This is a genomic window from Mesorhizobium sp. ESP-6-2, assembly GCF_020164675.1.
Classification (GTDB): domain Bacteria; phylum Pseudomonadota; class Alphaproteobacteria; order Rhizobiales; family Rhizobiaceae; genus Mesorhizobium.
Window position 1 is genome coordinate 224432 of record NZ_JAIUGT010000006.1, and the last position, 57010, is coordinate 281441.

50 protein-coding genes and 1 tRNA gene (1 of these 51 only partly in view) are annotated in these 57010 nt (G+C 64.2%); 20 read left to right on the forward strand and 31 right to left on the reverse strand.

Features of this window, described 5'->3' with window-relative positions:
• Nucleotides 1-208 precede the first annotated feature (208 nt).
• The 3 genes from LB532_RS18055 to cpdR form a co-directional block, all read right to left on the reverse strand.
• On the reverse strand, nucleotides 209-457 hold the full coding sequence (locus tag LB532_RS18055; protein ID WP_140641666.1) for a hypothetical protein: 249 nt from the start codon (nucleotides 455-457) through the stop codon (nucleotides 209-211).
• A gap of 147 nt (nucleotides 458-604) precedes the next feature.
• Nucleotides 605-679 (reverse strand) — tRNA-Val (locus LB532_RS18060).
• Between the two features lie 116 nt (nucleotides 680-795).
• Nucleotides 796-1158, reverse strand: coding sequence for a cell cycle two-component system response regulator CpdR (gene cpdR, locus LB532_RS18065; protein WP_006199474.1), 363 nt, complete (start codon nucleotides 1156-1158; stop codon nucleotides 796-798).
• A 164-nt stretch (nucleotides 1159-1322) separates the two neighbouring features.
• On the opposite strand from cpdR, the gene LB532_RS18070 reads away from it, so the two are divergent.
• Nucleotides 1323-2264, forward strand: coding sequence for an N-formylglutamate amidohydrolase (locus LB532_RS18070; protein WP_140641665.1), 942 nt, complete (start codon nucleotides 1323-1325; stop codon nucleotides 2262-2264).
• A 382-nt stretch (nucleotides 2265-2646) separates the two neighbouring features.
• A complete protein-coding gene (gene hisN, locus LB532_RS18075; protein ID WP_140513691.1) occupies nucleotides 2647-3420 on the forward strand; it encodes a histidinol-phosphatase in 774 nt (257 codons plus the stop codon).
• Nucleotides 3421-3454: 34 nt separating this feature from the next.
• Here hisN and LB532_RS18080 read toward each other — a convergent pair whose 3' ends face one another.
• Nucleotides 3455-3898 carry a hypothetical protein gene (locus LB532_RS18080; RefSeq protein ID WP_140641664.1) on the reverse strand — a complete coding sequence of 148 codons (444 nt, stop codon included), beginning with the start codon at nucleotides 3896-3898 and terminating at the stop codon, nucleotides 3455-3457.
• Between the two features lie 288 nt (nucleotides 3899-4186).
• A complete protein-coding gene (locus LB532_RS18085; protein WP_140641663.1) occupies nucleotides 4187-5182 on the reverse strand; it encodes an alpha/beta fold hydrolase in 996 nt (331 codons plus the stop codon).
• A 470-nt stretch (nucleotides 5183-5652) separates the two neighbouring features.
• On the opposite strand from LB532_RS18085, the gene LB532_RS18090 reads away from it, so the two are divergent.
• Entirely contained in the window at nucleotides 5653-6120 is a 468-nt protein-coding gene (locus LB532_RS18090; protein ID WP_140641662.1) for an Hsp20 family protein, read from the forward strand.
• A gap of 74 nt (nucleotides 6121-6194) precedes the next feature.
• Here LB532_RS18090 and LB532_RS18095 read toward each other — a convergent pair whose 3' ends face one another.
• The gene (locus LB532_RS18095) at nucleotides 6195-7247 is read right to left on the reverse strand and encodes a threonine aldolase family protein (RefSeq protein WP_140641661.1); all 1053 of its coding nucleotides are present in this window, start codon (nucleotides 7245-7247) and stop codon (nucleotides 6195-6197) included.
• 473 nt (nucleotides 7248-7720) lie between these two features.
• Here LB532_RS18095 and gltB point away from each other — a divergent pair, with 473 nt between their 5' ends.
• Nucleotides 7721-12445 (forward strand): glutamate synthase large subunit, encoded by a 4725-nt coding sequence (gene gltB, locus LB532_RS18100; protein ID WP_140641660.1) that lies wholly within the window; start codon nucleotides 7721-7723, stop codon nucleotides 12443-12445.
• A gap of 142 nt (nucleotides 12446-12587) precedes the next feature.
• Nucleotides 12588-14042 carry a glutamate synthase subunit beta gene (locus tag LB532_RS18105; protein ID WP_140522407.1) on the forward strand — a complete coding sequence of 485 codons (1455 nt, stop codon included), beginning with the start codon at nucleotides 12588-12590 and terminating at the stop codon, nucleotides 14040-14042.
• Nucleotides 14043-14181: 139 nt separating this feature from the next.
• Here the strand turns inward: LB532_RS18105 and LB532_RS18110 are convergent, their stop codons facing one another.
• Both LB532_RS18110 and LB532_RS18115 read right to left on the reverse strand, forming a co-directional pair.
• Nucleotides 14182-15402, reverse strand: coding sequence for a DUF459 domain-containing protein (locus tag LB532_RS18110; RefSeq protein ID WP_140641659.1), 1221 nt, complete (start codon nucleotides 15400-15402; stop codon nucleotides 14182-14184).
• Nucleotides 15403-15492: 90 nt separating this feature from the next.
• Nucleotides 15493-16716, reverse strand: coding sequence for a lytic murein transglycosylase (locus LB532_RS18115; protein WP_140641658.1), 1224 nt, complete (start codon nucleotides 16714-16716; stop codon nucleotides 15493-15495).
• 201 nt (nucleotides 16717-16917) lie between these two features.
• On the opposite strand from LB532_RS18115, the gene galU reads away from it, so the two are divergent.
• Complete coding sequence (galU, locus tag LB532_RS18120) at nucleotides 16918-17832, forward strand: UTP--glucose-1-phosphate uridylyltransferase GalU (RefSeq protein ID WP_181169436.1); 915 nt, start codon at nucleotides 16918-16920, stop codon at nucleotides 17830-17832.
• A 53-nt stretch (nucleotides 17833-17885) separates the two neighbouring features.
• On the opposite strand, the gene LB532_RS18125 is transcribed toward galU, so the two are convergent.
• Nucleotides 17886-19667: an outer membrane beta-barrel protein gene (locus LB532_RS18125; protein WP_181169435.1), complete on the reverse strand. Its 1782-nt coding sequence runs from the start codon at nucleotides 19665-19667 to the stop codon at nucleotides 17886-17888.
• A gap of 227 nt (nucleotides 19668-19894) precedes the next feature.
• Here LB532_RS18125 and LB532_RS18130 point away from each other — a divergent pair, with 227 nt between their 5' ends.
• Entirely contained in the window at nucleotides 19895-20896 is a 1002-nt protein-coding gene (locus tag LB532_RS18130; RefSeq protein ID WP_140641656.1) for an SIS domain-containing protein, read from the forward strand.
• Between the two features lie 114 nt (nucleotides 20897-21010).
• Here the strand turns inward: LB532_RS18130 and LB532_RS18135 are convergent, their stop codons facing one another.
• The 12 genes from LB532_RS18135 to LB532_RS18190 all read right to left on the reverse strand — a co-directional run bounded on the left by LB532_RS18135 (nucleotide 21011) and on the right by LB532_RS18190 (nucleotide 35207).
• Nucleotides 21011-21475 (reverse strand): NfeD family protein, encoded by a 465-nt coding sequence (locus tag LB532_RS18135; RefSeq protein WP_140641654.1) that lies wholly within the window; start codon nucleotides 21473-21475, stop codon nucleotides 21011-21013.
• A gap of 24 nt (nucleotides 21476-21499) precedes the next feature.
• Entirely contained in the window at nucleotides 21500-22450 is a 951-nt protein-coding gene (locus LB532_RS18140) for an SPFH domain-containing protein (RefSeq protein WP_140641653.1), read from the reverse strand.
• A gap of 89 nt (nucleotides 22451-22539) precedes the next feature.
• Nucleotides 22540-23784: an NAD(P)/FAD-dependent oxidoreductase gene (locus tag LB532_RS18145; RefSeq protein WP_140641652.1), complete on the reverse strand. Its 1245-nt coding sequence runs from the start codon at nucleotides 23782-23784 to the stop codon at nucleotides 22540-22542.
• A 55-nt stretch (nucleotides 23785-23839) separates the two neighbouring features.
• Entirely contained in the window at nucleotides 23840-24904 is a 1065-nt protein-coding gene (gene hemH / locus LB532_RS18150; protein ID WP_140641651.1) for a ferrochelatase, read from the reverse strand.
• A 133-nt stretch (nucleotides 24905-25037) separates the two neighbouring features.
• Nucleotides 25038-27056: a bifunctional metallophosphatase/5'-nucleotidase gene (locus LB532_RS18155; RefSeq protein ID WP_140641650.1), complete on the reverse strand. Its 2019-nt coding sequence runs from the start codon at nucleotides 27054-27056 to the stop codon at nucleotides 25038-25040.
• Nucleotides 27057-27258: 202 nt separating this feature from the next.
• Entirely contained in the window at nucleotides 27259-27636 is a 378-nt protein-coding gene (locus LB532_RS18160) for a hypothetical protein (RefSeq protein ID WP_140641649.1), read from the reverse strand.
• Nucleotides 27637-27821: 185 nt separating this feature from the next.
• Complete coding sequence (locus LB532_RS18165; protein ID WP_140522394.1) at nucleotides 27822-29267, reverse strand: homospermidine synthase; 1446 nt, start codon at nucleotides 29265-29267, stop codon at nucleotides 27822-27824.
• A gap of 110 nt (nucleotides 29268-29377) precedes the next feature.
• Complete coding sequence (locus LB532_RS18170; RefSeq protein WP_140641648.1) at nucleotides 29378-30301, reverse strand: heme-dependent oxidative N-demethylase family protein; 924 nt, start codon at nucleotides 30299-30301, stop codon at nucleotides 29378-29380.
• Nucleotides 30302-30304: 3 nt separating this feature from the next.
• Nucleotides 30305-30967, reverse strand: a complete 663-nt coding sequence (locus LB532_RS18175; protein ID WP_140641647.1) for an aminotransferase class IV family protein — start codon at nucleotides 30965-30967, stop codon at nucleotides 30305-30307.
• On the reverse strand, nucleotides 30916-32079 hold the full coding sequence (locus tag LB532_RS18180; protein WP_411908885.1) for an aminodeoxychorismate synthase component I: 1164 nt from the start codon (nucleotides 32077-32079) through the stop codon (nucleotides 30916-30918). The genes LB532_RS18175 and LB532_RS18180 overlap by 52 nt, the downstream gene beginning before the upstream one ends.
• Before the next feature lie 188 nt (nucleotides 32080-32267).
• A complete protein-coding gene (locus tag LB532_RS18185; protein ID WP_140641646.1) occupies nucleotides 32268-32993 on the reverse strand; it encodes a proton-conducting membrane transporter in 726 nt (241 codons plus the stop codon).
• A 375-nt stretch (nucleotides 32994-33368) separates the two neighbouring features.
• Entirely contained in the window at nucleotides 33369-35207 is a 1839-nt protein-coding gene (locus LB532_RS18190; RefSeq protein WP_181169431.1) for a M3 family oligoendopeptidase, read from the reverse strand.
• Between the two features lie 170 nt (nucleotides 35208-35377).
• On the opposite strand from LB532_RS18190, the gene LB532_RS18195 reads away from it, so the two are divergent.
• The 3 genes from LB532_RS18195 (at nucleotide 35378) to LB532_RS18205 (ending at nucleotide 39577) form a co-directional block, all read left to right on the forward strand.
• Nucleotides 35378-36913: a sigma-54-dependent transcriptional regulator gene (locus tag LB532_RS18195; RefSeq protein ID WP_140641645.1), complete on the forward strand. Its 1536-nt coding sequence runs from the start codon at nucleotides 35378-35380 to the stop codon at nucleotides 36911-36913.
• A 469-nt stretch (nucleotides 36914-37382) separates the two neighbouring features.
• Complete coding sequence (locus LB532_RS18200) at nucleotides 37383-39209, forward strand: DUF882 domain-containing protein (RefSeq protein WP_181169430.1); 1827 nt, start codon at nucleotides 37383-37385, stop codon at nucleotides 39207-39209.
• 191 nt (nucleotides 39210-39400) lie between these two features.
• The gene (locus LB532_RS18205; protein WP_181169429.1) at nucleotides 39401-39577 is read left to right on the forward strand and encodes a hypothetical protein; all 177 of its coding nucleotides are present in this window, start codon (nucleotides 39401-39403) and stop codon (nucleotides 39575-39577) included.
• 80 nt (nucleotides 39578-39657) lie between these two features.
• Here LB532_RS18205 and LB532_RS18210 read toward each other — a convergent pair whose 3' ends face one another.
• Nucleotides 39658-40530, reverse strand: coding sequence for an AraC family transcriptional regulator N-terminal domain-containing protein (locus LB532_RS18210; protein WP_411908884.1), 873 nt, complete (start codon nucleotides 40528-40530; stop codon nucleotides 39658-39660).
• 240 nt (nucleotides 40531-40770) lie between these two features.
• On the opposite strand from LB532_RS18210, the gene LB532_RS18215 reads away from it, so the two are divergent.
• A complete protein-coding gene (locus LB532_RS18215) occupies nucleotides 40771-41529 on the forward strand; it encodes an SDR family NAD(P)-dependent oxidoreductase (RefSeq protein ID WP_140641640.1) in 759 nt (252 codons plus the stop codon).
• Nucleotides 41530-41541: 12 nt separating this feature from the next.
• Here the strand turns inward: LB532_RS18215 and LB532_RS18220 are convergent, their stop codons facing one another.
• On the reverse strand, nucleotides 41542-42180 hold the full coding sequence (locus tag LB532_RS18220) for a 2-dehydro-3-deoxy-phosphogluconate aldolase (RefSeq protein ID WP_140641638.1): 639 nt from the start codon (nucleotides 42178-42180) through the stop codon (nucleotides 41542-41544).
• 186 nt (nucleotides 42181-42366) lie between these two features.
• Between LB532_RS18220 and LB532_RS18225 the strand changes: the two genes are divergently transcribed.
• From LB532_RS18225 to LB532_RS18235, 3 genes are all read left to right on the forward strand, one after another.
• The gene (locus tag LB532_RS18225) at nucleotides 42367-43296 is read left to right on the forward strand and encodes a rhodanese-related sulfurtransferase (protein ID WP_140641636.1); all 930 of its coding nucleotides are present in this window, start codon (nucleotides 42367-42369) and stop codon (nucleotides 43294-43296) included.
• A gap of 116 nt (nucleotides 43297-43412) precedes the next feature.
• On the forward strand, nucleotides 43413-44153 hold the full coding sequence (locus LB532_RS18230; protein WP_140641634.1) for a tellurite resistance TerB family protein: 741 nt from the start codon (nucleotides 43413-43415) through the stop codon (nucleotides 44151-44153).
• A gap of 484 nt (nucleotides 44154-44637) precedes the next feature.
• On the forward strand, nucleotides 44638-45390 hold the full coding sequence (locus LB532_RS18235; RefSeq protein ID WP_140641632.1) for an SDR family oxidoreductase: 753 nt from the start codon (nucleotides 44638-44640) through the stop codon (nucleotides 45388-45390).
• Here the strand turns inward: LB532_RS18235 and LB532_RS18240 are convergent, their stop codons facing one another.
• Nucleotides 45391-45765 carry a YciI family protein gene (locus LB532_RS18240; RefSeq protein WP_140641630.1) on the reverse strand — a complete coding sequence of 125 codons (375 nt, stop codon included), beginning with the start codon at nucleotides 45763-45765 and terminating at the stop codon, nucleotides 45391-45393. It lies immediately after the preceding gene.
• 165 nt (nucleotides 45766-45930) lie between these two features.
• Nucleotides 45931-47115, reverse strand: coding sequence for a pyridoxal phosphate-dependent aminotransferase (locus tag LB532_RS18245; RefSeq protein WP_140641628.1), 1185 nt, complete (start codon nucleotides 47113-47115; stop codon nucleotides 45931-45933).
• 83 nt (nucleotides 47116-47198) lie between these two features.
• Here LB532_RS18245 and LB532_RS18250 point away from each other — a divergent pair, with 83 nt between their 5' ends.
• Genes LB532_RS18250 through denD form a run of 4 tightly spaced genes read left to right on the forward strand, consistent with a single transcriptional unit; the run spans nucleotide 47199 to nucleotide 50149 of the window.
• A complete protein-coding gene (locus LB532_RS18250) occupies nucleotides 47199-47885 on the forward strand; it encodes a GNAT family N-acetyltransferase (RefSeq protein WP_140641626.1) in 687 nt (228 codons plus the stop codon).
• An 11-nt stretch (nucleotides 47886-47896) separates the two neighbouring features.
• Nucleotides 47897-48889: a cation diffusion facilitator family transporter gene (locus tag LB532_RS18255; RefSeq protein WP_140641624.1), complete on the forward strand. Its 993-nt coding sequence runs from the start codon at nucleotides 47897-47899 to the stop codon at nucleotides 48887-48889.
• 60 nt (nucleotides 48890-48949) lie between these two features.
• Entirely contained in the window at nucleotides 48950-49162 is a 213-nt protein-coding gene (locus LB532_RS18260) for a SoxR reducing system RseC family protein (protein WP_140641622.1), read from the forward strand.
• 12 nt (nucleotides 49163-49174) lie between these two features.
• The gene (denD, locus tag LB532_RS18265; RefSeq protein ID WP_140641620.1) at nucleotides 49175-50149 is read left to right on the forward strand and encodes a D-erythronate dehydrogenase; all 975 of its coding nucleotides are present in this window, start codon (nucleotides 49175-49177) and stop codon (nucleotides 50147-50149) included.
• Between the two features lie 149 nt (nucleotides 50150-50298).
• On the opposite strand, the gene LB532_RS18270 is transcribed toward denD, so the two are convergent.
• The 3 genes from LB532_RS18270 to LB532_RS18280 all read right to left on the reverse strand — a co-directional run bounded on the left by LB532_RS18270 (nucleotide 50299) and on the right by LB532_RS18280 (nucleotide 53154).
• On the reverse strand, nucleotides 50299-51501 hold the full coding sequence (locus LB532_RS18270) for a nickel/cobalt transporter (RefSeq protein WP_140641618.1): 1203 nt from the start codon (nucleotides 51499-51501) through the stop codon (nucleotides 50299-50301).
• The gene (locus LB532_RS18275) at nucleotides 51498-52166 is read right to left on the reverse strand and encodes a DUF1007 family protein (RefSeq protein WP_140549629.1); all 669 of its coding nucleotides are present in this window, start codon (nucleotides 52164-52166) and stop codon (nucleotides 51498-51500) included. The genes LB532_RS18270 and LB532_RS18275 overlap by 4 nt, the downstream gene beginning before the upstream one ends.
• Before the next feature lie 88 nt (nucleotides 52167-52254).
• Nucleotides 52255-53154, reverse strand: a complete 900-nt coding sequence (locus tag LB532_RS18280; protein ID WP_140641616.1) for a LysR family transcriptional regulator — start codon at nucleotides 53152-53154, stop codon at nucleotides 52255-52257.
• Between the two features lie 684 nt (nucleotides 53155-53838).
• On the opposite strand from LB532_RS18280, the gene odc2 reads away from it, so the two are divergent.
• Together odc2 and LB532_RS18290 are read left to right on the forward strand one after the other, a co-directional pair.
• Nucleotides 53839-54972, forward strand: coding sequence for an ornithine/lysine decarboxylase (odc2, locus tag LB532_RS18285; protein ID WP_140513661.1), 1134 nt, complete (start codon nucleotides 53839-53841; stop codon nucleotides 54970-54972).
• A 96-nt stretch (nucleotides 54973-55068) separates the two neighbouring features.
• Nucleotides 55069-55668, forward strand: coding sequence for a GNAT family N-acetyltransferase (locus LB532_RS18290; RefSeq protein ID WP_140641614.1), 600 nt, complete (start codon nucleotides 55069-55071; stop codon nucleotides 55666-55668).
• A gap of 83 nt (nucleotides 55669-55751) precedes the next feature.
• Here the strand turns inward: LB532_RS18290 and LB532_RS18295 are convergent, their stop codons facing one another.
• From LB532_RS18295 to LB532_RS18305, 3 genes are all read right to left on the reverse strand, one after another.
• Nucleotides 55752-56036, reverse strand: coding sequence for an SCP2 sterol-binding domain-containing protein (locus LB532_RS18295; RefSeq protein ID WP_140513660.1), 285 nt, complete (start codon nucleotides 56034-56036; stop codon nucleotides 55752-55754).
• 213 nt (nucleotides 56037-56249) lie between these two features.
• A complete protein-coding gene (locus LB532_RS18300) occupies nucleotides 56250-56771 on the reverse strand; it encodes a hypothetical protein (protein ID WP_140549633.1) in 522 nt (173 codons plus the stop codon).
• Nucleotides 56772-56801: 30 nt separating this feature from the next.
• Nucleotides 56802-57010, reverse strand: partial view of a hypothetical protein gene (locus LB532_RS18305; RefSeq protein WP_140641612.1) — the 3' end only. The gene runs 217 nt beyond the window's last position; 209 of the gene's 426 nt are visible here — the last part of the coding sequence; its start codon lies off the right edge, out of view; it ends in the stop codon at nucleotides 56802-56804.

A 57010-nucleotide genomic window follows, 5' to 3' on the forward strand; every position in this document is an offset into this window, starting at 1 on the left:
CACCGCCTGGGACATGGCCATCGGAAACGCTTGGCTAGATCCGGCCGTCACCGGACAGCGATCACCCCGCATGTTCTACGCCACACACGCGCAACCTGGATGATGTTCAAGGGCGTGGATGCCTGGGAAGCAGCCGGCGCGCTCGGGATGTCAGCCAAGATAAGGCCTACGGCCACCACGTCGACTTTCAGAAGAACGCGGCCGAGGTTTAGAGTTTCGACGATACGGCAGCGCCAATCAATAGCGCGGCAGTGACAAGCCAAAGGGAGAGAATCACCTTCCATTCTCTCTTTCGATTTTGGAAGAACGAACTCATATAGCGGCCCTGTCGGTCCATAATCGGCAAGTCTTTCAGGACGACATATCCGATCAGACCAATGAATGCCAAAGCCGGCACAAACGTTGCATAGGCGAGAACGTATGTGAGAAGACCATGCGGGCCGACAAGCTCAGTCATGCACCACGCTCACGCATCGAAGCAATCCCTTTCCGGTAGTTGCCACAGCAAGCCTACGCGCGATTGGCCTAGAGCACCAGTCGCACCCTCTTCGAGCCCCGTTTCTGTGCCAAGAGACACAAGGGATTAGCTAAGTTATTGAAAGGATGGTGGGCGTGACAGGGATTGAACCTGTGACCCCTGCAATGTCAATGCAGTGCTCTCCCGCTGAGCTACACGCCCATCCGAAGCCGCGCATACACCATTTTTGATCCGGCGCGTCAATAGCAGGAAAGGGGAAAGAAGGCTCCGTTTTGCCGCACCGGCCGATAGTCGTCGATGCCTTGGGCAAAAACGGCTCAGGCCGCCTGCAGCATCTTCTCGACCTCGTTGACGAGGTCGCGCAGATGGAACGGCTTCGACAGCACCTTGGCGTCTTTCGGCGCCTTGGAATCCGGGTTCAGCGCAACGGCGGCGAAACCGGTGATGAACATGACCTTGAGGTCGGGATCGATCTCGGTGGCGCGGCGGGCCAGCTCGATGCCGTCCATCTCCGGCATGACGATATCGGTCAAAAGCAGCGAGAACGGTTCCTCGCGCAGCCGCTCATAGGCACTGGCGCCGTTGTCGAAATCGCTGACCTGGTAACCGGCGCGCTCCAGCGCCTTGACGAGGAAGCGACGCATATCGTCGTCGTCTTCCGCCAGAAGAATGCGTGCCATGGTATCCCGTCCGAATCACCCGCCCGGACTCTGCCGAAAGGCAGGGCCGTTAACCATCCTGTATATGAGGAGGTGAGGGTAAACATCAAGTGAACGAGGCGCGGCATAATCCGCATTCGGAAAGGCGGCGCCGGCGCCGAAATGCTGGACATGCGCCCCTCAAGATGGCACTTTCATCCGATGATGCATTGGTGTTTTCGGGTTCGTTCAAATTGAAGACGGCAGCCGAGGATTTTTCGGTCGTTCCCCCCTTCGAAATCCGGTCGGGCGCCGAGCAGCGCGTCCCCTTCCTCTTCAACTCACCCCACAGTGGGCGCCATTATCCGGAGCGCTTCCTCGCCATGGCAAGGCTGGACCGCAACGCCATTCGCCGGTCCGAGGACTGCTATGTCGACGAGCTGTTCGGCGGCGCGGTGGCGCTTGGCGCGCCGATGCTCGCGGCAAATTTCCCGCGTGCCTATCTCGACGTCAACCGCGAGCCGTGGGAACTCGATCCGCGCATGTTCGCCGAGCCGGTGCCGTCCTTCTGCAACATCCGTTCCGCGCGCGTGGCCGGCGGGCTCGGCACCGTTCCGAAGCTGGTCGGTGAAGGCCTCGACATCTACTCCGGCCGCCTGCCGCTGGCCGAAGCTGTTGCCCGCATAGAGGCCGTCTACAAACCCTATCATGAGACGCTGAAACGGCTGTTGACGCGAACCCACGCGCGTTTCGGCTTTGCCGTGCTGATCGACTGTCACTCGATGCCGGCGAGCATCCGTGTCGGCGACAGCGGCCTGCGGCCCGATTTCATCATCGGGGACCGCTTCGGCATCTCAGCCACCGCGGCATTGACCGAGACCGCAATCGGCCTGCTCAACGCCATGGGCTATACAGTCGCCCACAACAAACCCTATGCCGGCGGCTTCATCACCGAACACTACGGTCGCCCGGCGCGCCATCTCCATGCGCTGCAGATCGAGGTCAATCGCGGGCTCTATATGAACGAGCGGACATTCGAGAAAGCGGCGGGCTTCGACGCACTGGCCGACGACCTGGCGCGATTTTCGGCCGACCTGATGGCCATGCCCGACCACCATTTCATGGATCTGCCGCTGGCCGCGGAGTGAACAGAGCCTGTTTCATTATTTGGCGCCATCCCCCAGCCGCCGCATAATCTCGGGCGACATGGATCGGGATTGGTGGGGATTGGAATTGGCGGCGAAAAAAAGACCGCATCGTTTGCACGATACGGTCGAAGTCTAGGGAGGAAACGCCCAAGGAGGGCATGGACAGGAAACCCTGTCCGAGATCAAGGGTATGGTGCGCTGCACAAATGTCAAGCGACCTACCGGCCTTTTTAATTCAGAGTGATGTGGAAATTGCGTTTCGGTGGCGCTGGCGTGTTATTCTGGCAACAGTCGGCGCGGCGAAAATCCTTGAACACCCTTGTCTTGGCGCGGAACTGGCGGCACACGTGGGCTCGGGCATGCTGCAATGCGGGAGAATCAGTTGGACATCAGCATCGATTTCATGCGCCGCATCGCGCAGGCGGCGGCGGCGGAAACCTTGCCGCGCTTCCGCAGCCAGGGTGCGGTCGCCAACAAGGAAAAGGGTAGCTTCGATCCTGTCACCGAAGCCGACCGCGAAGCCGAGCGTGCCATCCGGGCGCTGATATCGGCGCAATATCCGGACCATGGCATTCTCGGCGAGGAACATGGAAGCGAGAATATTTCCAGCAGGCATGTCTGGGTAATCGATCCGATCGACGGCACGCGCGCCTTCATCTCCGGCCTTCCGGTGTGGGGGACGCTGGTCGGATTGACGGTGGAGGGCGATGCTGTTGCCGGATTGATGTCGCAGCCCTTCACCGGCGAGCTCTTCTACGCCAACGCCTCCGGCTCCCACTATGAGGGGCCGGGCGGGCCGCGCAAACTGGTCACACGCAAGACGACGAGCCTTGCTGAAGCAACGCTGTTCACCACCACGCCGGCGCTGTTCAAGGGCGAGGCGCGCCTGCGCTACGACCAGTTCGAGAGGCAGGTGCAACTCGCCCGGTACGGCACCGACTGCTACGCCTTCGCCATGGTCGCCGCGGGAAGCGTCGACATCGTCGCCGATCCCGGACTGAAGCCCTATGACATCGTGGCGCTGATCCCCATCATCGAGAAGGCGGGCGGCGTGGTCACCACCTTCGATGGCGGGCCGGCCGAGAATGGCGGCGACATATTGGCGGCGGCGACGCCCGAGCTTCATGCGGCGGCGATGGCGGCCCTGCGCGGCTGAGCATCCGGTGCCCTGTCCGATTGGTGCAAAGGCTCTAGGCGTCTGAGAGACGCAGGCCCCATAGAATGAGCGCGAAAGCGATGAGACCGGTCGGCGCGGACGAATAGGCGATGCTTTTGATCGCGTATTCCTGAAAGGCGCTGCCATGGGCGGCTCCTGCGGCCAGCGGCATCGTCTCGTTGCCGGCCCCCCAGAGGCTGGCCATCACATAGGCCGCCAGGATGGCCAAGGCTGAATAGATCAGGAACCAGAACGCAATCCGCGACATCGCGACGCCGAGATTGAGCCTGGACCAGACGAGACCCAAGACCAGCAGCAGGACGCCCTGCAAGGCGCTGAGCGTGTGAACCGACAATCCGAGCCGCGGTGCGGCGAGGTATGGGATGGCGAACCCTTCGAATGACGAAAACAGCAGGAGGGCGATGCCGAGCTGCAGCAGGCGATGGCCCTGGCGTGGCAGCGTGTCCGATGCGTTCATGACCGCTCCTCCCGATCCCGTCGACTGACCTCTGCGGACGGTAATTAGCGCCCGGCGCCTGAACGGGAACCAGGCGTCGAGCTGCCTCCGGCCGAACGGCCGAATTGAGAAGCATGCGTAGCCGTTAAAACTGCCGAGGCGTCGGCGCGATCATCGTCCGACATTGATCGTGCAAGACGCGGGCGTGCCGGGAATGGGCGTTGTCAGCGGATAGCGGGGGTTACCAATCGGGATCATGGAGTTTCGCCCGCCAGGCATGAACCGGCGCCGGCTCGGCAATACGCGCCATCAGGCCGTCGGGTCGTCGCTGCCGGGAATGAATGCGTCGAAGGCGGCGAGGAATTGCTCGCGGTAGATGTCGGCCTCCTGCAGGATCTCGTGACGCGCGCCGTCGATCATGAGCAGCGAGCCGAGGCGCAGACGCCTGGCATAGGCTTCCACGGCCTTGGTCGAGACGACCTGATCGCTACCGGCGGCGATGACCAGCAGGGGGACCCGGATGCCGGCCATGAATTCGGGATCGCTTACCGCTTCCGCGGCTTCGGCAGCCGCCCTCAGCCAGCGGATCGTCGGGCCGCCCAGTGCCAGTTGCGGGTGATCCTCGTAGATCCTGGTGTTGCGCCGATAGCGCTCCGGATCCGTCGTCACTTTGTTCGTGTCGAAGGGAGCGGTCACCTTCGGCCGCGGCCCCCAGGCAGCGTAAAGTCGGCCAAGGCCCAGGGCACAAAACAGCGAACAGACGCGGCGGACCGTCCGGATCGAGACCGGCAGGTCGGGCAAGGTGAAGAACGGCGCGATCAGCACCATGCGCCGCACGCGGTTGACCATGGAGGGCGAAGCAAGCAGCGTGATCACGGCGCCGGCCGAATGGGCAAGGATGTAGTACGGCCCGCGGCAGTCCGGCAGCACGATCTCCTCGAAGAATTGTTCAAGGTCGGCGGTGTAGTCGCGAAAGGACCTGATATAGCCGCGCTGGCGATCGCGGATCAGCCGGTCGGAGCCGCCTTGGCCGCGCCAGTCCAGCGTGGCGACGCCAAAACCGCGCGCCGCAAGATCGCGGATGGTTTCGAAATATTTCTCGATGCACTCGTTGCGGCCGGACAGCAGCACCACGGTGCCCTTCATCGGGCGGGCGACCGCGGCGAACAGGCCATAGCGTATCTTCTTGCCGTCGCGTGCGGTGAAAAAGCCGCCGGTGGCGTTTTCCGGTCGCGGATTGCCCTCAGTTTCATGAAAAAGGGGAGTTTCGGGAAAAGGGGGCGTTTCGTGGAGGAGATCCGTCATTCGGCGCTTCGTGCTCGGCGTCTCGCATGCCTGCCTGTCGTGGCCGGCCTCGCCAAGGTTGATAGCCGTCCATGGGCCAAAAGCAAAGGAATTCCGGGAGGCGTCGGATCGGCAACAGGGAAGGCCGGAAGCCGCTCTGAGCGCGCTTCCGGCCCCTGTCGATCCGGGAGGAAGGGACGTTGCACCCGGTTCGGCCTCGTCGCGGCGCCCGGTTCATGCAAATCCGGCGCCGCTTGTCCTTGATGTCGAGAGCAGTCTAGCGGCGGCTGTCTGAACGCGCGCAAAAGCGCCGGTTCATCTGCCGTTCATCCTCGATTTTTACCGGGAGGCAAAATCTTGAAATGGCTTTGCCCGGTCCCCAAATGTGGATTGCGACCGCCAATGTCGGGGTCGCTGGTCAAACCGGAACGCCGCTCACGGGTTTCGCACCGGCCAAACGCAAACCTTGTTGCTCAACAGGAGAACACACCATGCGTCACGTTGATTTTTCCCCGCTCTATCGTTCGACCGTCGGCTTCGACCGTCTCTTCACCATGCTTGATTCGCTTGCGCAGCCTGATGGCGCGCAGACCTATCCGCCCTATAATATCGAGCGCACCGGTGAGGATGCCTACCGCATTTCGATGGCTGTCGCCGGCTTCTCGGACGAGGAGATCTCGATCGAGGCCCACCGCAATGTGCTGACCGTGAAAGGCGAGCGCAAGGATGAGGGCACCGGCGAGGGTTCCGAACTGCTCTATCGCGGCATTGCCTCCAGGGCCTTCGAGCGCCGATTCCAGCTTGCCGACCACGTCGAGGTCGTGGGCGCCACGCTGAAGAACGGCCTGCTCTTCGTCGACCTGAAGCGCAACATCCCCGAGGAGTTGAAGCCGCGCAGGATCGCGATCACTTCGGCTCCGGCCAAGGCCAAGCAGATCGAGGCCAAGACCGCTGCGTAATCCCTAAGTCTCCTCCCGAGACGGGAAGCGGCGCCGGAAGGCGCCGCTTCTTTTTTATTTGCCGGGAATAGCAATTATCCTGCGATCAACTGGCCAAAGCGGTCGACTTCCTCTGACGTCGTGGCGAAACTGGTGACGAAGCGATAGAGCAATTCGTCCTCGCCGATATGGCCTTCGAAGCCATGCGGCCTGTGCCAGTCGTAGAAAACAGCACCCGCCGCCTGCAACCTGTCCGCTTCGGCTTTTTTCATGATCGCGAATACCTCGTTCGCTTGCGGCAGCCAGGCCAGTTTCACCGTCTGGGAATCCTCGATCGCCGCGGCAAGGCGGGCAGCCATGGCATTGGCATGCCTGGCGGTGTCGAGCCACAGGCCGTCGCGGAAATAGGCCTCGAACTGTGCCGCGATAAAGCGCGATTTGGAAAACAGCTGGGCAGCGCGCTTGCGCAGGAAGGCCAATTCCCGGGCACGGTCGAGATCGAACAGCACGATCGCCTCTGCGCACCAGCAGCCGTTCTTGGTGCCGCCGAAAGACAGGATGTCGACGCCGCTTTTCCAGGTCATTTCGGCCGGCGTCGTGTCGAGCGCGACCAGTGCATTGGCAAAGCGGGCGCCGTCCATATGCAATGGCACGGAATGTTGCCGGGCGATGGCCGAGATCGCGGCGATGTCATGCAGGCCGTAGACGGTGCCGACCTCCGTCGACTGGGTGATCGAGACCGTCATCGGCCGGCCCCAATGGACCACCTCGCCGGCGAAACGGCCGATCGCCGTTTCCAGATTGTGCGGATCGATCCGGCCCAGCGCGCCGTCGACGGCATGCAGCCGCGAGCCGCCGGAGAAATATTCCGGTGCGCCGCACTCATCTTCGATGACATGCGATTCGCGATGAGCGAAGGAAATGCCGCCGGGCTTGTTGTAGGCGGTCAGCGCCAGCGAATTGGCGGCGGTGCCGGTGGCCACGAAGAACACCGCCACCTCGCGTTCGAAGATTTCGCTGAAGCGCTGGGAGACGGCCTGGTCGAGCGCGCCCTCGCCATAGGCAGTGGAAAAGCCGCCGGCGTGGGCCGAGAGGCCGGAGGCGATGTTGGGGTGGGCGCCTGCCCAATTGTCGGAAGCGAAGAACATGCATCTGCCTGTGCTGGGAAAATCGCTGCAACCTTGACCGGTTTCATGGCTGGCTCGCAAGGGCCAGACGCCAGAAAACGGGTAAAGCCAGCGAGCTGCCGAAAACCGGCAGGGACCGAAGCTTGCGTTTGGGGGGCATCTCACGAAACTTTGTGTCGCGGAACGCCGAAGTTTTTTGTGAATCGGTCTTGTATGCGCCCGGCTTTTCTGCCATAAAAATTTAGGACAGTAGTGCTGTCTTATTTTGTCGCGCAAAACAGGCTGGATTGGCGTATTCTAAGCCTCTCCGGCTTTTGCCGCGAGCGACAGGTGGACGGCCGTGCTCTGGCCTGTACGATACCGGATGCGAACCGCGCGGTGAGCCGCATGGTTCGGCAAGGATTTCGCAAGACGTGCCGTAAGGATGAAGGGGAAGCAATGCGCTTCCCGAGGCAAACCAGCGCCCGCAAGGACGCGGAATGGAGGACAGGACGATGACGGAATTGACGCACGCTGCGACGAACGGCAAGGCCGCGCAGACGAAAGCGGCAGCCGTCAAAACCCTGACCAATACCCGCCGCACCGGTTTGACCGCCCAAGGCCTTTACGATCCGCGCAACGAGCACGATGCCTGCGGTGTGGGCTTCATCGTCAACATGAAGGGCGCGAAGTCGCACACGATCGTCGAGGACGGGCTTTCCATGCTCGAAAACCTGACGCATCGCGGCGCCGTCGGCGCCGATCCGCTGATGGGCGACGGCGCGGGCGTGCTGGTGCAGATACCCGACGGCTTCTTCCGCGAGGAGATGGCCGCGCAGGGCGTCGAGCTGCCGCCGGCGGGGCAGTATGGCGTCGGCCATTGGTTCATGCCGCAGGATGCTGCGCTGCGCGCCCATGTCGAGGACATCATTGCCGAATCGGCGCAATCCGAGGGGCTGCCGCTGCTCGGCTTCCGTGACGTGCCGGTCGACAATTCGTCGCTTTCCAAGGCTCCGGATATCGTGGCATCCGAGCCGTTCCACCGGCAGGTCTTCATCGGCCGCACGGCCGACATTCCCGACGACGAGGAGTACGAAGCCAGGCTCTATCTGCTGCGCAAGGTCATATCGGGCCGCATCTACGCCGAGAACGACAACAAGGACATCGGCGCCTACTGCGTGTCGCTGTCGGCGCGCACCATCGTCTACAAGGGCATGTTCCTGGCCTATCAGGTCGGAGCCTATTACAAGGATCTGTCCGATCCGCGCTTCGAAACGGCGCTGATCCTCGTCCACCAGCGCTTCTCCACCAACACCTTCCCGTCGTGGAAGCTGGCGCATCCCTACCGCATGGTCGCGCACAATGGCGAGATCAACACCGTGCGCGGCAACAACAACTGGATGGCGGCGCGCCAGGCGTCGGTCGATTCCGAGCTGTTCGGCAACAACATCTCCAAACTCTGGCCGATCTCCTATGAGGGCCAGTCCGACACCGCATGTTTCGACAATGCGCTCGAGTTCCTGTTCCAAGGCGGGTACAGCCTCAGCCACGCCATGATGATGCTGATCCCGGAAGCCTGGGCCGGCAACAAGCTCATGGACGCCGACCGCAAGGCTTTCTACGAATACCACGCGGCGCTGATGGAGCCGTGGGACGGGCCGGCCGCGGTCGCCTTCACCGACGGGCGCCAGATCGGCGCCACGCTCGACCGCAACGGCTTGCGCCCGGCGCGCTACATCGTCACCGACGACGACCGGGTCATCATGGCCTCCGAGGCCGGCGCGCTGCCGGTGCCGGAGGAAAAGATCGTCCAGAAGTGGCGGCTGCAGCCCGGCCGCATGCTTTTGATCGATCTTGCCAAGGGCCGCATCGTTTCCGACGAGGAGATCAAGTCGGAGATCGCTACCAGGCATCCCTACAAGACCTGGCTCGCCAACACGCAGCTCATCCTGGAGGACCTGAAGCCGGTCGAGCCGCGCGCGCTGCGCAAGGATGTCAGCCTGCTCGACCGCCAGCAGGCGTTCGGCTACACCCAGGAAGACACCAAGCTCTTGATGTCGCCGATGGCCACCACAGGCCAGGAAGCCGTCGGTTCGATGGGCACCGACACGCCGATCTCGGCGATGTCGGACAGATCAAAGCTGCTCTACACCTATTTCAAGCAGAACTTCGCCCAGGTCACCAACCCGCCCGTCGACCCGATCCGTGAGGAGCTGGTGATGAGCCTGGTGTCCTTCATCGGGCCGCGGCCCAACATTTTCGACCTGGTCGGCAGTTCGCGCCGCAAGCGGCTGGAAGTACGCCAGCCGATCCTGACCAATGGCGATCTCGAAAAGATCCGCTCCATCGGCCATACCGAAGACCGGTTCGACACCAAGACGATCGACATCACCTATGCCTCGATCGAGGGCGCGGCCGGCATGCAGGGCGCCATCGACCGCCTCTGCGAGCGGGCGGAAGCGGCGGTCGCCGGCGGCTACAACATCATCATCCTGTCCGATCGCCAGCTCGGACCGGACCGCATCGCCATTCCCGCGCTTCTGGCGACGGCCGCGGTGCATCACCATCTGATCCGCAAGGGGCTGCGCACGTCGGTCGGGCTCGTCGTGGAATCCGGCGAGCCGCGTGAAGTGCATCATTTCTGCTGCCTCGCCGGCTACGGCGCCGAAGCGATCAATCCCTATCTCGCCTTCGATACGCTGCTCGACATGCACAAGCGCGGCGAACTGCCTGAAGAGGTCGACGCCTACGAAGTCGTCTCGCGCTACATCAAGTCGATCGGCAAGGGCATCCTCAAGGTGATGTCGAAGATGGGCATCTCGACCTACCAGTCCTATTGCGGCGCGCAGATCTTCGACGCCATCGGGCTGAAGACCGATTTCGTGGAGAAGTATTTCACCGGCACCGCCACGCTGATCGAAGGCGTCGGGCTGGACGAGATCGCCGAGGAGACGTTCAGGCGCCATACGGATGGTTTCGGCAACGATCCGGTGCTGCGCAACAGCCTGGATGTCGGCGGCGAATACCTGTTCCGCATGCGCGGCGAGGCGCATATGTGGTCGCCCGACGCGGTCGCCACCTTGCAGCACGCCGTGCGTCAGGGTTCTTGGGACACCTTCAAGGAGTATTCCGCGCAGATCGACAGCGAGACGGCGCGCGCGCAGACCATTCGCGGCCTGTTCAAGATCAAGATGGCCGCCGAAACCGGCCGCAAGAAGGTCGCGCTCGACGACGTCATGCCCGCGGCCGAGATCGTCAAGCGTTTCTCGACCGGCGCGATGTCGTTCGGCTCGATCTCCAGGGAAGCGCACACGACGCTGGCGCGCGCCATGAACGCCATCGGCGGCAAGTCGAACACCGGCGAGGGTGGCGAAGAGGCGGACCGCTATCTGCCGCTGCCCGGCGGCGGCAAGAACCCCGAACGTTCGGCGATCAAGCAGATCGCTTCCGGACGGTTCGGCGTGACGGCCGAATATCTCGTCAACTCCGACGTCATGCAGATCAAGGTGGCGCAAGGCGCCAAGCCCGGCGAGGGCGGGCAGTTGCCCGGCCACAAGGTCGACGCCACCATCGCCAAGGTCCGGCACTCGACGCCCGGCGTCGGCCTGATTTCGCCGCCGCCGCATCACGACATCTATTCGATCGAGGATCTGGCGCAGCTGATCTACGATTTGAAGAACGTCAACCCGGCGGCCGACATTTCGGTCAAGTTGGTGTCGGAAGTCGGCGTCGGCACGGTCGCGGCGGGTGTCGCCAAGGCACGCGCCGACCACATCACCATCTCGGGCTACGATGGCGGCACGGGTGCCTCGCCGCTGACGTCGCTCAAGCATGCGGGCAGCCCGTGGGAGATGGGCCTTGCCGAGACGCACCAGACCCTGGTGCTCAACGGTCTCAGGTCGCGCGTGGCGCTGCAGGTCGATGGCGGATTGCGCACGGGCCGCGACGTCATCATCGGCGCGCTGCTCGGCGCCGACGAGTTCGGCTTCTCGACCGCGCCGCTGATCGCGGCCGGCTGCATCATGATGCGCAAATGCCATCTCAACACCTGCCCGGTCGGCGTGGCGACGCAGGATCCGGTGCTGCGCAAGCGCTTCAAGGGCACGCCCGAGCACGTCATCAACTTCTTCTTCTATGTCGCTGAAGAGGTGCGCGGGCTGCTTGCCGAAATGGGCTTCACCCATATCGACCAGATCATCGGCGACGCCGATCTCCTGGAAAAGCGCGACGTGATCCAGCATTGGAAGGCGCGCGGGCTCGACTTCTCGAAGATGTTCTACAAGCCGGATGCGCCCCATGAGGCGGTGCACTGGACCGAGCGGCAGAAGCACCCGATCGACGACGTGCTCGACCGCAAGCTGATCGAGCTCGCCAAGCCGGCACTGGAGGCCAAGCAGCCGGTCAAGATCGAGGTCGACATCCGCAATGTCGATCGTTCGGCGGGCGCCATGCTGTCGGGCGAGGTGGCCAAGCGCTTCAAGCACAAGGGCCTGCGCGAGGATACGATCCAGGTGAAGCTGACCGGCACGGCCGGCCAGTCCTTCGGCGCCTTCCTGGCCCGCGGCGTCTCCTTCGAGCTGGTCGGCGCCGGCAACGACTATGTCGGCAAGGGCCTGTCGGGCGGCCGCATCGTCATCCGGCCGCCGGATGAAGCCAAGATCGTCGCGGCCGAGTCCATCATCGTCGGCAACACGGTGCTCTATGGCGCTACCGAAGGCGAGGCCTATTTCGCCGGTGTCGCCGGCGAGCGCTTCGCGGTGCGCAACTCGGGCGTCGTCACCGTCGTCGAGGGCGTCGGCGATCATGGCTGCGAATACATGACCGGCGGCATCGTCGTCGTCATCGGCAAGACCGGCCGCAACTTCGCCGCCGGCATGTCAGGCGGCGTTGCCTATGTGCTGGACGAGGCGGGCGATTTCGCCGAGCGCTGCAACATGGCCATGGTCGAGCTGGAGCCGGTGCCGGAAGAAGACGACCTGATGGAAAGGCTGCTGCACCATGGCGGTGACCTCGACCACAAGGGCCGCGTCGACGTCTCGGGTGACATGACCAGCCATGACGAGGAGCGGCTCTATCAGCTGATCTCGAACCACGTGCACTATACGGGTTCGGTGCGCGGCCGCGAGATCCTCGACAATTGGGCGGGGTTCCGGCCGAAATTCCGTAAGATCATGCCGGTCGAATACCGCCGCGCGCTGATCGAGATGGAACGCATGCGCATGAGCGTGGCGGCCGAATAGATCTTCGCAAAGGCCGGGAAGCCCAGGCTTCCCGGCTCCATGTCACTGACAATTTGACCTCTTGCGGAAGGTTGCCACGGCTGCCTGAAGAGGTTAACGGGTGCGGCGAAAACCGCACCATCTGGACAGCAGGAACTGGACTATGGGCAAGGTAACAGGCTTTCTCGAGATCGACCGGCAGGTGCACAAGTATCAGCCGGCCTCCGACCGCATCCGGCATTTCCGCGAGTTTACGCTGCCGATGTCGGACAAGGAGGTCGAGAAACAGGCCGCGCGCTGCATGGATTGCGGCATTCCGTTCTGTCACGGGCCGACCGGCTGCCCGATCCACAACCAGATCCCGGACTGGAACGACCTCGTCTATAACAGGGACTGGGACAATGCGATCCGCAACCTGCATTCGACCAACAATTTCCCCGAATTCACCGGCCGCATCTGCCCCGCGCCTTGCGAGGAAGCCTGCACGCTGAACCTCGAGGACATTCCGGTGGCCATCAAGACGGTCGAGCAGGCGATCGCCGACAAGGCCTACGAGACCGGCCATATCAGGCCCTATCCGCCGGAGAGGAAGACGGGCAAGCGCGTCGCCGTCATCGGCTCTGGCCCGGCCGGCATGGCCGCCGCCCAGCAGCTCGGCCGCGCCGGCCATGATGTCCATGTCTACGAGCGCGAAAGCCGGCCAGGCGGGCTGATGCGCTACGGCATTCCCGACTTCAAGATCGAGAAGCACTATATCGATCGCCGCATCGAGCAGATGCAGGGCGAAGGCGTGACCTTCCATTGCGGCGTCAATGTCGGCATCGACAAGCCCGTGGCCGAACTGCTCGCCGAGCATGACGCGGTGCTCTATTGCGGCGGATCCGAGACCCCGCGCGCGGCCAACATCCCCGGCGACGATCTCGGCGGCGTCTATGACGCGATGCCGTATCTGGTGCAGCAGAACCGGCGTGTCGGCGGCGAGCCGATCCAGTCGGTGGCGTGGCCGTCGCACCCGATCATCGCCAGCGGCCAGCATGTCGTCGTCGTCGGCGGCGGCGACACCGCTTCCGACTGCGTCGGCACCGCCTTCCGCCAAGGCGCCGTGCGCGTCACGCAGCTCGACATCCGTCCGCAGCCGCCGGAGAAGGAAGACAAGCTCGCCGTCTGGCCCTACTGGGCGACCAAGATGCGCACCTCCTCCTCGCAGGCCGAGGGCGCCGAGCGCGAATTCCAGGTGGCGACACTCGAATTCATCGGCGAGGAAGGCCAGCTGACCGGTGTCAAATGCTGCGAGGTCGACGACAAGCGCCGGCCGATCGTCGGCACCGAGTTCGTCATCCGCGCCGATCTCGCCTTCATCGCCATCGGCTTTGCCGGGCCGGCCATGGCCGGCGTGGTGTCGGAGCTCGAAGGGGAGATGAAGATCGTCACCGACAGCCGGCGCTCCCGCAATGTCGAGGCCAATGACCGCGACTACCGGACCAGCGTCGACAGGCTCTATGCCGCGGGTGACGTGCGCCGGGGCCAGTCGCTGGTGGTCTGGGCGATCCGCGAGGGTCGCCAAGCAGCGCGTTCGATCGACGAGGCATTGATGGGTTCGAGCGTCCTGCCCCGCTGAGCCCGTTTGGAAACTCTACTCCTGCGGCCATCTGAAGGCGTTTTCTGCGCTTCCGGTGCTCAGGTACCCAAAGTACGTTCCGCTCCGATCATATGACTTGCAGGAGCGAGTTCCGAAACGGTCTCGGCTCTCCGCGCTGCTAAGGAATGATGGCCGTCGTCGTGCCAGCGGCGGCCGCTGGATTTGTCTTGGGCGGCCAGGCGAAATCGTCGGCGCGGCCGGGCGAAGCCACCGGCGCCTTGCCCTCGACCACCAGTTTTTCGCCGGGCAGGCCCGGGTTGGCCTTCGCGGGCGGTCCGGCGCCGAGCAGTTCCGTGCCGCCGTCGAGCGCGGGATCGCTGAGCAGCATCGGCGCGGTGCGGTCAATGACGATGGGAGCGGCGGCGGGCGCCGGCGCCTCGACCGGCGCGCCGGCAGGAGCAGCGGTCGGGGCGACGCTTCCCGGCGCGGCCAGGCCCAGGACCTTCATCAGCGGCTTCTCGGTATAGAAGGCGAGCTTGCGCTTGCCGGCCTTCGACATGTTGATGCCGTCATCGGAGCGCAGCCGCACGGGCTGGCCGTTGATGTCGGGGCCACTGGTGACGAAGGCGCCGTTCTCGTCGACGAATCCATCCCAGATATCGACGAATTCGCCGCCATGGCTTTCGGCCGCCTGGCGATAGATGTCGTTGAAGGCGAGCATGTCGGATGTCATCTTCGAAACCCTGAACGCCGGCATGCCGACCCACAGGAAAGGCACCTTGGCCGTGGCGATGGCCTTGCCGAACGCTTCGGTGCGACGTTCGTATTCCTTGGTCCAGGTCTCGGAACGGGGCTGCTCGCGCACATCCCCCACCTTCATCGGCTGGCGGTCGTTGGAACCGAGCATCACGACCACGGCGGCGGGCTTTTCGGTCTCTATCAATGATTTGATCTGTTCCGGCCAATTGTAGAAATCGTCGCGCACGAAGCCCGACGAGCCATTGGAGCGAACGACGATCCTGACGCCGGTATTCTCGGCAAAGGCGGTGTCGAGACCTTCGGCGAGCCCGGCCGCCATGAAATCGCCGACCACCAGGACGGCACGGGCGTCCGGCGCCTTCTCGGCGATCGGGGTTTCCGGTTCCGCGGGCGGACGCGGCGCGCGCGGCTTTTTTGTCTTGGGCCTGGGCCTTGGTTTCTGGATGTCCAGCGGCGGCTCGATCCGCTCGCTGCGGCGCGGGAACAGAAGGTCACGCAATGACCAGCCGCGGCTTTGCTGCTCCTGCGCCATGGCAGGCGCATGGAAGGCGCCTGCCATGGCGACGGCGAGCACGGCGACGGCCAGGACCAGCACCAGCATGCGGGGAACGAACGTCCCGATGCGCGCAGCCCAAGCCAATCGCTCCTCCCTAGACTCTTTGTTTTGACGCAACTCCGGACGGAAAACCGTTCACACTTTTCCTGGAATTGCTCCAGTTCATGACAGGCCCTATTTTTGCCTGAGCCATTTGAGCACTTCCATGCTCGGATAGCCGTCCTGGGTCAAGCCGACCTTTGCCTGATAGGCCATGATGGCCGACTTCGACCCGTCGCCGATCTTGCCGTCGAATTTGCCATCATAAAGGCCGTGCTGGGAAAGCCGCTTCTGCAATTCCTGCCGTTCCTCGAACGTCAGCTTGGTGAAAGGCCGTTTCCAGTCCTGTACGAGGCCGTTAGAGCCGGCGATCTCGTCGGCAAGAAGGCCAACGGCAAGCGCGTATTTGTCGGCGTTGTTGTAGGCCTTGATGACCGAGAAATTCCTGATCATCAGGAAAGCGGGGCCGCCGCGGCCATCCGGCACTTTCAACGTCGCCTTGTCGCTTAGGTTCCTGAACGGCTTGCCGCTGGCCCTGACCACGCCGAGCGCCTGCCATTGCGCCAGCGTCCTGGAACCTGCGGGCAGCTTGCCGGCCGGCAAGGCCACCTCGTAGCCCCAGGTCTTGCCTGCCTGCCAGCCATTCTTCTTGAGCAGATTGGCTGATGTCGCCAGGGCATCGGGAATGGAATTCCAGATGTCGCGCTTGCCGTTGCCATCCATGTCCACGGCATAGTGCTGGTAGCTGGTCGGAATGAACTGGGTCTGGCCCATGGCGCCCGCCCAGGATCCCGTGAGGTGGCTCTCGTCGATGTCGCCGGTCTGGAGGATCTTCAGTGCGGCGACCAGTTGCGTGCGGGCATATTTCGACCGCTTCCGATCGCCATAGGCCAGGGTCGCCAGCGAGCGGACGACATTGCGCATGATGTCGTCGCGCTTGAGGATCTCGCCATAGTTGGATTCCATCGACCAGATGGCCAGCAGGACGTTGCGGTCAACGCCGAACCTCGCCTCGATCCTGTCCAGCCACGGCTTCCATTTCCTGGCCATCTGCTGGCCGACCGCGACCGACTGGTCGTGGACGCGGTTGTCGAAATAATCCCAGGCGGGCGCGGTGAATTCCGGCTGGGTTCGGGCTTTTTCCAGTACAACCGGATCGGGTTCGTCGATGCCCCTGAAGGCCCGGTCATAGACGGCGCCGGAAACGCCTCCCTGCACCGCGGTGGCGCGGAAGCCGGCGACCCATTGCCGGAAGCCGGCATCGGCGAAGGCCGGGCCGGCAGGCATCAGCATGGCGAGCGAGAGGCTGGCGGCCGTCATGACGCTGGTGAAACGCTTTGCGGCATTGCGAACGGACATCTTTTCCTCCTTCTCCGTCTTGGGAAAGATCATTCATCGCCGAACCAGGTTAGGAATTGGTTTACCATAGGCCGCCCCTGGAACGAAAAGGCGCCTCGATGCTTCTACCGGTGGAAGTTTCCCTTCATCCGCCCGATAATCCTCAATTCCGGCGTGAAAATGTCGCGGCGCGGGATTGCGGAGCCGGCCTGCAAACGGATAATTGAAGGCATGAAGAGAGTTCGCAAGGCAGTTTTCCCGGTCGCAGGTCTCGGCACGCGGTTTCTCCCGGCCACCAAGGCCGTCCCCAAGGAAATGCTTACCGTCGTCGACCGGCCCGTCATCCAATATGTGGTGGACGAGGCGCGCGAGGCGGGCATCGAGCATTTCATCTTCGTCACCGGCCGCAACAAGGCGGTCATCGAGGATCATTTCGATATCCAGTTCGAACTCTACGACACGCTCGCCCAGCGCGGCAAGGATGACCAGCTCGCCAGGCTGCAGCGGCTGCAGCCTGCGCCGGGCCAGACCAGCTTCACCCGCCAGCAGGTGCCGCTCGGACTTGGCCATGCCGTCTGGTGCGCGCGCGAACTGGTCGGCGACGAACCGTTCGCGCTGTTGTTGCCCGACATGATCATGCAGTCGGAAAAGAGCTGCATGAGGGACATGGTCGACCTCTATGCCGAGACCGGCAACAACATCATCGCGGTTCAGGAATGCGATCCCGCCGAGACCCATAAATACGGCATCGTCGGCCGGGGCGAAGCCACCCATCATGGCTTCCGCATCACCGAGATGGTGGAAAAGCCGAAGACCGGCACCGCGCCCTCCAATCTCTACATCAATGGCCGCTACATATTGCAGCCCGAGATTTTCAAAATCCTCGAAGGCCAGGAGAAAGGTGCCGGCAACGAAATCCAGCTCACCGACGCGATGCTGAAGCTGGAGAAGCAGCAGCCCTTCTACGGCTACCACTTTCAGGGCCGCACCTTCGATTGCGGATCGCCGGAAGGGTTCGTCGAGGCCAATGTGGCCTTCGCGCTCTGGCGCAACGACATGAACCAGAGCATGGCCGGCGTCATCCGCAGGCTCCTCGACGACATGGCGCCTTCGGAGCGCCTCGGGGCGGCGCTATAAGGGGCTGACTCGCCGACGTCTGGAGGCACGGCGCTTGGCACGGTGGCCGGGCTTTACCGCTGCACCTTCAAGCCGAGATAGATGCTGTTGGCGGTGTAGTCGCGGCCAGGCAGGTTGCTGGTGAGCTTCTCGGTCCTGGCACGGGTGGTGAGGCCGGCGTAGCGGTTCAGCCACCATGTCAGCCCGGCTTCGGCGCTCAGCACCCTGTCATGGCCGTCTATGCCGATATAATCGCGCCAGTCCAGGCCCAGCGCGGCATTGCCGGTCAGGTTGGCGCGGATCTGGCGTTCGGCCGTGAGGCGACCGGAATAGAGAATGTCGCCGCTTTCACCTGCGGTGGTCGTGGGCTCGACCGTGGTCCGCCCGGTCAGGCCGATCGTGGTGCCGCGTTCGGGCGACCATTTCAGGTCGGCATCCACGGTGGCACCCGCAATCGCCCCCAGGCGGTCGTCGTCGATCGCTTCCCGGAGCCAGCCGGCCGAGAACTCGCCGGCGAGCTTCTCGCCCATGTCGAGCTCGAGGCCGGCGCGGGCACCGAGCCGCGTCGATGAACGCTCGAAGCCTTCATTGTCGAAGCGTTGGTCATAGGCCCTGCGCCCGAGCTCGATTTCGGTGAAAGGCGTAAGGGCAGGGGAGATTTCGTAGCCGGTGCGCAAGGTCGCCGTATAAAGCGTGGAGTTGCGATCCTTCTGCGACAGCGAGGTGTCGTCAGAAAGCTTGGCGTCGCCGTAGAAGTCGTGCGAGACCGCGCCGGTCAAGGTGTATTGCGCCTTGCCGACGTCCTTTTCGATGCCGAGGCTGCCGTCGATGGTCTGGCGCAGCGGCTGCTTGCTGACGCCTGCAATGGCGTCGGGCGACGAGGCCGATTCCGGCACGGCCTCGTAACCGAGCTTGGCGACGGCGCGCTGCTCGTTGTCGAGGTCGACATTGAGCTGGCCCTCGATGCGGCCTTGCTCATTGTGAACCGGGTAGCCCGAGACGGTTTCGCGGAAGAGGCCATAACCGTCAATGGTCGCGGAGTTTTCGCGCCAGTCGGAGGCAGCGGAAAAGCGCAGCGCCGTCTCGGACAGCAGCGCCGATTTGCCGGCACTGCTGGAATCGCCGTTCGAGGTGGCGGTCAGGCCTTGTTCCAGCGTCGGCCTTATGACGAAAGAGCCCCATTTGACGCCCGGTGCGGCGAACGGATCGTCCTCGGCTTTCGTCTTCTGTCCTTCGATGGAAGCCGTGCGTTCGGCGCCCGGATCGAGCTTCTGTCGGTCGACGCTGTCAATGGTGACGGCGCGGCGGTTGGCAGTCTCCTGGTCGGTGCCGGTGCCGATGGCGTCGGCATCGTCGGCTGTCGTCGTGCTGGCGGTCGTGGTCGCGTCGGTCGTCGCGGTGGTGTTCTTTTTCTTTGTCTTCGCCTTGTCGGCGGCCTTGTCCGCATTGGCCCGCCTGGTGGCCGATGGCAGGCGTGGCTTGGGCGGCGGCGGATTGCCGGCGGTCGCGTCGTCACCTGCCGTCGGCGGATCGAAGATGCTCCCGGCGGGCGAGGCGGCATCGCTATCGTCGGAAACAGCGCCGGCGCTGGCGGGCAGATAGGTGCGCGAGGGGGTGTCGTCCTGCCCGGCGGCGTTGGCCGGCTGCTGTTGACCCTGGCCGGCTATGGCGGCCAGTCTCGCCTTGCGCTGCTGGTCGGACAAGATCGCCGATTCCGAGACCTCGCCGCGCAATTCCGTTTCCTGGGCGAAGGACAGGGTCGGGCGCAGCAGCCCGAAGATGCTGGTCGCCAGCAGCAAGGCGCAGGCAGCCTTGCTCTTTCGCCTTCTCGTCTTTCCTGACTGGGCCCCGGACATCGCCACCACTGCTTGCGCGGCGCGAGCGCGCGCCATACTTACCGAACCGTAAATGGGGATGGTTAACGGAGGGTTGAGGCGGAGGGCGATTGCTGTTCCAAGCGCTCATTGTTCCAGGCCTCGACATTTGTGAGCTTGCGCTTCGTTCATCCGGACTGCTGTCTCAGACGGTCGGGGGAGGCATTTCCGTTGGACAGGCGCGGCACAAAGCGCTAATCGCATCGGCCATGGATGCGCGATCCCTCGACAAGAAGCCGTTGGACAGACAGGCCTCTATCGCTTCGGCGCTAAGAACGGTGGCGACCGAACAGGCGGGAGTGGCGGCCCTGGCCGAGGCGCTCGAAAACGGGCTGGCGAAGCCGTTTGCCGAAGCGGTCGACATGATCTCGCGGATCGAAGGCCGGGTCATCGTCACCGGCGTCGGCAAAAGCGGCCATATCGGCTCGAAGATCGCCGCGACCTTGGCCTCGACCGGAACGCCGGCCTTTTTCGTTCACCCCGCTGAAGCCAATCACGGCGATCTCGGCATGATCGCCAGGGACGATGCCATCATCGCCATGTCATGGTCGGGCGAAAGCAAGGAGATGATGGGCATCGTCGCCTATTCCAGGCGCTTCTCAATCCCGCTCATTGCAATCACGTCCGGTGAGACATCGGCGCTGGCGCGCGCCGCCGATGTCGTGCTTTTGCTGCCGCGAGCGCCGGAAGCCTGCCCGCACGGGCTGGCGCCGACGACATCGGCACTGCTGCAACTGGTGATGGGCGACGCACTGGCGATCGCCCTGCTCGAGGCGCGGGGTTTCACGCCCGACCATTTCCGCACCTTCCATCCCGGCGGCCAGCTCGGCGCCAACCTGATGCAGATCCGCGAGATCATGCATGTCGGCGAGAGGTTGCCGTTGGTCGTTTCGGGCACCGGCATGCAGGACGCGATCCTGGAGTTGTCGCGCAAGGGCTTCGGCTGCGTAGCGGTCACCGCTGCCGACGGCGCGCTGATCGGCATCGTCACCGATGGCGACATCAGGCGTCACATAGGCAGCAACCTGACGGCGATGACCGTCGATGAGGTGATGACGAGATCCCCCAAGACCGCCGCGCCGGACACGCTGGTGGCGACCGCGCTGCAGACGATCAACAATTCAGCCATCACCAGCCTGATGGTGGTGGAAGGCAAGAAGCCGGTCGGGCTCGTTCATCTCCACGATCTTTTGCGCATCGGCGCCGCGTAGAGCAGTTCACCGTTTCACGGAAACGGCGAACTGCTCTATCTCTTTGTTTTTGCACAATTCCGGACGGAAAACCGTACACATTTTTCTTGGAATTGCGCTAGCGCGGAGCCGGTTTCACACTCGCTCGACGGTCAGTTCGAGATCGGTGTCGGCGGCGCCGGTGACGCGCACCTGGGTGCCGGCCGGCAGGTCAGGGCCAGAGACGCGCCACAGCGTGTCGCCGAGCCTGATGCGGCCGCGGCCGTCGCGGATCGGTTCGGCCAGCGTCGCCATCCTGCCGATCATCTGCGCGCCACGACGGTTGAGCAGCGGCTGGTCGGTCGGCTCATTGCGTCCACCGATGAGTTTCTTGCCGACCAATGCCGAGACCAGCGACAGCGCGAGGAAGGCGAGCACCTGGACCTGCCAGGTCCAGATGGCCGCATCCCAGACCAGCAGCGATACCGCGCCGACGATCAGCGCGGCGATGCCGGTCCACAGCATGAAGATGCCCGGTGCGATGATTTCCATCGCCAAAAGCACGAAGCCCAGAACCATCCAGTTCCACGGGCCGAGTTCGGAAACGATGCGGTCGATCATGGTTTTGATCCACTCACAAAGACATTAGTTGTCGCTCGGCCTGACGACCGGAGGTCGTGAGACCTGCCGTTGCGTGCCGGCCGGCCCGTCGCCCTTGAACACTTCCCTGGCGATCTCGCCGATGCCGCCCAGCGAGCCGATCAGCGACGACGCCTCGAAAGGCATCAGCACGATCTTGCTGTTGGTGGCCGAACCGATCTTGCCCAGCGCCTCGGTGTATTTCTGGGCGACGAAGTAGTTGAGCGCCTGCACATCTCCCTTGGAGATCGCTTCCGATACCACTTGCGTGGCGCGGGCTTCCGCTTCGGCGGAGCGCTCGCGTGCCTCGGCATCGCGGAAGGCGGCTTCCTTGCGGCCTTCGGCCTCGAGGATCTGCGACTGCTTGAGGCCCTCGGCGGCAAGGATCTGCGCGCGTTTGTTGCGTTCGGCCGTCATCTGCCGGCCCATCGATTCGATCAGGTTGGCCGGCGGATTGATATCCTTGATCTCGACGCGGGTGATCTTGATGCCCCAGGGATGAGCCGCTTCGTCGACCACGCGCAGCAGGCGCTCGTTGATGGCGTCGCGGTTCGACAACAACTCGTCGAGGTCCATCGAACCCATCACGGTGCGGATGTTTGTCATGGTCAGGTTGAGGATGGCGTTCTGCAGGCCCGAAACCTGGTAGGCCGCCTGCGCCGCGTTGAGGATCTGGAAGAAGGCAATGCCGTCGACGCCGACGATGGCATTGTCGCGGGTGATGATCTCCTGGCTCGGAACGTCGAGCACCTGCTCCATCATGTTCATCTTGGCGCCGATGCGATCGATGAACGGCACGATGAGGTTGAGGCCTGGCGACAGCGTTTTCGTGTAACGGCCAAAGCGCTCGACCGTATAATTGTAGCCTTGCGGGATGGTCTTTATGCCTTTGAACAGCACCAGCACGACAAGGGCGACCAGAACAATAATCGCGATATCGAAACCACTGAAATCCATTTGGCTCTCCCTCAAAAGGCAAGCCATGGGAGCCATTCTCCCGCAGCCGGCCTCAGCAAACAGTTAAGTGTGTTTCAACAACGTTACAATCAGGTGATGAGGGATTGTTTGTGTCGCTGCTGCCGATGGCTGAAGGCGAACAGGCTTGCGTCCGAATCTTGCGATCCGGCGATGGCGGCAGAAACGATTTCGGAAGCGATTTGCGAGAAGGCGATGCCGTTGCCGCCATAGCCCATCACGGCCTGGATGCGCGGATGCCCGGGGATCGCGCCGATATAGGGCAGGCCGGTGGTCGTTGTGCCGAAGGCGCCGGTCCAGGCGAAATCGGGCCTGGTGTCGAGATCCGGGAACAGGCGGCCGAGCTTCCTGGCCAGTCTCAGGCTCTTGCCGGCGATCAACGCGTCACGCCGTTCCTCGTCGATGAAATCCTCGTCTTCGCCGCCGCAGATCACCCTGCCGTCGGCTGTCGCCCTTGCATAGAGATAGGGGTCCGATGCTTCCCAGATGAGGGCGGCGCCTGGCCAGATCTTGCGCGGCTGCGGGCGTGTGGCGATGGCCCATGTCGAGATGACCCGGTGGGCCGCCGCCGGCACGATGTCGGTCAACTCGTAGCCGGTCGCGAGCAGGACGTGCTGCGCGGTGATTGTGGGGCCGCCCCTGGTGGCGACGACGACCTCCTTGGCGCTGTCTTCGATCGTGGTCGCCTCGACCGGGGCGTAGAGGCGCGCCCGGCGCTCCAGCGCCTTCAGCAGCAATCCGGCGGTCAGTTTGCGCGGATCGAGCGCGATGTTGCCATGGCTGAGGATGGCGCCGTCGCGCTCGATGCCGAATCGCGCGGCCAGCGGCGCAGGGGCGAGATAGGTCGCGGCGATGCCCGCCTGTCGCCGCGCCTCGGCTTCGTCACGCAGTTGCGATGGGCCGAGCGCGGTGCCGGCCAGATAGAGCGAGGGGACGCGGCTCAGGCGGCAGTTGATGGAGAGTTCGGCTATGCGGCCGGCAAGGTTGGAAACGGCCAGACGCGAGCGCCGCCACGCCTGCTCCGCCGAAGCCTTGCCGATCATCCTGGCGAGCGCCGTCAGCGGCTGGTCGATCTCGAACTGCACCAGGGCGGTGGTCGCCGACGTAGACCCTCTCAGCGGGCCGCGCCGGTCGATGCAGATCACGGAACGGCCGTCCGCCGTCAGCGCTTCCGCGATCATGGCGCCGCTGATGCCCATGCCTATCACCAGCACATCCGCCTTGGCGTCACGGGCCAGAGCGGTTGTCGGGACAGCGGGTGCCCGATAGGCGGACCAGACTGGCCGGCCGCTTCTGAGGTCGAGCTTGCGGGGCATCGATGGTCTCCGGAAGGCGCGCCTCAACGCCCCGGAACGTCCATTGTTCCCGGGTTCAGATCCAGCCGGACAGTTCGCGCCGCACCATCGCCTCGATCACCGCCATGCCTTCCGGACTGTCGTTGAGGCAGGGGATGTGGGCGAATCTCCCGCCGCCGGCATGATGGAAGGTTTCCGCCGCCTCGCGGCCGATCTCGTCCAGCGTTTCGATGCAGTCGACGGAAAAGCCCGGATTGACGATGGCGATCGATTTGACGCCATCCTTGGCCAGTTTCTCCACCGTCTTGTCGGTGTAGGGCTGCAGCCATTCCTGTGCGCCGAAGCGCGACTGGAAGGTGGTGATCAGCTTCTTCTCGTCCCAGCCGAGCCTCTCGCGCAGCAGCCGTGTCGTCTCGAGGCAATGCTCGCGGTAAGGATCGCCCTTGTCGGAATAGGGTTTGGGGATGCCGTGGTAGGAGGTGATGACCACCTCCGGTTCGAAGTCGAGGCTCGCCAGATGCCGTTCGATCGAACAGGCGAGCGCCTCGATATAGACCGGTTCGGCATAATAGGGCGGCACGCTGCGGACGGCCGGCGCCGCGCGCATCTTCATCAGCGCCCGGAACAACTGGTCATTGGCAGTCGCCGTGGTGGTGGCCGAATATTGCGGATAGAGCGGAAAGGTCAGGATGCGGTCGCAGCCCTGCGCGACCAGGCTTTCGGCGACGCTCGCGGTCGAGGGATTGCCGTAGCGCATCGCCCAGCCGACGATGACGTCGGGCAGGTCGCGCAATGCCACGGTCAGCTTTTCGGCCTGGGCGCGGGTATAGGTGCGCAGCGGCGACTCGTTGTTCTCCCGATTCCAGATCCTGGCGTAGTTGGCGCCCGACTTCTTCGGTCGCGTGGTCAGCACGAGGCCGTAAAGGATCGGATACCAGATCGCCTTGTTGAGTTCGATGACGCGCGGGTCGGACAGGAATTCACGGAGATAGCGCCACATCGGCCTGAAATCGGTGCCGTCCGGCGTGCCGAGATTGACCAGCATGACGCCGATCTTGCCCGCCTTGGCCGGCGAATGTCCGACCGGTCTCGGTCCCACGGTTCTCGCGGGCTTGGCGTCGACAGGGCTGGAAGGCGGCATTTGCGGGTCTCCGAACACGGCGCGAAAGTAGCGATGCCGCGTTGCTTTTCAATGCAGCGTCTGGCCGCACCGCCCAAAACAGGACGCCCGCCCTGTTTTGGGCGGGTGTCCCTGCGCGCAAAGGCGAAGACGATTATCTCGGCGGCAAGGTCAAGGTCGCTCCGACCGGAAGCCGGCGCGGCTCGTAGCCCTTGTTGGCTTCGGAAATGACTTTCCACCTGGTGCCGTCGCCATAGGCCTTCTTTGCCAGGTCCCAATAGGTATCGCCGACGACGATGACATGGCTGGTTTCGGCCGGTGCGGCCTCGGCGGGCTTTGCCGGCTCAGCCGGCGCGGGTGCCGCCGGGGCGGCTTCGGCAGGCTTTGCCGGTTCCGCAGGTGCTGGCGTTGCCGGAGCGGCAGGCGTTGCCTGTGCAGGCGCAGGCGCCGCCTCGGTCGGCACCGCCGGCGGCGTGTTGGCGATATCGCCGGAGTTGGCAGGCAGGTCGGGCATTGCTTCGGCCGGCTTGGCGGGCTCCGCCGCAGGTGCGGCCGCTGTCGTTGCGGCGATCTCGGTGATGCGGCCGTCGAGCTTGGGCGTGTAGGGCCGGTGCGCGCCGAGATAGTCGGCGACCACCTGTTCGAGGCCGGGGCCGTAATCATAGGCGTTCTTGGCCTTTTCGGCGAAAACCTTGTAGCCGTCGCCGCCCTGGCGGACATAGTTGTTGGTGGCGACCAGATAGTCCTTGTCGGGATTGAGCGGCGTCCAGGCGCCGTTCTCCATCACCTCGACAGACTTGACGCGGCCGGCATTGGGCGCCGCCGATTTGTCGAAGGCGTATTTCAGGCCGGCCACCTGCGGGAAGCGGCCGGCGCCGTCCTCGACCTGGCTGAGGCCGCTTTCGAGCCCGGCAAGCAGGTCCTTGCCCGAGATCTGGAAGGTCGCAAGCGTGTTCTGGAAGGGCAGCACGGTCAGCACCTCGCCCATGGTGACGGTGCCCTTGTCGATCGAGGCGCGCAGGCCGCCGCCATTGGAGATGACGATCTCGACGCCCTGTCCCTTGACGCGGTCGAGGATGGCGTCGGAGACGAGATTGCCCATCGCGCATTCGCGGGCGCGGCAGCTCTCGCGGCTGCCGTCGATGACGTCGGTCGTCTCGGCCACTTCCTTGTTCTTAAGCGCTTCGATCGGCGCGCCGAGCTCCTTGATGCGGGCGAGCACGGCGGGATCGGGCGTGATCGACTTGTCGAGGAGGATCGGGTCGCCGCTCGCCGACTTGACGACGCCATTGTCGTCGAACACCACCTTGAACTCGCCGAGATATTTCGAATAGGACGCCGCCTGCACGACCGGTACCTTGTAGCCGTCCGGATTGTCGACCATGGTCGGATAGGGGCCTGCCGCCTTCGGATCGGTGTTGGACAAAAGCGTATGGCTGTGGCCGCCGACGACCACGTCGACGCCCGAGATCTTCGCTATGACATCGCGCTCCCTGTTGTAGCCGATATGGGTCACGGCAATGATCTTGTTGACGCCCTCTCCCTTCAGCTTCTCGACCTCCGCCGTGATCGACTTGACGTCGTCCTCGATGGCGATGTTGGGGCCGGGAGTGGCAAGTTCGGGCGTATCGTTGGTGACGGCGCCGATGATGCCGATCTTCTGGCCGCCGACCTCGACGACGATGGACGGCTTGACGCGGTCACCGAGCTTGGACTGCGCGTTGGCTTTCACATTGGCGCCGAGCACGGGGAACCTGATCATGTCGAGGAACGGCGCCAATGCCGTTTCGCCGTCGTCGAATTCATGATTGCCGAGCGCCATGGCATCGAACTTCATGTCGTTGAGGAACTCGCCTTCGGCCTTGCCCTTGTAAGTCGTGTAGAACAGCGAACCCTGGAAATTGTCGCCGGCGCTGAGCAACAGCACGTTCTGGCCTTCCAGCTTCTTGCGCTCCTGCGCGATCGCCGTGACCAGCCGGCCGGCTCCGCCGACGCATTCGCCCTTTGTCTCCTCGTCGGCCGAGCAGGTGGATTCGTATTTGTTGTTGCTTTCGATGCGGCTGTGCCAATCATTGATGTGCAGGATATTCAGCGTGTAGTCGGCAAAAGATGCGCCGGCCGACAGGCCCAGCGTCGACGCAGAAAGGGCGGCAATGGCGGCAAGCTTCTTCATCTTCGTCTCCCGGATAGGCTGATCAGAGCCGTTTAGCGCTCTTGCTTGACCGGTCTATAACAGCCGGCTTTTTCAGCCATGTTCCCATCGCGTTCCGGAGCATGCAAGGGGAAATCGGGGCAAAACCCCGTTGATCTCTGCGGGGCAAAAAAAGGACGGCGGCCATTGGCCGCCGTCCTTGGAGGTCTGAATGCCTGGTGGTTCAGGCGCGCCGGGTCAGTACGAAATTCTGGCCGGAGCCGCTGGTGCAGTTGAGCTGGCTGGTCGACACAAGCAGGCAATTGAAGCTCACCGGCGTCTGCCGGATCAGCGAGGTTCCGTGGATCTCGACCGATGTGGCGCCGGTCATCGTATAGGTGCCGTCGGACAGCTTCTGGCCGGTGTCGGTCGCCACTGTGGTGAAGGTTCCGCCGGCAAAGGTCGAAAGACCGGTGCCCTTGGCATCGATCCAGGAGCCTTCGACGCCCTTCGGCGCGGCCCCTATCGACGGCTCGTCGGGACCGCTGGTTGCACAAGCGGCCAGCCCCACCATCGTGGCCGCCGCAACACTCATCGAAAGAATCGTGCGCGCAATGGTCATGTAAAAATCCTCTCCTCGCCCGTCGGCCCGAAATCGGAAAACGACTTCGGAAAGCACGGTGCATGCATCCAAGTTTCAAGAGCGCAGTTCATGCGTCCAGATGGACGCGGCTTGCTCCCGTCCGCATCCTTCAATCGCCCGATTTCCGGGCGATTGCAAGGCAGTGAGGCATGCGTGGCGCGACGCTATCGCACCAGGATGTTGCGGAATTGCCACGGGTCGTTCCGGTCGAGGTCCTCCGGAAACAGGCCGGGCCGATTATCGAGCGGCGTCCAGTCGGTATAATAGCCTTTCACCGGTCCGAGATATTGCGACTGTACGTCCAGACAGCGCTTGTAGTTCATCTCGTCGGCCTCGACGATGCCGGCTTCGGGGTTCTCCAGCGCCCAGACCATGCCGGCCAGAACCGCCGAGGTGACCTGCATGCCGGTGGCGTTCTGGTAGGGCGCCAGCTTGCGCGCTTCGGCGAGCGACAATTGCGAGCCGTACCAGTAGGCGTTCTTGTCATGGCCGTAGAGCAGCACGCCGAGCTCGTCGACGCCGTCGACCAGTTCGTTTTCGTCGAGCACATGGTGTACCGGTTGCGCCTTGCCGGCGGCGCCGAACATTTCATGCAGCGACAGCACCGCGTCGTTGCAGGGATGATAGGCGTAGTGGCAGGTCGGGCGGTACTGAACCTTGCCCTTTTTGGACCGCACGGTGAAGAAGTCGGCGATCGAGATCGCCTCGTTGTGGGTCACCAGGAAGCCGTATTGCGCACCTGGCGTCGGGCACCACGAGCGCACGCGCGTGTTGGCGCCGGGCTGCTCCAGATAGATTGCGGCCTTGGAGCCATGTTTGTGTTTCTTGCCGTTCTTGGGCATCCATTTCTCATGCGTGCCCCAGCCGAGTTCGGCGGGCTGCAAACCCTCGGAGATGAAGCCCTCGACCGACCAGGTGTTCCAGAACACGTCCATCGGCTTCGGCTTCTTGGTGCGCTGGGTGTCGCGCTCGGCGATATGGATGCCCTTGACGCCGGCCTTCCTCATGAGCTTCGCCCAGCCCTCGCGGTCTTCCTGCGCGGGTTCCGAAAACTCGAGGCCGAGATCGGTGGCCAGGTTGACCAATGCCTGCTTGACGAACCATGAGACCATGCCCGGATTGGCGCCGCAGGTGGAGACCGCCGTCGCGCCGCCGGGCTTGTCGTGCTTTTCCTTCAGCAGCGACTCGCGCAACGCATAGTTGGTGCGGCTGGCATTGTCGGCCTCGGCATCGAAGTAGAAACCGAGCCATGGCTCGACGACCGTGTCGATGTAGAGCACGCCGAGCTTGCGGCAGAGCCGCATCAGGTCCACCGAGCCGGTGTCGACCGACAGGTTGACGCAAAAACCCTGGCCGCCGCCATTGGTCAGAAGCGGGGTCAGGAGCTTCTTGTAGTTCTTCTCGGTAACAGCATCCTGCATGAAGGTGATGCCACGCTCGTCGAGCAGCGCGCGGTCGGTGCCGAGCGGGTCGATGACCGTCATGCGCGATTTGTCGAACTTGAAATGGCGCTCGATCAGCGGCAGCGTGCCCCGTCCGATCGAGCCGAAGCCGATCATCACCACAGGGCCGGTGATCTCACCGTAAACGGGCCAGTTTTCATTCGCCATTTTATCGAGCACTCCTTCAGACAGGTGCAAAACCCGGGCATTCTCGCCCAACGGGCATGCGCTACATCACAGATCATTGTCATAAACCAGTGAAAAGCGCCAACCGCCGGTCAGGCGGCGTTCGTCATTTGGTTAAGGACGCCGACCAGCCGGTCGCGGTCCGATGTCAAGCCCTTGTAATCGAGCTGGGCGATGTCGAGCGCTTCGAGCTGGGCAGCGAAAGCCGGAGCCAACGTGGCCCGGTCGGAGTGATGCGCCAACGCCGCCAGCGGGTCGAGATGAATGCGGATGGTGAACAGGATGTCGCCCGAGACGGGCAGTTTTCGAAGCGTCTGCCGCTCGACGCGGATGAAGGCGTGGGCATTGACGTCGCCATCGGCAAATCGCGACGGGCGGCCGGCGGCGCGCTCGATGCGCTCGACATTGGACAGCGGGTGGTAGAGCGCACCGCCCGATTGAATCGACCAGTTGTAGCGCTCCACGGCCTGACCCTGGAGGCCGTCGAACATGCGGTTGATCAGCTCGGCCGGGCGCGTGCCCGGGCCAAAACCCGGCACAGGCGCATGGATCTGCTGCAAGGGCTTGCCGAATTTTTCGAGCAGCGACCATGACGAGGGAAAGCAGAGCGAGCCGGCGGCGAGCCGCCAGCCGTCGTCGCCGCGGCGCATCAGGATCAGGTCTTCCTGGACGAGCAGCGAGGCCGCGACAAGCGGCGCCTTGGCGAAGTCGCCCCCGGGATTGCCGCCGGCGGCGATCACCTCGACCCCGCCACTGGCACGCCGATGGGTTTCGGGAAATACCTGCGGCAAGTGCGCTTCGAGCAGGTCGAGCACTTCGCGCTGGGCATCGCGCGTGCCGTCTTCCTCGACGAACACCGTGCCGGGGATTTCGGCATAGAGGCGGCGCTTCTCGGCAAGGAACGGCAGGAGGTGTTCGTCGACTTCGATCCAGTCGGCCAGGGCAAGCGGCTTCAGCCCGATGGTGAACAGCTTGGACGAGCCATCATAGGGCGTGTGGGTGGGCAGGGATGTCATGCTTCAGATCAGCTTTGCCGGGATCAAGCCGCGCAGTGAATTGCCGACATAGAGCGCCCTGGCGGATTTCAAGTCGTCAAAACTGTAGATCGCCTCGCGGGCGCGGCCTTCATCCAGAAGCGCGCCGCGCAATACGCCAGGCAGCAGCCCGCAATCGAGGCGGGGCGTCAAAAGCATGTCTTCGCCGAAATCGGCGAAGACATTGGTGATAGTGCCTTCGCACATCTCGCCGCGCTCGTTGGCCAACAGCACTTCGTCGGCCTGGGTGACGAGATATTCGGCACGGGCATGCGTGTAGACCTGCCGCCGGCTGGTCTTGTGGCGCAGCAGCATATCGTTCGAATCGAGCCTCGTGCGCGCCAGCCGCAGCGTCCAAACCCTATCGGCGGCGAGCGGCTCATAGGGCTGGACCGAGGCGGCCGCGTCGCCACTGCGCGCCAAAGCCAGGCGCGTGCGCAAGCCGTTGCGCGCGCCATCGACAGCCTTGCCCAACACGTCGCCGATCCTTTGCGGGTCGCAGGCAAAACCGAGTTCGGCCGCCGAACCATAGAGGCGCGCCAGATGCCGCTCCAAGCGCAGGAAGCCCGTGGCCGGCTCCCAGCGCATGGTCTCGATCAATTCGAAACCGGCGGCGTTCCCGTCGCGAAGCGGGCTTTCAAGAGACACTCCTGATACTCCTCCTGCGCGGTTGAATCGAAGACGATGCCGCCGCCGACATTGTAGACGGCCTCGCCGCCGGGAAAGAGCGAGATGGTGCGGATCGCCACGGAAAAGCGCATCGTGCCGCCGGGCGCGATCCAGCCGATGGCGCCGCAATAGACATCGCGGGGCGTGCCTTCAAGGTCATGCAGGATCTCCATGGCGCGGATTTTCGGCGCGCCGGTAATGGAACCGCAGGGAAACAGCGCGGCAAAGATCTGGCGGATCGTGAGGCCCGGCAGCAGCTTCGCCCTGACGTCGCTCACCATCTGGTGGACGGTCGGATAGGTCTCGATGCGGAACAGCTCGGGCACTTCCAGCGTGCCGACCTCGCTGATCAGCGAGATGTCGTTGCGAAGCAGGTCGACGATCATCCGGTTCTCGGCCTGGTTCTTCTCGTCATTGCGCAGGAAGGTTTTCTGGCGCTCGTCGTCGGCTTCCGTCGCACCACGCGGCGCCGTGCCCTTCATCGGATGGGTCTCGACCATGCCCTGCGCGTCGATCTCGAAGAACAGTTCGGGTGAGCGCGACAGCACGACCGGATCGCCAAGCGAAACCAGCGCGCCATATTTCACCGGCTGGCGTTCGGTCAGCGCGTCGAAGGCGGCGAGCGGATCGCCCGACCATTGCGCATGCACCGGAAAGGTCAGGTTGCCCTGGTAGCAGTCGCCTTGCCTGATGTGCCGGTGCAGCCGCGAGAACCGCTTCTCGTAGTCCTCGAACGACCATGCCGCCCTTGCATCGAAGATCGGGCCGTTGGTCGCCGCCGCCTTGCGGGGCGGCACGGGCTCCTGCACCGGCGCGTCGAAGACGCCCAGGCAGACCAGCGGAGCGCGGCGCCCTGCCGGCAGCAACGGAACCAGTTTCGGCTCCAGCAGGTAGCCCGCCTCGTACGAGAAGTAGCCGGCTAGCCACTTGCCGGCATCATGCGCGGCCTGGGCCGCCTGCAGCGCGGCCGAGAAATCCCGGGCCTCGTGCGCCGTAATGATGTCGTCCGGTCGGTCGAAAACGAGCTGGCGCGCGCTTTCGTCATTGCGGAAAATTGCGGCGGGCAGGGGCATGGAACTCGGCGCGTGGATCGATGAAGCCAATGATGGCTCTATATGGGGGGCCAGCCGCGCGCAATCGAGGGAGCGGCACCTTGCCACTTAAAGCCGACCTCTGGCCCAACCTCTGGCTCGATCCGTGGGCAGACCTTGCGGCCAAAAGCAAACCGGCGGCGCTTCGTTCGCGCCGCCGGCCGCAATCGTCGGATCTGCCCTGTCGCTCAGGTGTTGCTGGCGGTTCCGGCCGACGGAAACTGCCTGGCGAATTCCGCCTCGTTGCCGGCGGCGAGCAGCTTGGCCTGTTCGATCCAGCGCTCGCGCGCGATACGGCCGTCGAAATTCATGACGTCCTCGATCCGCTTGATATCAGCGGCTGTCCAGGCGGCGATCTGGGCAAAGCTGGTGACGCCTTGTGCCCTGAGCAGCTTCTCGTTGACCGGGCCGATACCGATCAGCCGACGCAGATTGTCGGGTTTGTCGGAAGCCGCTTTGGCCGGAGCGGACTTCGCCGGTGCCGCCTTCCTGGGCGCCGCGCTGGCCTTGGGAGAGGCCTTGGCGGCAGCGGCCTTCGGCGCGCCGGTCTTCGCGGCGCTTGAAGCGGCCTTGGCCGCAGCCGGCTTCCTGGGCGCCGGCTTGGCTGCCGGAGCGGATTTGGCAGGGGTGGGCGTCGACATCAATGCGGCCGGCGCCGGGGCCGCCGCTTTTGCCGGGCCGGTGCTGGTCGAGGCCTCGCGCAGCCGGCGCTCGAGGTCGGCGCGGGTGCGCCCACCGGCATCCAACTCGCCGGTCAGGCGATCGCTGTCGGCCCGCAGCCGGTCGCGCTCGCTGCGTGTGCGATCGAGGTCGCCGCGCAAGCTGTCGAGCTCACCGCGCAGGCGTCCCCAGATGAACCAGCCAACCAGCACACCCACAAGGAACGCCAGGAGCATGTAGAAAAAAGTGCCCATTGTCTCTCTCCAGTCAGATCCGTCTGCCGCGGCATTGGACTTTAATGACCTTCGGCGAAGGACTACTCGATGATGGTTCCGCCGCCTGCGGAACAGCCGGCTTCAGTCGAGCCGTCGGCATCGGCTTTGCAAGCCATGGCCAATGGCCGTCGTCGCGTGCACCGGAACGCCGCGGTCGGCTGAGACTTCCCCGCCCGACCCGCATGCTCCGGCTGAGCTTGGCGGGGAGGCTATCATAGAGCTTACGGAAAGCTATGGGAAAACTACGAAAGAGAGTTCTTCAAGAACAGATATTCAGACCAAGAATAGTGTGGTCCCAATATGCATTCCGGCTAAACTGTTCTGAGCGGGTGGAGACGGCGTACACAAGACGCCTCAGTTGTCGAGCGCTTCCAACTCGTCGATCAGGCCGCTGATCACGCCAAGCCCGATCTGCCAGAAGGCGGGATCGGTGGCATCGAGGCCGAAAGGCGCCAAAAGCTGCGAATGATGCTTGGTGCCACCGGCGCGCAGCATCTCGAAATATTTGTCCTGGAAGCCGCGCTCGGCGTTCTGGTAGACCGCGTAGAGCGAGTTCACCAGACAGTCGCCGAACGCATAGGCGTAGACGTAAAAGGGCGAATGGATGAAGTGCGGGATGTAGGTCCAGAACACTTCGTAGCCGTCGCGCAGCTTTATCGCCGGCCCCAGACTTTCCGCCTGCACCTCCAGCCAGAATTGGCCGAGCCTGTCGGATGTCAGTTCGCCGTTGCGGCGCTCCGCATGCACCTTGCGCTCGAACTCGTAGAAGGCGATCTGGCGCACGACCGTGTTGATCATGTCCTCGACCTTCTGGGCGAGCATGGCCTTGCGCTCGCGCCTGTCGGTGGTCTGCTCGAGCAACGAGCGGAAGGTCAGCATCTCGCCGAAGACGGACGCCGTCTCGGCCAGCGTCAGCGGCGTCGAGGCCATCAGCGCGCCCTGGCCGCCGGCCAGCACCTGGTGCACGCCATGGCCAAGCTCATGCGCCAGCGTCATCACGTCGCGCGGCTTGCCCATGTAGTTGAGCAGCACGTAGGGGTGCGCCGAAGGCACGGTCGGATGGGCGAAGGCGCCGGGGGATTTGCCTGGGCGCACCGGCGCGTCGATCCAGTTGCGGTCAAAGAAAGTCCGCGCGATCTCGGCCATCTCGGGCGAGAAGCGCTGATAGGCGGACAGCACCGTGTTCCTGGCCTCGTCCCAGCCGATCACCGCTTGCGGCGTCTCCGGCAGCGGCGCGTTGCGGTCCCAGTGGTTCATCACCTCCATGCCCAGCCAGCGCGCCTTCATCCGGTAATAGCGGTGTGACAGGCGCGGATAGGACTCGCGCACCGCCGAAGCCAGCGCATCGACCACACCGCGCTCGACGCGGTTGGCGAGATGGCGTGAATCGGCGATGTCCTCGAAGCCGCGCCAGCGGTCCGAGATTTCCTTGTCCTTGGCCAGCGTGTTGGTGACCAGCGTGAAGGTGCGCAAATTCCTCCGGAAGGTCTGGGCGAGCGCCTCGGAGGCGCGGCGTCGCACCTCGCCGTCGGCATCCTGCAATCGGTTCAGGGCCGGTTCCAGCGTCAGCTCCTCGCCGTCGACGTCGAAGCGCAAGTCCGTCATCGTCTCGTCGAACAGCCGGTTCCAGGCACTGCGCCCGGTGATCGACTTCTCGTGGAAAAGCTGCTCGACGCGATCCTCGAGCTGATAGGGCTTGTCCAGGCGCAGATCGAGCACCCAGGGCCGGTAATGACCGAAGGCGGGGTCGGCGGCGAGCGCGCCCTCGATCGCCGCGTCGTCGATCAGGTTCAGTTCGAGCGCGAAGAACAGAAGATGCGCGCTGGCGTCGGTCATCTTCTCCTGGATGTCGCCATAGAGCTTGGCGCGCTGCGGATCGGCGGTGTTGCCGGCGTAGATGAGGCCGGCATAGGAGACGATACGGCCGATCAGCTCTTCCAGGGCCTCATAGGCGACAAGCGCTTCGCCCAGCCTGCCTGCGCTGCCGCGCTCGGCCTCGGCGGACAGCGTGCCCTTCCAGCGGCTCTCGAAGGCGACCGCATCGGCGGCGGCTTTCGCGATGTCGCGCTTCAGCTCCGGCGCCTCCATGCCCGCATAGAGGTCGGCAAGATTCCATTCCGGCAGATCGCCAAGCTCGGCGGCGCCCTGACCGGAAGCTGGCGCCGCAGGCCGCCGATCAAACATCACGCGCATCGACAATACCTTCTTTTAAATCAAGTGGCCGGGCCCAAGGCCAGAATCAAGGAGAACGGAGAAGCCGGTCAAATCCTAAGGAATTCGTTCACCGGGTTTTTTGAAACCTTATTTAGAACCCTGTGCCAAGATGGTCCATGGGGATATCAGGCGGGCGGCTCAAGACAGTCATGACAGGTTCCATACTCATAGTCGATGACGATCCCGTGCAGCGCCGGCTGCTCGAGGCGGCGGTGACGCGGTTCGGCCACACCGCAATCGTCGTCGACGGGGGCGCTGCCGGCCTCGACGCCCTCGACGGGCCCGGTGCCCGCGACGTGTCCGTGGTCATCCTCGATCTGGTCATGCCCGATCTCGATGGCATCGGCGTGCTCAAGGCGATGCGCGAGCGCGGCATCACCATCCCCGTCATCGTGCAGACCGCCCAGGGCGGCATTGAGACCGTGGTTTCGGCGATGCGCCACGGCGCCTTCGATTTCGTCGTCAAGCCGGCCTCTCCCGACAGGCTGCAGGCCTCGATCGCCAACGCGCTCAAGGTCGAGGCTGTCGAAGGCGAGGTCAAGCGCACGTCGCGCCGGCGCGGCGGGCTGCTGACCTTCACGGACATGATCACGCACAGTCCCGCCATGGACAAGGTGATCCGCCTCGGCCAGAAAGCGGCGGCATCCAACATCCCGATCCTGATCGAGGGCGAATCCGGCGTCGGCAAGGAACTGGTGGCGCGCGCCATACAGGGCAGCGGCGACCGCCGCTCGAAACCTTTCGTCACCGTCAATTGCGGCGCCATTCCCGACAATCTGGTCGAATCGATCCTGTTCGGCCATGAGAAGGGCTCGTTCACCGGAGCCACGGAGAAGCACACCGGCAAATTCGTCGAAGCGCATTCGGGCACGCTGTTTCTGGACGAGATCGGCGACCTGCCGCTCGACGTGCAGGTCAAGCTGCTGCGCGCCGTCCAGGATGGCGAGGTCGATCCGGTCGGCGGCCGCGCCACGATCCGGGTCGACATCAGGCTGATTTCGGCGACGCACCGCAATCTCCTGCAGCAGGTCAAGGACGGCAAGTTCCGCGAGGACCTGTTCTACCGGCTCAACGTCTATCCGATCTATGTGCCGCCATTGCGCGAGCGCCGCGACGACATTCCCGATCTGGTCGCACATTTCATGGAGAAGGTGGCTCCGGCAGACCCGCGCCATCGCCTGCGGGGCATTTCGGCGGCGGCGCTCGCCGTGCTCCAGGCCTATGACTGGCCCGGCAACATCCGGCAGCTGGAAAATGCCGTCTTCCGCGCCTCGGTGCTGTGCGAAGGCGATGTGCTCGGCGTCGAGGATTTCCCGCAAATCCGCGCCCAGGTGGAGGGCACGGTCCGTCTCGATGTGGACATCGCGCCGACCGGCCCGGCTTTGGCCGTAGAACCGCGCGATGAGCCGGCGCTGGCCGGCGAGGGCGTTTCGGCTGCCGAACCCGAATCGCCGATGCGGCTTCAGCCACGCTTCGGCACGCTGCGCGCGCTCGACGAGCGCGGCAATGTGCGCGCGCTGGCGGATGTCGAACTGGAGATGATCAAGCTCGCCATCGATCACTACAACGGCCAGATGAGCGAAGTCGCCCGCCGCCTCGGCATCGGCCGCTCGACGCTTTACCGCAAGCTCAAGGAATACGGCATCGATCCGGAAACCGGCAGGCTCGACCGGCTCGCTTCCTGAGGGCGCTATCGCGCACAGCCGCCCGATGTCCGGCCTGAGAGCGGTCGGCCCGCGTGCGGTCACGCAAGGCCGGGACCAGCTTGCGCTGCCATCATGTCGCCGATGCATTGACTGGACCGGAGTGTGGCGCGCCGATGGCGACGTCCCCGACGGTCCCGTTCACGCATTAAGGCTAACGGTAACAGATCGTGTTTCGGCCAAACGAGGAATCATGATCTAAACCAGCGGTTTACCAAGAAACCTTGTGGACAATTTTTGGCGGGATATCGCCACGGTGTTACCGCATTTCGGCTTCAATAAGCGATGATTAACCATTAGGATCGATATTCGGATGTGACAACGACACGTCCGTTTGGGCAAATCCGGGGACAAACGGCAGCCTGCAAGGCCTTTTGATTTGAACAGAATCGAACGACACACAAACGGGCGGCACTATCATTTGAGCGTCTGGCCGAAGTGGCTGGCGGCCATGATTGTCGCATTTGGTTTTCTTGCCGCTGCCGCAACCGGCGCCAGGGCCGAAGTCCGTTCGCTGAAGCTCTACCACCTCCACACGCACGAGAAGGCGGAGATCGTCTACAAGCGCAACGGCCGTTACGATCAGGCCGGGCTGAGGAAGATCAACATCATCCTGCGCGACTGGCGCCGCAACGAGCCGACCAAGATGGACCCGCGCCTGCTGGACCTTGTCTGGGAAGCCTATCGGGAAAGCGGCGCCACCGATTATATCCAGGTGGTTTGCGGCTATCGCTCGCCGTCGACGAACTCGATGCTGCGCAGCCGCAGCAAGGGTGTCGCCGAGAAGAGCCAGCACATGCTTGGCAAGGCGATGGACTTCTACATTCCGGGCGTGCCGCTGAAGAAGCTGCGCAATATCGGGCTCAAGATGCAGGGCGGCGGCGTCGGCTACTATCCGAGATCCGGTTCGCCGTTCGTCCACATGGATGTCGGCAATGTGCGCCATTGGCCCGGTATCAGCCGACAGGAACTGGTGAGCCTGTTCCCGAACGGCAAGACGCTGCACGTGCCGAGCGACGGCCGGCCGCTGCCCGGCTTTGAGCAGGCGCTTGCCTCATACAAGGCACGCAAGGGTTCCGGCGGCGCCGCCATCGAACTGGCCAGCGCCGGCGGCGGTTCGAAAAGGTCCGGTGGTCTGCTGGCTGCCTTCTTCGGCGGTGGCGACGACGAGGCCGACGACAGCGCCGATGTCGCATCGGCAGAGCCGGCGCCCAAGCCGAGAAGCGTGAAGCCGGCACCGGCGAGCACCGCCAAGAGCGGCACCCTGCCGGGGATCGCGATCGTGGCGCCCGAGAACGCCAAGCGCGCCGAGATTCCGCAGGTGGCCGAGGAGCAGGCTCCGGAGCCGGAAAAGGATACCCCCGAGACGATCATCGCGGCGTTGCCGGCACGCAGCATCCCGCTGCCCGATTTCGCGCCGCGGCCGAAAGTCGATGTCGGCGCGCAGCCGCCTGAGAATGTTCCCTTCGGCATGGCGGATGCGACGGCCAGCACCGAACAGACCGTGGCAACCGTGCAGACGCCGGCGAATATGCCTTTCGGCAAGGCTGATCCCTCGGCGGTTACGGCCGATGCAGCGCAGGTTGCCGCCAACAACATACCTTTGCCGACATGGCGCCCCGAACACACGTTGCCGGCAGTGCTGGCGCCTGCGCCCAGCAAGGATGTGCTGATGGCGCTGGCCGAGACGGCCGAGCGTAGCAAGACCGCGACCGATGCCTTCTCAGTGCTGCCGAGCGCGCGGCCGGATATGACCAATACCGATGCGGCCAGACCCGATACGGCCAGGCCCGATGCGGTCAAGGCCGTGCTCGACGAGGCCGAGGCGCCTCCCGTTCAGGCTGACTATTATCGGGTTGCGTCGTTGTCCGAGCCTCGTTCGGCGTTCAACGACCCGTCCGGCGTCGATGCCGCATCGCCGCGCGAGGCCGTCGTTGCCCGCGCCGCCGGTTCCGATCCGGTCGCCGCGATCGGCGCCGGCGTGAAGACGACCCGCAAGGAGGCCAGAGCCACCGCCCGCGACCTGAAACCCGGTCCCAAGGCCATCGTGGTCGCCGCCGCGCCGCAGGCCGCCCGCTGGGCGCTGACCAGCGGCGAGAATGTCGCCACGGTTTCGAGCGCCACGACGGCGCCGGGCTACGCCTACAATGTGGTCCACACGCCGCCGAGCGAGGTCTACACAGCCGGCTTCCAGCAGGGCGACCAGATGGCGGATGCGAACCGTTTCACCGGCAATGCCGTAAAATTCCTGTCCGTCGCGCGCTTCCAGACGAAGTAGCGTAAAGACCGGGCATTCCGAAAGCCGCGCAGGGCAACCGGCGCGGCTTTTTGTTGTCACCGGCTGTGTGCGGGAACAACCGGCATGATGAAGCCGGCCCTGCGGGATCACGGGTGCCTGAACTTCTCGTGAAAACGTAAAAGCCGCCTATTTCCCGGCTAGAATGGCTGCGTTCCAACCTGGGGATATTCATGAAGACGATTCTATTGGCATCCGTCCTGGCGCTGGTGGCGGCATCGGCGGCTATTGCTCCCTCGCAAGCCGAAACCGTGATCATCAAAAATGGCAAGCATCACTGCCGGACCAAGGTGGTCACGCATTGGAAGCATCACCACAAGGTGGTCGAGAAGGTCAGGGTCTGCAACTGACCGCCAAGGCTGACTGCCATGGCACCAACCTAGCCCGATCGGCGCAAGCCGGCCGGGCTTTTTCGTGCCGCCGGGACGGTTCAGTCGATGTCCAGCGCGGCCGCTTCGCCCCGCGCCAGAAGCCGCGCGGCATCGCGTGCAGGCGGCAACCCGAACTGACGCGCATATTCCCGGCTGAACTGTGAAGCGCTTTCATAGCCCACGGTAAAGGCAACCCGCGCGGCGTTTCCCGGCTGGGCCAGCAGCAGGTGGCGGGCCTCCAGCAGGCGGACCTGCTTCTGGTACTGGATCGGGCTCATCGCCGTCGCCGCCTTGAAGTGGCGATGAAACGCAGCGCTGCTCATATTGGCGAGCTCGGCCAACCGCCGCACCTCGATAGGCTCGTCATAGTGAGCCCGGATCCAGGCGGTCGCCCGGCGGATCTGTGACAAGCGGCTGTCGGCGCCGGCGAGCTGGCGCAACTTCGCGCCTTGCGGGCCTTGCAACAGGCGAAACAATATCTCGCGCTCGAGCAGGGGAGCGAGCACGGGAATCTCGGCGGGCCTGTCGAGCAGCCGCAGCATCCGGCGCCACGCGTCGAGCAGGTCGTCATCGGCGAGGTAGGTCATGAAATCGTCGCCACCGACGGCCGGCTCGTGCTCGATGAGCAGGGCTGCGATCGCCTCGACATCGAGGGCGAAGCCGAGGGCCACATAGGGATGCGCGGTGCTCGCCTCGATCAGCTGGCTGGTGGCGGGTGTCTCGACCGCGTAGACGAAATAGCTGCCGGCTTGATAACGAAGCGTACGCTCGCCGATCAGCACCGATTTCGTGCCTTGCAGCACGAACAGCGCCGTCGGCTGACAAAGCTCGGGCATCGGCGGCGTCGGGACCTCGCTGCGGCCGATCGTAACGCGAGGGATCGCCGTCCTTGTCCGCCGTCCATGCGCATGGCGTGCGGCGATGGCGATCAATTCCAGCAGCGCTTCTCTCATCGTTTCAGCATTGCCGATCCGCGTGGGCCGCGCAACCAGGTGAGAGGATCAGGCAAGAGCAAGAGAGTTTTCGGCGCGCGAGGCGGGCTGCAATCCGCCATCTCTAAGGCGCGTCGCGTTTGGCGACGCGTCTTGGGCCTTTGTTTTATGCATGTCGTTCTCCCAGACCGGGCCACGTCCAGGCGACAGGCATCAGGCCTCCACAAAGGAGATTTGGACATGACGACATCGAAGCGCGCGCTGGTGACCGGCGCCAACAAGGGCATCGGCCTGGAGACCGCACGGCGCCTGGCAGCAACGGGATTCAAGGTCTGGCTCGGCGCCCGCGACGCCGCACGCGGCATCGCGGCGGCACAGGCGCTGCGCAGCGAAGGGCTCGACGTCGAGTGGCTCGAACTCGACGTCGCCGATGACGAAAGCGTGGCGGCCGCCGCCAGGACCGTCGCGGCGCGGGCAGCCAGCCTCGACGTGCTGGTCAACAATGCCGGCATCGCTCCCGGCTATGTCGACGCGCTGGGCCCCGACGGGCGCTATGAGTTGCCGCCGAGCCGGGAGAATGTCGCCGACATCAAGGCCACCTATGAGGTCAACGTCTTCGGCCCGGTCCGCGTCACCCAGGCATTCCTGCCACTCTTGCTGGCATCGACCGCCGGCCGCATCGTCATGGTGAGCAGCTATATCGGCTCGATCGCACGCGCGCAGGACGCAACAGGCGAAACCCAGTCACCCAACATAATGGGCTATGGCAGCTCCAAGACGGCGCTCAACGCCATCACGGTGGCGTTCGCCAGGGAGCTCGCGCCGCGCGGCATCAAGGTGAATGCGGCTGCTCCCGGCTACACCGCGACCGATCTCAACGGGCACAGGGGCGGTCGCACGGTGCAGCAGGCAGCCGAGATCATCATGCGCCTGGCGACGCTGGATGCCGATGGTCCGACTGCCGGCTATTTCGACGAGAATGGCCCGCTGCGCTGGTGAACGCGAAACCGCTTATCCGGCGAGCTTGCTCGCGGCGCGTGCGAGAGCTTCGATCTCGTCCCACCTGCCGGCCTTGACCATGTCGTTGGGGGCGACCCAGGAGCCGCCGACGCAGATGACATTGGGCAGGCTGAGATAGTCGGCCGCGTTCTTGCCGGTGATACCGCCGGTCGGGCAGAATTTCACGTCGGCGAGCGGCGAGGCGAAGGCCTTCAGCGAGGCGATGCCGCCGGACTGCTCGGCCGGGAAGAACTTCAGGAAGCGCAAGCCTGCTTCGCGCGCGGCCATGATCTCGCCGGGGGTGATGGCGCCGGGCAGCAACGGAACCTCGCTGTCGGCGGCGCCTGCCAGAAGCTCGCGGGTTATGCCCGGGCTGACGATGAATTGCGAGCCGGCGGCGGCCGCCTCGTCGAACTGGCGCGCATCCAGAATGGTGCCCGCACCGACGATGGCTTCCTCGACCTCGCCGGCCACGCGGCGGATCGCTTCCAGCGCATCCGCGGTCCTGAGCGTGATCTCGATCGCCGGCAGGCCGCCGCGCGCCAAAGCGCGGGCCAACGGCACGGCATTGGCAACATCAGCGATCTTCAGCACCGGGATGACCGGCTGACCGTTGAGCAGCGACAGGAGTTTTTCGGTCTTGCTGGGCATCTTCTTCTCCATATCGTCGTCAATTCAACCGATTAGCAGACTGATATTTTCATGTCCACGCAACCGGGCGTGTCGTGATGTCACGCACGCCGGGCAGCTTACGGCTCTTCCGGAACAGGGCCATGACAGGCCGTCAAACCCGTTTCACCTTGAAACGGCTTTTACGAGCGTCTAGTTGCTCTGGCAATGACACCGTCCCCGCCATCCCAGCCTGTCCGCGTCGCCGCGCTCTACAAATTTGCCCGGCTCGACGCCTTCCAGGCGCTGCGGGCGCCACTGGCCGCCTTCTGCTGTGGACGCGGCATCAGGGGTACGCTGCTTCTGGCGCATGAAGGCATCAACGGCACGGTCGCCGGCAGCGATGCGGCGATTGCCGAACTGATCGACCATCTCGAAGCCATCGACGGGCTGTCCGGCCTCGAGGTGAAATACAGCAGCGCCGCGCAAACGCCCTTCCACCGCATGAAGGTGCGGCTGAAGCGCGAGATCGTCACCATGGGTGTCGAAGACATCGACCCGGCGAAAAGTGCGGGCACCTATGTCGCGCCGGCCGACTGGAACGCGCTGATTTCCCGACCCGACACGATCGTCATCGACACGCGCAACGCCTACGAAGTGTCGATCGGCACCTTCAAGGGCGCCATCGATCCGGCGACCGCGAGCTTTCGCGAATTCCCGGCCTGGGTGGAGGAGCACCGCGCGGAGCTCGAAGGCCGCAAGGTCGCCATGTTCTGCACCGGCGGCATACGCTGCGAAAAGGCGACGGCCTATGTCAGGTCGCTCGGTCTCGAGGAGGTGTTCCATCTCAAGGGCGGTATCCTGAAATATCTCGAAGAAGTGCCGGCCGAAGACAGCCTGTGGCAAGGCGAATGCTTCGTCTTCGACGAACGGGTTTCGGTGTCGCACGGCCTCGCCGAGGGCGACGCCGAGCTGTGCCGCGCCTGCCGCCATCCGCTGACCTTAGATGAGCTGACATCGCCGAAATTTGCTGCCGGCGTCTCTTGCCCGCATTGTTTCGACGCTCGTTCGGACGCCGACCGCCAGCGCTACGCCGAGCGCCAGCGGCAGGTCGAGCTGGCGAAGGCGCGGGGCAGGGGACCGCATATCGGATCCTGATCAAGGCACCTGGGCCGGGGCAAAGCGGCCGCCCGTCATTGCAATGCCAGGTTTCGGGACCTACGTCTTCGGCATTCGAAACCTGCCCGTTCGGCCGGGCAATCCTGGAGGCATTGATGTTCGATCCCAAGAAGCTTCTCGACGATCTGCTCGGCTCGCAAATTCCCGGCACCGGCGGCACGGTCCGTGACAAGGCGGGACAGGCGGTGCAGATGGCCAAGGACAATCCTCTTGCGGCGGGCGCGCTGGCCGCGGTGCTGCTTGGAACCGGCGCCGGACGCCAGGTCACCGGTGCCGCCGTCAAGCTCGGCGGGTTGGCAGCGATCGGTGGCCTCGCGTACAAGGCCTACCAGAACTACAAGGCCGGCAATGCACCCGAGCAGACGCCGGCGGCCGGCGAACCGGAATTGCTGCCGCCGCCGAAGGACACTGCCTTCCACCCGTCGCAAGCGCCGCAGGGCGAGGACGAATTCACGCTGACCCTGGTGCGGGCGATGATCTCGGCGGCCAAGGCCGACGGCCATGTCGACGATGAGGAGCGCAAGAAGATCGCCGGCAAGCTGAGCCTCGCGGGGATCGGTTCCGATGCGGAAAAATTCCTGATGGCGGAGCTGGAGAGCCCGCTCGACCTCGACACGCTGGTGGCCGGCGCCAAGACCGACGCGCAGAAGCTTGAGCTCTACACGGCGTCGCGCCTCACAATCGATCCCGACACACGTGCCGAGCGCGGCTATCTCGATCTGCTCGCGGGCCGGCTCGGCCTGCCGGATGCGCTGATCGACCATGTCGAGGCGACGGTTTCGGCGGTCAAAGTGCCGGCTGCCAAGGCCGGGACCTCACCCAATCCACGCTGGTAGGCCAAAACGGAACAGGCGGGCCTTCGTGGCGTTAACCTCTCGTTAACCCAGGAAGCGCATGATTCTAGACAGTCGGATCGGCTTTCCTCCTCCCAAGTCCGGTCCAGATCAGGGCGGTCGCCAATGACCGCCCTTTTTGTCGGCCCTCCGGGCTTCTCCCAACAACGAATTGCACTTTTCGGCACCCGGCCAGGCTCCGAGCCCTTGATAGGAATTTTTTCCTTGACTGGGTGACGGCAACTATGGTAGATATTTGGTTATGGTGCTGAGTTGCGCCAGGGAACGGCCGCACAGGCGGGTTTTCCGTTCAAAGGCCCCCTCGACAGCGCGCCGTCAAAGGCTCCGAAGAGACCTGTCGGCTCTGATTCGTTGCCCTGGACACCAGCGTCCCGCTTGCTATCACCGCCGTCATTTGCGATGCCTTTTGTCCCTGGATCACCTGAAAATCAGTCGAGCAATGCGGCGCAGCCGGAGGATATCTGCCATGACCGAAAAAACCGCCATCGTCACCGGCGCCGGGACAGGCATCGGCAAGAGCGTCGCCACCGCGCTGCTCAAAGCCGGCTGGAACACCGTGTTCTGCGGACGCCGGAAGGCGCTGCTGGACGCGGCGATCGCCGCGTCCGGGCAAACGGATGCCAAGGCACTGGCTGTCGCCTGCGACATCAGCAAGCCCGGCGAGGTCGATGATTTGTTCGAGACGGTGGCGGAGGCGTTCGGCCGCGTCGACCTGCTCTTCAACAATGCCGGCATGGGCTACAAGTCGGCGCCGATCGACGAGATACCGGTCGAGGTGTGGAACGATATTGTGGGCGTAAACCTTACCGGTTCGTTCCTGTGCGCCCGCGCGGCCTTCCGCGCCATGCGCAAGCAGAAACCGATGGGCGGCCGCATCATCAACAACGGCTCCATCTCGGCCTACGCGCCGCGCCCGGGATCGGTGCCCTATACCGCGACCAAGCATGCCATCACCGGGCTGACCAAGACGCTGGCGCTCGACGGCCGCCCTTACGACATCGCCTGCGGCCAGATCGACATCGGCAATGCGCTGACCGACATGGCGCAACCGATGACGGTCGGCGTGCCACAGGCCAACGGCTCCATTGCCGCCGAAGCGGTGATGGACGTCCAGCACGTGGCCGACGCCGTCGTCCACATGGCCAGCCTGCCGCTCGAGGCCAATGTGCTGTTCATGACCGTGATGGCGACCAAGATGCCGTTCGTGGGCAGAGGCTGATTAGGCGCCCGTCAGCGCCACGCCGGGCAGATAGAGCGCGATCGGGCGGATCTCGTAGACGGCGGTCGGGTTGACCCGGCGCAGATCGCGCGCGATGGCGATCGCGTCATCGCGCTTGGCGCAATCGACGACGTACAGGCCGAGAAGCTGTTCCTTGGTCTCGGCGAAGGGGCCGTCGATGACGATCCCGTCGCCGGGTCCGCGCAAAGTGCAGGCCGACTGGGTCGCTCCAAGCCGCGCCGAGGGACCAAGCATGCCCTGCTGGTAAAGCCGGTCGTTGACCTCGAGCAGGTCGGCCATCAGTGCCGCGTCCTGCTCAGGCGTCAGATCCGCGATCGCTGCTTCCGCATGGTAGGCGAGGATGGCGTAAAACATCTGGCGCGACCCCTTCTTCGATCCTGGTTGCAAGGGTACGACAGTAGCCGTTCCCGACATGCTCGCCCAGCCTCCGGCCACGCGCATCCCGACGGCTCATGACAGCGAGGAGCTGCGTTCGATCACGGCAAGCTATGTGAACCGGCCGAAGGTCCGAGCTAAGCCTCACTTCCCCAGGAACGCTCCGATCCTGTCCAGCGCGCGTAAAATGTTCTCCTCGGAATTGGCGTAGGAGAGCCTGACATAGCCCTCGCCGAGAATGCCGAAATCGGGGCCGCCGATCAGTGCCACGCCGGCGTCGTCGAGCAGGGCCGAGGCCAGTTGCTTCGCCTTCCAGCCGGTCTTCGACACGTTGGGGAAGGCATAGAAGGCGCCCTTGGGCGTGATACAGGATATGTTTGGCAGGGCGTTCAGTCCCTCGACCACGATCTTCCTGCGGCGGTCGAAGGCGCGCATCATGTTGTCGACGTCGTCCTGCGGGCCGTCGATGGCCGCGATGCCGGCAAACTGGCTCGGCGCGTTGACGCAGGACCAGCAATTGACCGCCAGCTTGCGCACCTTGTCGTAGAGATGGGCGCCCTTGTCGCCGTTCGGCCAGATCGACCAGCCCATGCGCCAGCCGGTCATCGCCCAGGTCTTCGACCAGCCGTTGAGCACGATCAGCCGGTCGCGGATTTCGGGAAACCCGAGCAGCGAGCAGTGTTTTTCGCCGTCATAGGTCATCACGTCGTAGATCTCGTCGGAGAGGATGGCCACCTGCGGATGAGCCTCGAGGCCCTTGACCAGTTTCTCGATCTCGGCGCGCGGCGTGACGCCGCCGGTCGGGTTGGCCGGCGAGTTGAGGATCAGGAGCCGCGTCTTCGAGGTGATCAGCGCCAGCGTCTCATCGGCCGAGAAGGCAAAGCCGTTCTCCTCGCGCATCGGTACGGGAATGGGTGCCGCGCCGGTGAACTCGATCATCGAGCGGTAGATGGGAAAACCGGGATCGGGATAGAGGATCTCGGCGCCGGGTTCGCCGAACATCAGGATGGCGGCGAACATGGTCGGCTTGCCGCCGGGCAGGATCATCACCGCCTCGGGCGATACCTCGACCCCGGTCGTGGTCAGCGTGCGGCGCACCACCGCCTCGCGCGTCGCCAACAGGCCGTTCGCCGGCGTGTAGCCGTGGTGGCCGTCGCGCAGCGCCTTGATCGCCGCCTCGACAATGTGCTGCGGCGTCTTGAAGTCGGGCTGGCCGATGCCGAGATTGACGATGTCGCGGCCTTGCTGGGCGAGTGCCGTGGCCCTTGCGAGCACGGCGAAGGCGTTTTCCTCGCCGAGACGATCGAAGGCCGAAATCGTGTGGAGCATTTTTCCCGTCCGTGTGGTTCTTGCTATGCGGTTGCGTTTTTGTGAGCTTCGGCCCGCAAAAGTCAAACGGATTGGAGCTTTCGGTGTCGGAAAATCTCAAGGACTGGCAACCGCGTCCGCGCCCGGAGCGCAAGGTGCTGGAGGGCCGCTATGTCAGGCTTGAGCCGCTGAGCGCCGCGAAGCATGGCGACGGCCTCTATGAAGCGTCTTCCGTGGCCGACGTCGATGGCCGCTTCGCCTGGCTGCCCGACTATCCGCCGGAAACCCGCGCCGCTTTCCAGCCATGGCTGGACAAGGTGGAGGCGAGCGGGGATCCGCTGTTCTTCGCCGTCATCGACAAAGCGAGTGGCAAAATCGCCGGACGCCAGACCTTGATGCGCATCGATCCGGCCTATGGCGTCATCGAGATCGGCAACATCTACTGGGGGCCGCTCATCGCGCGCAAGCCGGCGGCGACGGAAGCGCAGTTCCTGTTCATGAAATACGTCTTCGACGAGCTCGGCTATCGCCGCTACGAATGGAAATGCAACAACCGCAACGAGCCGTCGAAGCGCGCCGCGGAACGGTTCGGCTTCAAGTTCGAGGGCGTTTTCCGCCAGCACCTGATCGTCAAGGGTGAAAACCGCGACACCGCATGGTATTCGATCATCGACAAGGAATGGCCGGCCTTGCGCAAAGCCTACGAGGCGTGGCTCGATCCGGCCAATTTCGACGGTGCCGGCCAGCAGAAACGACGGCTCGAGGATTTTCGCGCGGAAGTTGGCGCCTAGGAGTTTTATCATTGGCGCACAGTCACGACGACAGCCGGCACGACCACAGCGGGCCCGGCCACAGCGGGCATAGTCATGGCTCGACCGACAAGAAGCGCGTTCTGATCGCGGCCTGCCTGACGGCAGGCTTCATGGTGGCCGAGGCGCTTGGCGGTCTCTTCACCGGCTCTCTGGCGCTGCTGGCCGATGCCGGCCACATGCTTGCCGACGCCATTGCGCTCGGCCTGGCCTGGTATGCGTTTCATCTTGCGGACCGGCCGGCGACCGTCCGCCTGACCTATGGCTTCGGCCGGGTCAAGACGCTGGTGGCCTATACCAACGGCATTGCCATCTTCGTCATCGCGCTGTGGATCGTCTACGAGGCGTGGGAGCGCCTGCAGACGCCGGCGCCGGTGCTGGGCGGGCCGATGCTGGTGGTGGCGATCCTCGGCCTGCTGGTCAACATCGGCTCTTTCCTGGTGCTGCATGGCGGCGACCGCGAAAGCCTCAACATGCGCGGCGCCATCCTGCATGTGCTCGGCGACCTGCTCGGCTCGGCCGCGGCAATCGTGGCGGCGATCGTCATTCTGGCGACCGGCTGGACCCCGATCGATCCGATCCTGTCGGTGCTGGTCTCGCTGCTGATCCTGTCCACGGCCTGGTCGCTGATGCGCGCGGCCGCCCACGTCCTGCTCGAAGGGGTGCCGCCGAGCCTCGACCGGGACCTGATCGCCAGCGACATCGCGACGACGGTCCAGGGGGTGCGCGAGGTGCACCACATGCATATCTGGTCGATCGACGGCACCAGCAGCATGGCGACGCTGCATGCCTGCCTCGACGAGGGCGTGGACGCGCACAGGGCGGTCAGCGCGATCAAAAAGCGGCTTGCGTCGGAGCATGGCATCAGCCATGCCACGGTGGAACCTGAATTCGGCCAGTGCGCCGACGACGAGCACGATCATGACCATGACCATGATCACCACCAGGGGCATGACGCGGCTTTGCATCATGGCCACCATCACTGACGCAGGGAACCCAAGCGCCTTGAATCCGAGCTCGACGACCCCTGGCCACCCCGGGACAGCATAATGGATCGCGATACCAAGAACGCCGCCATCGCGGCGCTGTCGATCATGCTGCTGTTCGGCATCGCCGTCTATTTCCTGCCAAACATCATGCTGGCCCTCGGCGACCTGTCGACCGCGCTCGCCGGCATCTTCGGCACTGCGTTCGTGCTGGCTTTTTTCTTGGTGTTCTGGCTGCGCGCGCGCAGCCAGAACAAAAATCAGGGCAAATAAGGGATATCAGACATGCGCATTCTGATCACGGGCGCCGCCGGCATGGTCGGCCGCAAGCTCATTGCACGGCTGGCAAAGGACGGCAGGCTGCGCGGCCAGAAGATCACCGCGCTCGACCTGCACGACATCGTACCGCCACAGGCGCCGGCCATCGATGGCGTCAGCATCCACAGCCATACCGGCGATCTCGCCGAGGCGGGCGCCGCCGAGAGGCTGGTCGCGTCGCGGCCCGACGTCGTGTTCCATCTCGCCGGCATCGTGTCGGGCGAGGCGGAAGCCAATTTCGATCTCGGCTACCGCGTCAATCTCGACGGCACGCGCGCCTTGTTCGATGCCATCCGCCTGGCGGGGTTTGCGCCGCGTGTCGTGTTCACCTCGTCGATCGCGGTGTTCGGCGCGCCGTTCCCGGACGTCATTCCCGATGAATTCCACACGACGCCGCTGACCTCCTACGGCACGCAAAAGCAGATGAGCGAGGCGCTGCTGGCCGACTATTCCAGGCGCGGCTTCTTCGACGGCATCGGCATCCGGCTGCCGACCATCTGCGTACGGCCGGGCAAGCCGAACAAGGCGGCCTCCGGCTTCTTCTCCGGCATCATCCGCGAGCCGCTGAACGGTCAGGAGGCGATCCTGCCGGTGCCGCGCACCGTCGTCCATACCCACGCCAGCCCGCGATCGGCGGTGAATTTCCTGATCCATGCGGCCGGGATCGACGGCGCCACTGTGGGACCGCGCCGCAACCTGACGATGCCAGGCGTCGCCGTCACCGTCGGCGAGCAGATCGAGGCGCTGGAACGCATCGCCGGGCCGAAGGCGGTGAGCCTGATCCGCGAGGAGCCGGACGAGACGATCTGGGCGATCGTCAAGGGCTGGCCGACGCGGTTCGAGGCGCGGCGGTCAAGGGAACTCGGCTTCAACGCCGAGAAGAGTTTCGACGAGATTATCCGCACGCATATCGAGGATGAACTCGGCGGCAAGGTGGATTGATATTCAGGTGATGCCGGGCTGCCAACGGCTGATAGCTGCGCTTCCGGTGCTCACGTACTTTAATTACGCTCCGCTCCGGTTCTCGATATCAACCGTTCTCGGCACGGCCTGACCTGAATCTCAACACACCTTGGGGCGCTACTTCCGGGTCAAACGCCACCCGTCAGGCTCGCCGACAGCAGCAGCAGTCCGAACAGGAACACGAAGGCGGCACCGCCGATCTCGACGATCGAATGGATGCGGTTGCCCATGCGGCCGTCGCCGGCGAAATACACCGCCCAGTTCTTTGCGGTCACCGCGATCGTCGCCAGCGCCGAGACGGTTATGGCGGTGCCGATCGACATCGCCAGCACCGACAGCAGGCCGCCGAGCCACAGGCCGTTGAGCAGGGCGAAGCTGAGCACGATCAACGCGCCGGAACAGGGGCGGATGCCGACCGCGGCCACCGCCGTCCAGGCGGTGCGCCAGTCGAAGCGGTCGCCCGACAGCAGGGCCGGATCGGGCGCATGCGAATGGCCGCAGGTTTCGCAGACCTCGCCCGCAGCGTGATCGTGATGCGCATGATCGTGCGCGCCATGATCGTGGTGATGATCATGCGTGCCGTGATCATGATGATCGTGCGAATGGCCATGCCCGTGATCGTGACGATCATGCCCATGCAGCGCGTGCGCCGAATGGCTGTGAGCGGCATGCGACGAGCCCGTGTGACCTGTAAGGCCGGCATGCGAATGGCTTGCGTGAGAATGCCCGGCGTGAGCCGCCGACAGGCTGTAGGCGGGACCTCTGCCGAACAGGCGCAGGATGGAAGGGCCGAGCTTGCGCCACAGCAGCCAGGCGCCGAACAGGGTGACGAAGACGAAGCTCATGATCTCCATGAACCAGGCCGCATCGGTCATCGAGACGGCGGTGCCGCGCAGGACGAAATAGGCGACCGCCATGACCGCGACAGCGGTCAGGCCCTGCAGCAGGGCCGAGACAAACGACAACAGGATGCCACGCCGCAGCGCCACTTCGTTGGCGACCATGTAGGACGAGATCACCGCCTTGCCGTGGCCGGGGCCGGCGGCGTGGAAAATGCCGTAGGCGAAGGACAGGCCGATGAGCACCCAGAGCTTGCTGTTGTCCTGCCGCATCGCCTTCATCGCCGTGGCGAGCGCGCGGTAGAATTCCTGCTGCCTGAGATTGATCCACATCAGGACGTGGGCGAACGGGCCGGTGGTCGGCGCCATGCCATCGTTGACGCCAATGCCGAGCGAGCTCTGGGCATGAGCCGTGCCGGCGAAATGCATTGCGGCAAAGGCGAGGGCCAACAGGCCGAATGCCAAACGCAGGGAGGGTTTCACTGCATTCATCCTTCTGGCTGACAGGTCAGTTCGAGCTTGGTGGCGAAGATCTTGCTCATGTCGGTGCCTGTCGGGTCGTTGAAGAAGGCGTCCGTCAGGGTCTTCTGGTTTTCCTTGATGGCCTCATCCGGGTCGGGGCGGACCACTTTGTCGGTGCAGTTCGGGGGCAGGCCCTCGACCGTGATGTTGGCGTCCTCGGTGAAATCGATCGCCGTGTAGAAGGTCGGATCGTAGACGCCGATATCGATCTTGCCGGCGAGCTTGATCGGCGCCTTCGGTTCGGACTCGAACAGGATGATCAGCTGGTCGTTGTCGAAATTGGCCATCAGATGCGGCGGCGGCGTCATCGGCACGTCCTTGCCGTCCTGCGTGACCAGCTGGAAGTAGTTGAACTCGGCCAGCGAGGCGTGGACCGTTTCGGCGACCTCCTTCAGTTCCTTATCGTCAAGCTTCAGGTCGGAATTCTTGTCGAACTCCATCATGACGGTACTGGAAAACAGATCGTCGAAGCGCCAGAGATGGCGCAGCGCTTTCACGCTTTGGTGATCCGGGGAGAGGATCACGTCGAGGCGGGCCTCGGCGAAAACGTGCGGATGCACCTCGGCCGGTCCAACGGCGGCCAACGTCGCCGCCAAGGCCGAAGCCAGCATGATTGCGTGCCGTTTCAGATGCATTCGCGGTCGCGATTCCCTTGGCTTCGGAGAGAAGTCGACAGTTACCAGAAAGGGGGCGAAAATGGGACCGCGCCGCAATTGAAGCCGGTCATGCGGTTTCGCGCGTCCTGAACCACTGGACCAGGAAATCGACGAAGACACGCACCTTGGCGGGCAAATAGCGCCGGTGCGGATAGACGGCGAAAATGCCGGCACCCGACAGGGTGCGGTCATCCAGCACCGTTACCAGCCGGCCGCTCGCAATATCCGGCACGGCGATGAAATCCGGCAGGATGGCAAATCCCAACCCCGACAGGGCAGCAGCCCGCGCCGCCATCGGGCTGTTGACTTCGATCGGGCCGGAGACCGAGACGCTTACCGTTTCCTCGCCATCTCCCTTGAATTGCCAGTTGTTCAGGCCGCGGCCATTGGTGTCGACGATGCAGGGCATGCGGCCGAGGTCCTGCGCGCGCACCGGCATGCCATGTTTTGCGATGAGTTCGGGAGATGCGCACAGCCGTGTCGAAAACGGCGCCAGACGCCTGGCGATCAGCGAGGAGTTCTCCAGGCGCGAGATGCGCACCGCGAGATCGAAGCCTTCCTCGACGAGATCGACGAAGCGGTCGTCCAGCTGGATGTCGAGCACGATGTCGGGATATTGCTTGGCAAAGTCGATCAGCGACTGGCCGATCGGCGCGTCGGCGAAGGTGCGCGGCGCAGACAATTTGATCCTGCCGCGCACGTCGCCGGAGGATTCGCGCACGGCATCGGCAAGGCTGTCGACCTCGCGCACGATCTCGGAGGCGCGACGATAATAGGTATGGCCGGCCTCGGTCATCGAGAACTGGCGGGTGGTGCGGTTGAGCAGCAGCGCGCCGAGCTCGTCCTCCAGCTCGCGCACATATTTCGACAGCAGCGCCTTGGAGCGGCCGATCTTGCGCGCCGCCGCCGAAAAGCCCTCGGCCTCGACCACGTCGATGAAGGCGCGCATGCGGGTCAGTGTGTCCATGAATCAGGCCTTTCGTGCGGCGTCGAGTTTCGGCCGAGCCGTATCAGGGCAATGTCGCCGCCGGAAGGGCCAGCGACAGGCCGGACCACCGGTATCTTGCGGGGGTGCAGAAGGGCGTCGAAAGGGCCGTGCGTGCCTGTCATCGTTCGATATCCGGATACGGTGAAACCAACATTGTTCGATGCCGGAATTTTTACAACCTGCGATACGATTTTTATTGATTGTGAATCTCTCTGCCCCTATATCGCGCTTGCCCAAAGTCGCACGTGCCTGTGGGTGTCCGCCGATCCTCTGAATGGTGAGGGAAATCGGTAAGGTAACTGGAGCTAACCCCTCCAGTCGGTTTAGCGGCCAACCGCCAGACCGAGGACACCTTGAAGCAACGACGGTGCGGGCCTTTCTGGTTCTCTGCCGGTTGTCCAAAGACCGGGGTTACTGAAGAGGCACACCATCATTGCCGGCAGTGCGGAACGGGGTTCTCCCAATCCAAGCCAAGGCAGACAAAGCGAACCGAAGCCGGGCAAGGCCAAGGTTCATCGCCGCGAGACGGCGTTTCATGGTTCCGGGGTCTCCACCGGCTGGTTCCATGGATTTCCGTCCCGCCTTTGTCCACCGCGTGTTCGCGAGGCCGACAGCCCGCGTCCGCACCCTTGTGCGCGCCGAAAGGCGTGATGGAGAAACCCGATGGCCACGCAGCGCATCCTCGACTTCCTCGCCACCCGACGTCCGACCGGTCCTTGCCTCGTCGTCGACCTCGATGTCGTGCGCGACAATTTCCGCGCCTTCGAGAAGGCGCTGCCCGATTCCAGGATCTACTATGCGGTGAAAGCAAACCCGGCGCCGGAAATCCTGCGCCTCCTTGCTGCGATGGGCTCGTCCTTCGACACCGCTTCCGTTGCCGAAGTCGAGATGGCGATGGACGCCGGTGCGCCGGCGGACCGCATCTCCTTCGGCAACACCATCAAGAAGGAGCGCGACATCGCGCGCGCCTACCAGCTCGGCATCAAGCTGTTCGCCGTCGACTGCGTCGAGGAGGTCGAGAAGATCGCCCGCGCCGCTCCAGGCGCCCGCGTGTTCTGCCGCGTGCTGACCGATGGCGAGGGCGCCGAATGGCCGCTGTCGCGCAAGTTCGGCTGCGTGCCGGCGATGGCCGTCGACGTGCTGCGCCATGCCAAGGCGCTCGGGCTCGACGCCTATGGCGTGTCGTTCCATGTCGGCTCGCAGCAGACTGACCTGACGGCCTGGGACCGCGCGCTGGCCGACGCCAAGACCGTGTTTTCGACGCTCGCCGAGGAAGGCATCGTCTTGAAGATGGTCAATATGGGCGGCGGCTTTCCGACACGCTATCTGCGCGACGTGCCGGCGGCCCAGGCTTACGGCCAGGCCATCTTCTCGGCGCTGCGCAAGCATTTCGGCAACGCCATTCCCGAGACCATCATCGAGCCGGGCCGCGGCATGGTCGGCAATGCCGGCGTCATCAAGTCGGAAGTCGTGCTGATCTCGAAGAAGGCGGACAACGACAATGTGCGCTGGGTGTTCCTCGATATCGGCAAATTCGGCGGCCTGGCCGAGACGATGGACGAGGCGATCCGCTATCCCCTAGTGACCGCGCATGACGGCACGGAGACCGCGCCTTGCGTGCTCGCCGGCCCGACCTGCGATTCGGCCGACGTGATGTATGAGAAGACGCCCTATCCGCTGCCTCTGTCGCTGACCATCGGCGACGAGGTGCTGATCGAAGGCACCGGGGCCTACACGACCACCTATTCGGCGGTCGCCTTCAACGGCTTCGAGCCTCTCCGATCCTACGTGATCTGACGGTTCGAAAGAACCGTCGGATCATCCCAGGTGGGCGTTTGTCGCCCATCCGGGCTCGCCTGTGGAACAGTCTCCGCTCGTGAAGGGATCGCGGAAATGGATATTGCAAATTTCGTTGTCGAAGGCGCTGCGCGCGACATCTCCCCCTCGAGGGAGGAGAGTGCCCGTGCTTTCGCCATCGTTGCCGAAACGCCTGATGACATCGTGGCGCGCGAGGCGTTGCTCGATGCCGCCATGGGGCCGAAGCGCAAGACGAAGTCGTCGGAGAAGCTGCGGCGGGGCCGGCGGCCCTCGGAAGGCCTGGCTTTCGTCGCGCGCGACGCATCGGGCGCCGTGATGGGCACCGTGCGGCTCTGGGACGTCACGCTGGGCGAGGGCGGTCCGGCAGCACTGTTGCTTGGGCCTCTGGCGGTCGCCCCTTCGCTCAAGAGTGCCGGCATCGGCTCGGCGCTGATGCGCCATGCGGTCGCCGAAGCCGCGCGTCTCGGCCACGCCGCGATCCTGCTGGTCGGCGACGCGCCCTATTACGGCCGCTTCGGCTTCTCGGCCGCAAAGACCGGTTCGCTGGCCATGCCGGGCCCGTATGAGCGGCATAGGCTGCTCGCGGTGGAACTGGTGGAGGGCGCGCTCGCCGGCGTCCATGGCACGCTGAAGGCCGCGGGGCGCAAGCTGAAGGCGCCGACGCTGGCGGCCTGAGACGCTGAGCCCCGAACGAACGAAAAACGCCGCCCGAAACGGCGGCGTTTTCGTTCCGAGAACAATCTCGGCGGTCTTCTATCTCAGCCGATCAACTGGCTGAGCGCCATGGCGACAGACATGTCGCCTTCGACCTTTATCTTGCCGGTCATGAAGGCCATGGTCGGGTTGAGATCGCCCGATATCAGCGAGTCCAGATCGTCGAGCGAGAGCTTGATGGTGCAGTCGGCGGGGCCATCGGTGGTCGAGACATCGGCACCGTCGATGACGATGACGCCATCGCTGCCGGTGTCGAACTTCACGGAACGATCGAACCCGCTGCTGGCCACGCGCGACCTGATCTTGTCGGCAATCTCCTGAACGCTCACGCTGTTCTCCTGTCTGGTTGCATCTGCCTGTTCGGTTGCATCTGTCGCGCCACGGCATGATCCGCCCGAGGGCCATGCATCTTCGCGGCCACGGTCGCTGCCGCATATAGCTTTGGATTGACGTTTACGTCAACGCGGATTGCAGGGCCTGGTTCCGATCGCCGCACCGGGCGAGGAACCGGTCACCGTGCCTGGTCAGTGTATCCCCACGGCTCAATGCGACTTGAAGGCCTTGGTCATCTCGGATGCCGTGGCGCCGGCCTCCTGCCGGCGGCGCAGCCAGTTGTCGCGAATCTCATCCTTGCTCAGGAAATTGACCTGGTCGACCAGAACCTCATGCACCAGTGTGGCGCCGACGCGTGTGTTGACGGTATCGCGGATCGCGGCGCGGAAGGCGTCGAGGTCGAGCGTCTCCTTCTTGGTGAAGTCGATCTGCGGGTTGGAATAGAGATAGGAATAGACCTGGTCGGTGATCAGCGCCTCGGCCGGGATCGACAGTTTCTTAATCTGCTCGGGTTCGACCGTGTAGACCAACTTGGTCAGGAAATAACCGTCGATCCTGGCGTTGCGGATCAGCGGCACCGAGATGACCTCGGTCTTGACGTAGTCCAGCCCGCCCAGCATCGGCTTCGGCTTTTCGCCGACGCCGCGTTCGCCGGCGGCCTGGAACGAATAGAACACCGCGCCGAGCGTGGCGACGCAGATCCAGACCGCGATGGCGATGACCTTGACCATTCAGGCACCCGAGCCGGCGAGCATCGCGCGCTAACCGCGCGCCCGGCCGAACTCGCCGGCGGAATAAGTGCCGTCGGTTTCGGCGCGCTGGATCGCGGTGCGCAACAGACCTGCGACCTCGTTGACGGCGCTCAGATGCGCCAGGAGCGCCGCCTCGTTCTTCGCCAGCTTCTGCCGAAGCCGGACAAGACCTTCGCGGTGCTGTTCGAGGAACTCGGCTTCGCTGCCGCCGCGCATGG

Excerpts from the sequence above, each read along its gene's own strand:
- LB532_RS18055 (WP_140641666.1), bottom strand. The coding sequence starts at position 457 with ATGACTGAGCTTGTCGGCCCGCATGGTCTTCTCACATACGTTCTCGCC.
- cpdR (WP_006199474.1), bottom strand. The coding sequence starts at position 1,158 with ATGGCACGCATTCTTCTGGCGGAAGACGACGACGATATGCGTCGCTTC.
- LB532_RS18070 (WP_140641665.1), top strand. The coding sequence starts at position 1,323 with ATGGCACTTTCATCCGATGATGCATTGGTGTTTTCGGGTTCGTTCAAA.
- LB532_RS18080 (WP_140641664.1), bottom strand. The coding sequence starts at position 3,898 with ATGAACGCATCGGACACGCTGCCACGCCAGGGCCATCGCCTGCTGCAG.
- LB532_RS18085 (WP_140641663.1), bottom strand. The coding sequence starts at position 5,182 with ATGACGGATCTCCTCCACGAAACGCCCCCTTTTCCCGAAACTCCCCTT.
- LB532_RS18090 (WP_140641662.1), top strand. The coding sequence starts at position 5,653 with ATGCGTCACGTTGATTTTTCCCCGCTCTATCGTTCGACCGTCGGCTTC.
- LB532_RS18095 (WP_140641661.1), bottom strand. The coding sequence starts at position 7,247 with ATGTTCTTCGCTTCCGACAATTGGGCAGGCGCCCACCCCAACATCGCC.
- gltB (WP_140641660.1), top strand. The coding sequence starts at position 7,721 with ATGACGGAATTGACGCACGCTGCGACGAACGGCAAGGCCGCGCAGACG.
- LB532_RS18105 (WP_140522407.1), top strand. The coding sequence starts at position 12,588 with ATGGGCAAGGTAACAGGCTTTCTCGAGATCGACCGGCAGGTGCACAAG.
- LB532_RS18115 (WP_140641658.1), bottom strand. The coding sequence starts at position 16,716 with ATGTCCGTTCGCAATGCCGCAAAGCGTTTCACCAGCGTCATGACGGCC.
- LB532_RS18125 (WP_181169435.1), bottom strand. The coding sequence starts at position 19,667 with ATGTCCGGGGCCCAGTCAGGAAAGACGAGAAGGCGAAAGAGCAAGGCT.
- LB532_RS18130 (WP_140641656.1), top strand. The coding sequence starts at position 19,895 with ATGGATGCGCGATCCCTCGACAAGAAGCCGTTGGACAGACAGGCCTCT.
- LB532_RS18135 (WP_140641654.1), bottom strand. The coding sequence starts at position 21,475 with ATGATCGACCGCATCGTTTCCGAACTCGGCCCGTGGAACTGGATGGTT.
- LB532_RS18140 (WP_140641653.1), bottom strand. The coding sequence starts at position 22,450 with ATGGATTTCAGTGGTTTCGATATCGCGATTATTGTTCTGGTCGCCCTT.
- LB532_RS18145 (WP_140641652.1), bottom strand. The coding sequence starts at position 23,784 with ATGCCCCGCAAGCTCGACCTCAGAAGCGGCCGGCCAGTCTGGTCCGCC.
- hemH (WP_140641651.1), bottom strand. The coding sequence starts at position 24,904 with ATGCCGCCTTCCAGCCCTGTCGACGCCAAGCCCGCGAGAACCGTGGGA.
- LB532_RS18155 (WP_140641650.1), bottom strand. The coding sequence starts at position 27,056 with ATGAAGAAGCTTGCCGCCATTGCCGCCCTTTCTGCGTCGACGCTGGGC.
- LB532_RS18160 (WP_140641649.1), bottom strand. The coding sequence starts at position 27,636 with ATGACCATTGCGCGCACGATTCTTTCGATGAGTGTTGCGGCGGCCACG.
- LB532_RS18165 (WP_140522394.1), bottom strand. The coding sequence starts at position 29,267 with ATGGCGAATGAAAACTGGCCCGTTTACGGTGAGATCACCGGCCCTGTG.
- LB532_RS18170 (WP_140641648.1), bottom strand. The coding sequence starts at position 30,301 with ATGACATCCCTGCCCACCCACACGCCCTATGATGGCTCGTCCAAGCTG.
- LB532_RS18185 (WP_140641646.1), bottom strand. The coding sequence starts at position 32,993 with ATGGGCACTTTTTTCTACATGCTCCTGGCGTTCCTTGTGGGTGTGCTG.
- LB532_RS18190 (WP_181169431.1), bottom strand. The coding sequence starts at position 35,207 with ATGCGCGTGATGTTTGATCGGCGGCCTGCGGCGCCAGCTTCCGGTCAG.
- LB532_RS18195 (WP_140641645.1), top strand. The coding sequence starts at position 35,378 with ATGACAGGTTCCATACTCATAGTCGATGACGATCCCGTGCAGCGCCGG.
- LB532_RS18200 (WP_181169430.1), top strand. The coding sequence starts at position 37,383 with ATGATTGTCGCATTTGGTTTTCTTGCCGCTGCCGCAACCGGCGCCAGG.
- LB532_RS18205 (WP_181169429.1), top strand. The coding sequence starts at position 39,401 with ATGAAGACGATTCTATTGGCATCCGTCCTGGCGCTGGTGGCGGCATCG.
- LB532_RS18215 (WP_140641640.1), top strand. The coding sequence starts at position 40,771 with ATGACGACATCGAAGCGCGCGCTGGTGACCGGCGCCAACAAGGGCATC.
- LB532_RS18220 (WP_140641638.1), bottom strand. The coding sequence starts at position 42,180 with ATGCCCAGCAAGACCGAAAAACTCCTGTCGCTGCTCAACGGTCAGCCG.
- LB532_RS18225 (WP_140641636.1), top strand. The coding sequence starts at position 42,367 with ATGACACCGTCCCCGCCATCCCAGCCTGTCCGCGTCGCCGCGCTCTAC.
- LB532_RS18230 (WP_140641634.1), top strand. The coding sequence starts at position 43,413 with ATGTTCGATCCCAAGAAGCTTCTCGACGATCTGCTCGGCTCGCAAATT.
- LB532_RS18235 (WP_140641632.1), top strand. The coding sequence starts at position 44,638 with ATGACCGAAAAAACCGCCATCGTCACCGGCGCCGGGACAGGCATCGGC.
- LB532_RS18240 (WP_140641630.1), bottom strand. The coding sequence starts at position 45,765 with ATGTTTTACGCCATCCTCGCCTACCATGCGGAAGCAGCGATCGCGGAT.
- LB532_RS18245 (WP_140641628.1), bottom strand. The coding sequence starts at position 47,115 with ATGCTCCACACGATTTCGGCCTTCGATCGTCTCGGCGAGGAAAACGCC.
- denD (WP_140641620.1), top strand. The coding sequence starts at position 49,175 with ATGCGCATTCTGATCACGGGCGCCGCCGGCATGGTCGGCCGCAAGCTC.
- LB532_RS18270 (WP_140641618.1), bottom strand. The coding sequence starts at position 51,501 with ATGAATGCAGTGAAACCCTCCCTGCGTTTGGCATTCGGCCTGTTGGCC.
- LB532_RS18275 (WP_140549629.1), bottom strand. The coding sequence starts at position 52,166 with ATGCATCTGAAACGGCACGCAATCATGCTGGCTTCGGCCTTGGCGGCG.
- LB532_RS18280 (WP_140641616.1), bottom strand. The coding sequence starts at position 53,154 with ATGGACACACTGACCCGCATGCGCGCCTTCATCGACGTGGTCGAGGCC.
- odc2 (WP_140513661.1), top strand. The coding sequence starts at position 53,839 with ATGGCCACGCAGCGCATCCTCGACTTCCTCGCCACCCGACGTCCGACC.
- LB532_RS18290 (WP_140641614.1), top strand. The coding sequence starts at position 55,069 with ATGGATATTGCAAATTTCGTTGTCGAAGGCGCTGCGCGCGACATCTCC.
- LB532_RS18300 (WP_140549633.1), bottom strand. The coding sequence starts at position 56,771 with ATGGTCAAGGTCATCGCCATCGCGGTCTGGATCTGCGTCGCCACGCTC.